The sequence below is a fragment of the Leeia speluncae genome, assembly GCF_020564625.1.
GTDB lineage: Bacteria > Pseudomonadota > Gammaproteobacteria > Burkholderiales > Leeiaceae > Leeia > Leeia speluncae.
The window spans coordinates 57672-115342 of record NZ_JAJBZT010000004.1 but is presented as its reverse complement, the minus strand read 5'-3'; the positions used below and the strand labels follow the sequence as shown (position 1 = coordinate 115342).

Sequence of the window (57671 nt, the reverse complement as noted above, 5' to 3'; positions counted from 1 at the left end):
GGCGTTATGGGCGACTGGGAAAACCCATATAAAACCATGAATTTCCAAACGGAAGCAGAAATCGTCCGTACGCTAGGCAAAATTTATGAGAATGGCTATGTGGTCGCGGGTAAAAAACCTGTTCACTGGTGTATTGATTGTGGATCTTCACTAGCTGATGCAGAAGTAGAGTATGAAGATCGTGTTTCCCCAGCGATAGATGTTGCTTTCAACGTATTACCAAACTACGTTGCGCAACTTGAAAAAGCATTCTCGACAAAATTAGACGGCGCAGATGCCTTCGCAGTTATTTGGACTACAACGCCTTGGACATTGCCAGCTAACCAAGCAGTGTCTATCCATCCAGAATTTACTTATCAGCTAGTAAAAACGCCTGTTGGCTATTTAGTGCTTGTAAGGGAACTAGTAGAAGCGGCAGTAAAACGCTACGGCTTTGAAGAAGTGAGTATTGCAGGTGAAACCACTGGTAATGCACTGGAAAACATCTTACTTCAGCATCCATTCCTTGACCGTCAAGTCCCATTGATTCTTGGTGATCATGTCACGGTTGAATCAGGTACCGGCCTTGTTCACACCGCACCAGCACATGGTCAAGAAGATTACATCGTAGGGCAGAAATATAAGCTTTCAATTGATAACCCAGTTGGTGGCGATGGCCGCTTTGTTACTGGTACCGCCTTCGTTGAAGGCAAATCAGTCATGGAAGCCAACCCCGTTATTATTGAACTACTAACTGAAAAACAGGCTCTACTTTGCAACCAGAAGCTAAATCATAGCTACCCACATTGCTGGCGCCACAAAACACCAATTATCTTTAGAGCAACGAGCCAATGGTTCATCTCTATGGATAAGCAAATGCCAGACGGCCGTTCTTTGAGAGAAAAAGCACTAGCTGCGGTAGAAGCAACAGAGTTTTTCCCTTCTTGGGGTAGAGCACGACTAGAAGCGATGCAAAAAAATCGCCCAGACTGGTGTATTTCGCGCCAGCGTTTCTGGGGCGTGCCAATGACCTTCTTTGCTCATAACGAAACAGGTGAATTGCATCCAGATTCGCTCAGCATTTTAGAAAAGGTTGCCAAAGCAATTGAAGCAAAAGGTATTGAAGCTTGGTGGGAAATTGATTCAACCGAACTACTCGGCGCAGATGCTGACAAATACAGTAAGCTACCAGACACATTAGATGTATGGTTTGACTCTGGCTCTACCCACTTTGCGGTGCTAAAAACAAGAGAAGAACTAGCGCACCCAGCAGACCTTTATCTAGAAGGTTCTGATCAACATCGAGGCTGGTTTATGTCATCGATGCTAACTGGTTGCGCCACGTTTGGTGCTGCGCCATACAAGCAATTGCTAACGCATGGCTTTGTGGTAGATGGACACGGTCGCAAGATGTCTAAATCACTTGGCAATGTGATTGTTCCTCAGAAGGTAATTGATACACTAGGAGCCGATGTATTGCGCCTATGGGTAGCATCTACCGACTACTCGGGCGAATTAAACATTTCTGATGAAATTTTAAAGCGCGTTACAGAGTCTTACCGCCGTATTCGTAACACCCTTCGTTTCTTGCTGGCAAACTTAGCAGACTTTGACTTTTCAAAACATGCTGTTTCTGTTGAAAATTTACTATCTATCGATAAGTACGCCTTGTCATTGGCTAATCAGTTACAAAATGAAACGATCTTGCCATCTTTTGACAGATATTCATTCCACCAAGCAATGGCATCAATTAACACATGGTGCTCAGAAGATCTTGGTGGTTTCTACTTAGATGTTTTAAAAGACCGTCTATATACATCTGCACCAGACTCATTAGCTCGTCGTTCTGCACAAACCGTGTTATGGCACATGACACAAAGCTTAACCATTATGCTTGCACCAGTACTCAGCTTCACATGTGAAGAAGTCTGGCAAACACTTGGTCATACAGATAGTATCTTTGAACATACCCACCATGAGTTCCCGGCTATTTCAGAAGCCGAGACACTAAATGAGCAATGGAAACGCGTCAGAGAACTACGCGCTCAAGTAACAAAGGTGCTCGAAAATCTAAGAACAGAAGGCAAAATTGGCGCATCTCTACAGGCTGAAGTTGTCATTTCAGCCGGGAACGATGATTTTGCCGCACTAGCTGCACTAGAAGATGATTTGAAGTTTGTACTCATTACCTCTGCTGCTACGGTAGAAAAGAGTGAGACAGCGCCCCCAACAATTCAGGCAACTGCAACTACCTACAAAAAATGTGAGCGCTGCTGGCACTACCGTGCTGATGTTGGTAGCCATGCAGAGCATTCACACCTGTGTGGACGTTGCGTAAGCAATCTTCATGGAGCAGGCGAATCTAGAAAGCACGCCTAAGAAATGAACAACCAAAAGCAGCGCTTTTATGTTTGGATAGTCATTGCACTCTTATTTATTGGCTTTGACCAGCTAACTAAATACTGGGTACAGCAGGCGCTGTACCCAGGCCAATTAATCACTTACAGCACATTCTTTGATTTAGTGCTGGTGTTTAATACAGGTGCGGCATTTAGTTTTCTTGCGCATGCAGGCGGCTGGCAAATGCTGTTTTTTTCTGGCATCGCCTTTATCGTTAGTGCAGTTATCTTGCACCAACTGTGGAAAGATAGTAGTAAATCGTTATATTGCCTATCCCTAACTGGCATTATGGGTGGGGCGCTTGGCAATGTGATTGATCGTATCTATCTAGGCAAAGTAGTCGACTTTTTGCAATTTCACGCTGGCTCGCATTATTGGCCAGCTTTTAATGCCGCAGATTGTTTTATTGTAGGTGGGGCGATATTGCTTGTCCTTGACAGCCTTCTACACTCTAAGCAGAAAGTAGCAAAATGAATACTCCACTTCAACAAATTATTCTTGCGAGTCCAAGAGGCTTCTGTGCGGGTGTAGATAGAGCGATTAGCATTGTCGAAAGAGCGCTAGAGAAATTTGGCGCACCTATTTATGTTCGGCATGAGGTGGTGCATAACCGTTTTGTTGTAGACAACTTAAAAGAAAAGGGTGCCATCTTTATAGATGATCTCAAAGATGTGCCAGCAGGTAGCACTTTAATTTATAGCGCGCATGGTGTTTCGCTTGCTGTACGCGAAGAAGCGGAGTCATTGGGGTTAACCATTTTTGATGCCACCTGCCCACTCGTTACCAAAGTTCACTTAGAAGTACGAAAGCTTCGCAAGGAAGGCTTCGAAATCATCATGATTGGTCATGAGGGCCATCCTGAAGTAGAAGGCACCATGGGGCAAACCCAAGAAGGCATGTATTTAGTTGAAACAGCCGATGATGTACAAACATTAGCAGTACAAAAACCAGATCAGCTTGCGTATGTAACACAAACCACGTTATCTGTTGATGACGCATCAATTGTCATTGATGCGCTCAGAGCAAAATTCCCAAATATTGTCGGACCAAAGAAGGATGATATTTGCTATGCCACACAAAATAGACAAGATGCAGTCAAGCAGCTAACAACAGCCAGCGATTTAATCATCGTGATTGGTTCAAAAAATAGCTCTAACTCGAATAGACTTCGTGAAGTGGCGGAGCAAAGTGGTGTTACCGCCTATATGGTCGATAACGCCAGTGAATTGAAACCTGAGTGGTTTGAAAAAGCAACCAAGGTTGGCATCACCGCGGGTGCATCAGCCCCCGAAGTGTTAGTCAACGGCGTAGTTGAACGCATTCAAAGCATGTCTAGTGCAACGATCGACACACTTAAAACGGTAGATGAAGACGTTGTGTTTAACTTGCCGAAGGGACTGTAATCCATACAAAGACAAAAAGCCCGGCTGGGCTTTTTGTTTATTTATTGAGGCCTAGGATCATTTAACTAGACCAAGTACCAGTTCTTGCCCCTGTATTATCAATCGTCTGGTTTCCATCTCCCGCCTGCGAACTACCAGATACTGGAGTAGCAGTTAAGGTAAATGTTGTTGAAGTGCATGAACCGGTAAATTGGTAAAAATCGGTATCAGTGAAAGTAACTCCACAAGTGGTTCCCGAGCTTACATAGGAGTTATTGGCAGTAAAATATCTCTCCATAGATTGAGAGTACTCAACCAATTGTCGCTGGCCATCCACTCGCTTTGTCTTAATAATATGCCGTTGATAAGCAGGAATTGCTATTGCAGCTAGTATTCCTATAATTGCAACAACAATCATTAATTCAATTAGTGTAAATCCCTTTTGTTTGACCATATTATTCTCACGTATTTTTGCAAACATTAACAATACTCTGAACAACAGCAGCATTAACGCCGCCACTATCCGACCCTACGCCACGTGAAGTAACGGAATATTTTTGACAGTTCCCCACACTCGAACCTTGTACGCGAATAACGTATGAGCCAACCGTCACACTTGACCCTCCAGTATTATTCACAGCACTGACAGCAGTAGCTGGCGCATTAATTGTTGCACCTGTATTCCAAGCAGCATTCCATGAGGTAGGTGCACTTGTAGAAGTACTATCATATCCAACGGTTAATTCACAATCTGTTGCGGTTCCTGTTGTTACCGCAGTTGAAATCGTTACCGTTCCATTAGCTACCTGAGGATAACAACCTTGCTGACGTAACTGCAATTCACCCTGCCTTAATGACACCTCTGCTTGCTGAAAAGCCTTAGTTCGCTCCAAATAGCCACCGGCACTTTTTTCACCGATTGTTGCAGAACGAACACCGCCTATGATCATAATGGTCAAAACAACCAGCATAACAAGTGTCACTAAGAGTGCAAACCCTCTATTTTTGCAAACGCTTAAGCTCCTACTCATTTCTGGCCCCTTAGCGATTTCTCATTACTACGGTAGTTGAAAAGGTTCTATATAGCCGTCCATCCGTTTGGCTATTATTAATTGGATTACCAGAACAGTCGTTATAGTCTGCAGCTTTCGCCACCTCCGTACTTACTTGAGATGATCGTAGAACAAGGCATGCACGCACAGAAACAATTTCATAAGAACCACTTGGCGATGAGTTATAACTATCAGCAATACAATCACCAGTACCCGTGTTTGCTCCAATATCACAGACATACGTTACATTCGTATTCGTTTTTGTCGTGTCTAAGCCGTAAGTAAGTAAAAAGTCTGCGACTTGTACACTTGTATCGACCCCGCCTGTACTATCACCAATCCAACTCATATTACTACCATTATTACAGACTAGTGGGTCACCAATTGTGCCACTCCAGGATATGCTTAATGCCTGAGTTGTGCCAGAACCAGAAATCACCTGTCCATTACAGCCAATTACATTCGTATTGTCGTTCTGAAATCTTATCGTTGCCTTTTTATCAGGATCAGTGCCGTCTGGTGTAATACGCATTTGGTTACCCAAGTCTGTATAGGCATTTGAACTTGGCGCAGGTCGAAAACCTGCTTGCGCTATAATTTTATTCAGCATAAACATGGCATACCGGCCATCCTCGCTCATCCTGTTTTGCATTTCTTGCACTCTTCGAGTGTTATTGCTAGACAAGTAAATACTACCAACAGCTAAGGCAACAATTGATGCCACTGCCGCGGCAACCATCATTTCAACAATGGTATAACCGCGGGACTTACTAACTTTGTATATTGATTTTACAAGCATGACTGTATGCATAGCATGTGTATCCAACGTTATTCAACTACTGCGGTTAATGTTCCATCACCGGTGATTGCACTGCTTAAGCTTCGACTTCCTGCCCAAGATAAAGTAACAAGATATCGCCATGCCCTGCCGTTTTGAATTGAAGTGGCACTAATTGTTGCGGAACCACCTGGAAGTTGGTTTACAACTGAGTTTAACCATTCTGTCATATCTGATACAGCAATAGAATTACCTGTTGTCGATGCATTATGATTGACACCTGCGCCAGCACAAGTCCAGACATCACCTGACACTGTACAAGCCGCTTTAACTTCTGCGTAATCTGGAGCAGTCGGATAAGTGACTGCAGTTGCAGAATCTTCAATCATCCAAGGGGAACGATTTGATCTCACTCTATCAGCAAAATCAGAAACCAAATCTGCAGCAACATCTTTAAAGTAAGAGCTTTGTACCTTCTCTAGCGTTCTTGCTTGAAGCCCCGCCAATCCCAATAAGCCAATAGAAAGAATAGCGAGAGAAATTAAGACCTCTATCAGAGTTAAACCATTCTCTTTAACGACGTGCCTAATTAGTCTGTTGCTTTTCATGCTTAATCTCTCTTCATCACTTAGACACAGGTGCCATTAAAACTTTTCACTATCCGCCCCGATGGAATCACTTCAATGCGTTGAGTCATCCCTCCTGTCATCGTCATTTGCAAGCACGCGACTTGGGTACCTGTTCCTGCTAATGTTGGGGCAGATAAAAACCCGACAGTTGCACCAAATGTCACGGTCGTAAACGTCGCAGTGGTGCCGGAGTTCACGTTACTATCTGTGCTTATCGTCAAGTTACTTGGCGCCGTATATCTATTTAGAACGGTTGTACCTGCAAGGACAATCCACCCTTTAGACCAATCAGATGCCGTTCCACTACACGCCGTTGCTGTATTTGGTGTAGTTGCAGCACAAACACTCACAGTAGATCTACGCTTTATTGCCTCTTGCTTTGCAAGAGAGAGAGACTCCACCAATTGATCTGATGTTGTAGCTAGCCTTGCTTGCGAAAGCCAAGTAGTTACATTTGGAATTGCAATGGCTAGCAAAATACCGGCAATCCCCACCGCCACCATCATCTCAATTAGTGAAAATCCAGCGTGCTCACGTTTAAGATGAGCAGGATTCAAATTTTGTTTCAATTGAGTCTCTCTTCGTATCATCTAAAGACTTATAGTAACTCACGCCATGTAACACGATTAACTCTAACTTTACTTGCGGTGTTACTAGAGCATGAGGTACCCAAACAGTTATTTGTAAAGGTTAAAGTAGTGGTTGAAGAAGCGGACCCTAGCGTTGTAGTACCATTTACAGGGGTTTGGGCAACTGTCACCGTATTACCCCCATCTCCACCGCCACCAGACATTTGGGTAAACACACCAGATTCATTTGAATCTTTCAAAGCAACTGTACTTCCTTGATCACCAAAATTGCCCGTTGAAGCACTCACACCATTACTAACCGTGGTAGTAGATAAGCCAATACGGGACATTTCTGCAGGATAGAAGTTAAGTTTATAGCCTGATGCGGAGTCACGAGCATCTGCCGTTACTTGCCCATCACTATTAAAGTCCAAGTTATCACCAACACCCGCATAACCATCTTGATCAATGTCTAAGAATGAAGTTTGCAATGGAGAACCAGTGAGCGAGTTTACAGAGTATAGCCACCCCTCCCCTCCGGCGGTACATTGCCCACTAGAAACAGGTTGCCCAGTCGGGAACCAGACTGCAGACAAGCTTCCATCGCTAGCTTCTTCAAGACGAGGATTCGCTGCTAAACGAGAGCCAGAGTCTGGCAAGTCAATGTACCAACCATAAGTACCCACATTGGTAAGATCCACGGCATTCTGTGAAATATTTCGATATGTTCCTTGTAACTTATTGCTATCGGTCACATTTTTTTGATTCGTTGTATTAACCGTCTGCTGAATTAAATTTGATCTAGTCAAGTTATTCGATGTAAATGAATCAGAAGAACTATCGTAACGATCGAGCACCCCATATAGCGACTGGACATTTGTATTTGTACGATCTGCAGTTGTTAGCAATCGGCCTGTACCAAAGACAATTACTGTACCTAGTTTATTACCTGCCCCGTCTTTCGCCGTGCTAATAACAGGTCGATAAAAAATAGGTTGGTTTTGATTCGAAGCATTTTTTGCCGTAAAAATTGGTGTACTAGAAACATTCCAGTTTGCCGGATTATTATCGGTTAATTTAAAACGCCAAAGATTACCATTTAGGTCACCTGAATAGATATAGTCCACAATACCATCTTGACCAATATCTACGCCTGCAGGAGCAGAAAGCCCAGCCCCAGTGACCGGTACGCTAATTGAACGAATAAGCGCACCATCACGCAATCGAATGACATAAAGTTTATTTGTAGAGGTGCTATCAGAAATAGTATCGTTTGGAGAATCTGTCGTATTGTTATCATAGCCGCTAGGAATAATAGCAACAGGTTCTGCAGTAGAGCTGCTCGTTCTAGCGACCGTAATTAATGCTTTTGAAAAATTGTAACCGATCGATGCATCATGCTTGTTTGTATACTCCCACATTACCGCTTTACTTGGTGTCGCCTGAGTAAAATTGGAAGTATTAGTAACATCTAATGCGTAAACCCCTTTGCCGCCTTGGGCTAAAGCCCCAACAAGAACTGTTTTCCAAGAAGCAGACGTCTCTCCGGCTCTTTGTACTTTAATATCGGTGGCTATCAACGGCCCATCTACATAATATTTATGTGCTGAGCCAGAGTAACTGGTGCTCGTTAGATCTGGGAGGTTGCCGTAAACCGATGAAGGCACATACCCAACAACCTCCGCGCCATTGCTAGTATTAAACCCATGCAACATACCATCATTGGCACCAGCAAAAACCATTCCACGTGAGGCATTGGCTGTTTTAAACGTGGTATAGTCTGCCAGATTAGATGATCCACTTGGCACACCTACATTCACAGGGTTAGTATCAAGAAAATCCCCCAACAACTGATCTTGGCTGGCATTATTTAACCTTGTCCTATAGCCAGATATCCCTTGCTTGCCGCGAATAAAATCAACAACATTTTGCTTGTCGGTTGTTGTACTGCCCAATAGATTCCAATAAGCAGCATAGGTTGGTAGCGCAGCTTTTGTAAAAGCGAGCGGTGTTGTCGTTACAGTAGTTGTTCCTGTAACCAACCCTGTCAGTACAACTCGAGAATCATACCAAGTTGAGTTTGCCGCAGCAGTATTGCGCATAACGGTCATTGCACTAATTGCATTTCCCCAGTCTGGATTGCCTCCGTTATATGGAGCAATTAATACGTCGCCATGCCAGTCTGAAGTATCGTAAATCCCTTTAATCATTTTGGTACTGGCATCAACCGTCGTCGTACTAGCAATAACTTGACGAGAGTTTGCCACTTGATTGGAGATACTTTGAACAATTGTATTCAATGAAGAGATTAAGGCTGCTTTATTCGTAGCTGCGAAATATTGTCCTCCACCCCATGCCGTAGTTTGTGTGAAGACGGCATTTGCAGAACCAGGTGCAGCAAAACCAACCATGTATGTAGATATGGTTTGTTTCGGGAAGTCGGTGGCATCATAAGACACACCATCAGAATCGGTACCACCTTGAATCAAATCAACATCGTGCGCAAACTTAGCTAGATACGCTAATGCAGTAGTATTGTAATTTGAACCAGCAGGATACGCGTTATTATCTCGGTACGGCAATCGGGTCGTATTAGTTGAGTTCTCTGTAGGGAAAGAATTTCTGTCGTTAGGAGCCCCATCCGTCAAAATGATCACAAAGTTCTTTTGGCATCTATATTGAATTGGGGATGTATACGTCGTTTGAGTACCACCGGTAAGAGGATCTGTGTCTCGACTATATAGAGAAGACTGCCCACGGAAGTAACGTGTAATTTCATTAAAAGTGGTTGCAAGTGGCGTACCATAGCTCGGGACGAGTGGCGTAATAATATTCTGAATTTCAGTCAAGCTTGCATTTGTATCGCGAACCTTTACAGGTGCACGCATCAATCCAGATGTGTTTTGAAAAGTAAACAGTCCCCACTTCATAGATGGGTTAGCAGCAATTAGGTCGTTAGATACCGTCACCGCTATACGCATTTTATTCTCATATGGCGAGTTTTTCGATTTATTCACACCAGATGAGTTATAGCAACCACTCCCTGAAGGACAATCCTGCATAGAGCCAGAATCATCAATCAGCAACATAATATTTGGAGGCACAGTAACCGCCGAATATTGTGGCACAGCAGGATAAGGGGATGCTGCCATTGCATGCATGCCAGATAAATAAAGAATACTGGATGCTACCACCAAGCTAATCTGTTTTTGACGGTGCACACCTAGCATTTTCGATTTCTGCGATCGCATTTTCACTTCCCCTATTAATCCTTACATTACTTAACATTCTACGCTTTAAAAAAATAAATGACACTCAAATACAGACAAACGATCAGATCGATTGGTTAAACGGCATTTCATGCGCTTGGCATTTCATAAAGATGAGACCCTGTGATGTAGGTAGGAGAAAAATATGTTTTACTCTTTAACTGTAGTGAGGCTAGATCAATTTCTACCCAAGCACTATTGGCGCCATACGTAACCAACGCGGTTTCTTCATCCGCCAAGGCAACTCCTCTAGGTCCATCTATTTTCATCGCCTTGATTAATGACTGTGTCGGCAGCGACCAAAAACAAAGTCGATTCGCTCTGGGCGTACATGTAATCGCAAGCTGATATTTATCTGATATAACAACACTTAAGGTTTCTCCCTCTAATGCTGTTCCAGCCACTAAATGATCACTCACAAACGTTAAACGATCATTTCTTCCTAATGAAACGCCGCCTTCTTGATCTTCTGTCAGCGCATCATTTGGTGCCGACACAAGCGCTATATCACCATTCCCCCCCAGCGCAATATGCCCAGCATTCACCAAAGGCGAAGGCACCTTTATTTGCTTAACTAAAGTTTGTGTCGAGATATCAATAAAAGAAATAGCCCCTTCAGAACCCTTTTCCTTGGATCCTGCATTACTAACAACTAATGTTTTACCATCATCTGTTAATACGCAGTCATGAGGCTTATCTCCAAAACTAGGAAACAATCCGATTACATCCAAACTTAACGAATCCCGAATTGCTATCGCCCCCTCTGTTGTTGCTAACTCACTCTCAACAGTTAGCAACCTTTCCCCTTCTTGTACAAATACACAGTGTCCATAAAAGTGATGACCAGGCATTGCTTGGAAGGTTTGAGCGCTTGCTTCAGCATCCGAAACAGTGATAGCGACAGCACCAGGGCCTTTTTTCTCAGTGGTGATAAGCCGGTTTTTATTGACGGGATCAAAAGCGATGCCATGCGGCAGAAAGGTAGTTGGATATAATTTCTGCTGATGAGATGCTCGTTCAAGGATCGACAATACATAATGGACATTTCCTTGGTGCAAATAACTACCACCCCCACAAAAATAAGTACCCATATCTACCCCATGTAAATGCAACTTCATCTATTTGCCAACAGCATATCAAAATACTACTCGAAGGATAACCAATTAGATCATTCTCAGCTCATTTTTTGACCATTAACTCCTAGTTAAATCCATTTACTCGACTAAAGCTGCGAGCTGATTAACGAAAATGAAAAAAGCCGAGCATCGCTCGGCTTTTAGCTGGATGTAAAAACTTGACCTACAGCTCAAATCGGCTTACCGCTTGGTTTAGCGCGGTGGCACGTTGCTCCATTCCTTTAATTTGTTCGACCGTTTGATCGACCACCCAACGGTTTCTGTCTGCCATATCGGCAATCGACTGAATATTGGTGGCGATACTATGGCTGGCAGCATTTTGTTGCTCTGCCGCAATCGCAATTTGTTGAATACGCTCTTGTGCTGCTTGGGTTTGTTCCATGATGGCGTGAAGCGCATCTGATGCCTCTTGTGCGAGCGACTCGCATTGCCCCACACGCTGATTGCCTACCATCATAGTTTCTACCGTTGCTTTTACTTGCGACTGAACGGAAAGAATTTTTTGGTTAATTTCTGCCGTTGCACCAGCAGTTCTTTCTGCAAGTTTTCTTACCTCATCAGCAACCACCGCGAATCCTCGCCCTTGCTCCCCTGCCCTTGCGGCTTCAATAGCGGCATTTAAAGCAAGTAGGTTGGTTTGGTCTGCCACCTCTTTAATGACATTCACAATGAGGCCGATGTCGGCAGATTGTTGAGCTAGGCTTTCTACGGTACTCACGGCCTGGCGAACAGAAGAGGCCACTGCATGAATTTCTGAAGCCACATTCTGAACTGAACGCTGTCCCTGAGCAGAAAGGTCTCGGGCGGAACCGGCAATCTGCACAGTTTCTTTGACGCTTTCTGCCACAGCACCAATAGAAACCGACATTTGTTCGACTGCGCTAGAGGCAGAAAGCACGGCTTCTGTTTGCTTTTGCGTCCCTTCCACCACAGTGGTGGAACTTGTCACCAATGCAGTTGTAGAGCCCACAACCGCATTTGCGGATTCTGAAGCTTGCCTAATTAAGCCACTCACTTGCTCAGCCATATGGTTAAAGCTACCCGCAACACGGGCTGTTTCATCTTTCGCAGCTAAGTTCACGCGAGTTGCCAATTTGCCGCTCGCCAAACTGCCGGAGGCTTGCTCTAGTGAGTTGATTGCTTGGATAACAGAAAGGTATGCACCAACGAATAGATAAATTACGATGAGCATCATGACAGCAGCGATACCAATAGCAAAAGCTAGCTTGAAATTCGCAGCAGTCGCCCTACTGGTTAGCAATTGATCCAACTGAGGTACTAATTGGGCATTTAAATCGACAACCGACTGAAGAACACTACCATACTGCGTCTCAAACTCTGCCGCTGACATGGTATAGGCCAACGTACTTACAATGTTTTTACCGTAAGACTCTTTTAACTCGGTTACCTTGCCACTTAATTTAGTGAGGTTTGGCGTAACAACTGCTTTGAATTCTGGATATAAAAAAGATAGTCGGCTTAAGTTACCTTGTATCAAATCAAATTGTGGCTCTAATTGGTAATAGCTAATTTGCATTGGATCTTTTTCAGACACATCAGGAAAAGATCTGACTAACACCCCCACCCCTAAATCAGCCGTTTCACTGACGGCATTGATTAAACCGGGGACGCGATTTACCAACGTATCTGCAATGTAATAACTATTTACGTTAGGGTCTAAAATCAGATTCGATTTTTCACCTACCGCAGCCAAGTACAAATTGACGGCTTGCATGGTTTTTTCATTATTCGCACGATTTACCGCACCATCTGACCCATCAGGTTTTGGCAGAGCCGATAAAGATTTTTTCAGCTTTTGGAAGTCTTCTTGCGTACCAAGGCTATTAGAAAGCTGATTTTCTTCACTCTCTAGGTCAGCAAATAGCTTCTTGATTTTCGCATCTTGCGCAGCCAATTTTGCGGGGTACTTAGCCTTATCTCCCATGGCAACACCGGTATCAAAGGCTCGGCGATCAGCCAATGCCGTCAATAATGGAATGCTTTTATTGACTAACTTTAATCCATCACGTTCTTTGACGGCGAATGCGGCGTCCTCTTTCATCGCCGAAGCCAACATCAGAGTGATGATGACAATTGGCACCAACATTAACAAACCAAACAACGTAAATTTTTTGCTGTAGCCCAAACGGTTGAACAGTGCTACGGCAGGCTTAAACAAATAGTTCATGCCGGCTCCTCTTTGGTAATAATTATTTTGAGTACAACAAGTTGACTGCAACACCATTGACAGGAGGGAGATGTCCATGGTGCCCATTCAACAATAGCAGCAATCTAACTACTAAGCCAAGTCGGAATAAAGATTTTTTCTGTCGTGTTTGTTAGAAACAGCGTCAATTCACACAGGATTATCGGTATAAAAGAGATTAATGGATAAATTAAATTGGGCTTCCCAGTGCTTTGCCAAAGCGGCTACGCCATACTTTTCAGTGGCATAGTGACCTGCGGAGATAAAGGCAACACCAGATTCATGCGCCATATCAACCATCTGTTCAGAAATTTCTCCCGTTACAAACGCATCAACGCCTTGCTTTATCGCCTCTGAAAAATACCCTTGCGCACCGCCAGTACACCACGCTACCTTGCTGATGTTTTGATTTGGGTTGCCAATCACCAGTGGTTTTCTGGCCAATGCGAGTTCGATGCGATTACCCAATACGTCTAATCGCTGCAACTCACACGCACCTACATGCATGATGTTTTGCTCTGCACAGGTGTACTGTGTAGTAAAACCTAGTTGCTTTGCCAGCATGGCATTATTACCTACGTCAGGATGTGCATCTAAAGGCAGGTGGTAAGCGACCAAATTGATGTTATGTGCCAATAACAATCTAATTCGCTCTCTTTTCATTCCTGTAATCACGGCCTCTTCGTTTTTCCAGAAATAACCGTGATGTACCAAAATTAAATCTGCGTCCTGTTTAATTGCCTCTTCAATTAGCGCTTTACTAGCAGAAACCCCTGCTATTACTTTCTGGATTTCTTTTCGTCCTTCGACTTGTAAACCATTTGGACAATAGTCACGGAATGCCCCTACATTCAGGAATTGTGCGCTATAATCTATTAGCTTATTTATCTGCACCATTTCTATCTGTGACTCCCATGAAAAAACTTTGGTTGACCTTTGCGCAAACGATTACCGCAGCGCTTGCCGTTTGGTTATTGGTGGGTATGTTTCGTCCTGAATGGGGCCTACCTTTTCAGGCGGGCAAACGAAACACTCCGGTAGTAATGATCCAAGAATCCCCTGCTAGTCTGGCTGCCAATCGTAAAGGATTCTCTCTAGAAGGATCATACAGCGAGGCGGTGCAGCATGCTATTCCTTCTGTGGTGAATATCTTTACTAGCAAACAAGTTCGTAGGTCTAATCACGCTTTCTTGGAAGACCCAGTTTTGCGCCGTTTTTTTGGTAATGATGGCGAAAATGAAGAAGAAGATGCCTCTAGTTTAGGCTCTGGTGTAATTGTCAGTTCTGATGGTTATATTGTGACCAACAATCATGTCATTGAAGCAGCAGACGAAATTAGTGTCGCACTAGCCGACGGCAGAAAAGTAACGGCAACCGTAAAGGGTGCAGACCCAGACACAGACCTCGCCGTGCTGAAAGTCAATGTTCAAAACCTACCCGCCATTAACTTTGCCTCTGGTAACCGTGCAAAAGTGGGGGATGTCGTGCTGGCTATTGGCCAACCTTTTGGTTTTGGCCAAACCGTCACCATGGGTATTATCTCTGCACTTGGGCGCAGTCACTTGGGTATCAATACCTTCGAAAACTTCATTCAGACAGATGCAGCAATTAACCCCGGTAACTCTGGCGGTGCGCTAGTGGATAGCCAAGGCAACCTGATTGGGATTAATAGTGCCATTTATTCACAAAGTGGTGGGTCTCAAGGAATTGGATTTGCGATTCCTGCGTCCACCGTTAAAGATGTTATGGAACAGATCATCCGCGATGGTAGCGTTACTCGCGGTTGGATTGGCGTAGAAGTACAAGATTTAAGCCAAGAGTTAGCTACCTCATTTAATTTGTCTACAAATGAAGGCGCGCTGATTGCCGGCGTCGTTAGAAATGGTCCTGCTGACAAGGCCGGAGTGAGAGCAGGTGACTTATTAACAGAAATTGATAACAAGCCGCTAAAAGACTCTTACAGCATGCTAGACGTGATTGCATCTTTGCAGCCAGGTGCAAAAGTACCGCTAAAATTAATTCGCAACAATCAAACCCAACAATTTCAGATTACGGTGGGTAAACGTCCGAACATGGCAAAGCGTCAATAGTCGTGCAAGAACAAACCTCGGCGACGAAAGCCTACGTACTCTTAATATTGACCACCATTTTTTGGTCGGGCAACTTTGTATTAGCTAGGGCGATGACGCATGCCATCCCCCCTTTTGCGCTATCTTTTTGGCGATGGCTGATTGCGGGTTGTGTGCTGACCGTTCTCTTTCATCAAGCGTTACGCAATAGTTGGGCAGCTTTAAAAGAACATCCTTTGAAGGTATGTATTTTGAGCCTAACCGGGGTGAGTGGCTATAACACCTTGGTTTATATTGGACTTCAAAGCACAACCGCGACAAATGCAGGGTTATTGAACGCATTCATCCCTGTATTAATTATGGTGCTAGGGGCTATTTTTTATCGCCACTCACTCAGCCGATTTGCCATCTTAGGCATTTGTATTTCATTACTAGGCGTTTGCACCATTGTCTCAAAAGGCAGCATAACCACCTTATCAAATGTGCAAATGAACCATGGAGATGCGTGGGTGATTGTCGCCGCAGTGTGTTGGTCGATTTACACACTTACTTTGAAGCAACTTCCGCCAACAATTAATCGCTTTGCATTGCTGCTCATTACCATTTACATTGGCTTAATTGTATTAAGTATTCCTTATGCGTTAGAAATTCAACAGCAACGACTTATACAGGCTAGCCCTACAACGTTCATGAGTTTTGCCTACTTCGGTATTTTTCCTTCTGTACTTGCCTATTTGTTTTATAACCAAGGGGTGAGCAAGTTAGGAGCAGCAAAAGCGGGGCAGTTTATTCATCTGATGCCGGTATTTGTACCGTTGCTTTCCATTTTATTTCTGAATGAAACATTTCATTGGTTTCACCTAGCAGGAATTATTGCCATTTTCTGCGGCATAGGTATTTCTGCTGTCCCGACAAAACCGATAAAAACTTGAGGTATTTTTGATAAAAATTCCTCGTGCATACTGATGTGTTCTTTACTACATTTCAGTATGATGGCTTGTCCTTTTTCGGTCACTTATTTCACTTTGCTTTGATGGCATTCATCTATGTCTGACAATCGTTCACATCGCCAATCGTTTATTTCTCTAACGATTTACTTTATTAGCTACGGCTTACTGGTAAATACCTTGTATTCAAGGCAACCTGCCTTGCAAAAACAATATGATCTTGATGCGGCGGACTGGGGATGGGTGCTGTTTCTAGTTGGATTAGGATCTGTGCTTGCGTATCCAGTTTGCAGATACTTTCTGGGTAAATGGGGAAGTAAGCGAATGTGCCGCCGATTCGGTGGACTACAAGCGTTATGGTTAATTTTGTTGGCCTATAGTCCAAATGTGACGGTACTGTATACCGCCCTCTTCTTCGCAGGTATGTTAAATAGTGCCGTTGGTATTGCGATTAATGCACAAGGCGCCTTGCTGGAGTCGAACTCTGGCAGAAGGCAAATGGGTCAGCTACATGCGGTCTTCTATGTCGGTAGTTTCATTACGGCTGCGTTAAGTAGTTTATCAGCCAAGTTTAATGTGCCGCTCGGTTGGCATTTTGGCGTGCTCGCTTTTGTGATGTGGTTTGTCTACATTTTAGTAGGCAGCCGACTGGTCGGTGATTTTTCACCAAATCAGAAGAAAGTACGAGAACGCGGCGGGTGGAAAACCGTGTTACCCGTTGGCGTGCTCACTGCATTTGCCTCGATTACGGAAGGGGCGATTACAGGCTGGAGTATTCTTTATTTAAACAAAATACTAGGCGCGTCTGAAAGTGAAGCCTCACTAGGCTTTGCAATTTTCTCGCTCGCAATGATGAGTGGTCGTTTTTTAGGTGACCATGTGGCAGAAAGATTTGGGGCGGCAACCGTTGTTAGGTTTGGCGCGTGGATGGGTGCGGCGGTGTTGATTGCATCAGTCATTATTCATCAACCCAACGCACTACTATTTGGGCTCGTGCTAATTGGCCTAGGCCACTCTGCTTGCTTCCCACTTATTTACTCTTATGTGGGTAAAAAAGGAGGCAATGCAGTGGCAAAGGTGGTGAGCATGGGCTTTGTTGGCAGCTTGATTGGCCCGATTGTATTTGGCCGAATTGCCAAGCTGGTTTCGTTAGATGCTGTAATGATTAGCGCTGCGATTGCGCTATTTATTATGGGCTGCTTAGCGTTTACGATCAGAGATAAACATCGGGCAGCTAAACCGGCTTAGCCGCCCGATCAGTAACGGCTTTATTGCTTCGCAGGCATAACCCCCATACGGCGCTTCAAGCTCACGTATGGGTCGCCCAATACAGCCGCGTAGTAGACGGCATTTGACATCACCTTCTTCACATAATCCCGTGTTTCATCAAATGGGATATTCTCGGTATAGATTGTCCCTTCCAACGGCGTTAAACCTAACCAAGCGCGTGCGCGGCCGGGACCAGCATTGTATGCGGCAGTCGCTAGTACTGGATGGCCTAGACTATCTAATACATATTTCAAGTAACTAGTCCCTAGCAACACATTCGTCTCAATGTCATGAATCGCTTTTGGATTGTAACTTTCAAAGCCAATTCGTTTGGCAATCCATGTAGCGGTCGTTGGCATTAATTGCATTAAACCAGCCGCTCCGACAACAGACTTCGCAACAGAGGCAAATCGGCTTTCTTGGCGAATGAGTCCAAACACCCAAGATTCATCTAACCCCACTTGTTTAGTTTGGCTTTTCATCACTTCGCGATACGGGCTTAAGAAACGCAAAGTGAAGTTATGTAATGAACGCGTTCTTTCCGCCGTATTAATTGCACGGTCATACCAGTTATTGCGTTTAGCCAATTCTGCTGCGGCAATTAACTGTTTATCATCCATGGTTCGCATGACTAACAGCCACTCTCTGTTAGCCTCTGTCTTCCAATCCATTTGATACAGTTGCAAACCGCGTTGAATGGCCGGCAGCTGAGACACTTGCTTAATGTCATTTTCAGTTGGTTTATATTGATCTTTCAGGTCTAGATTTGCTTGACCAAGTTCTTCTGCTGCTAACAAACCATAGAAGTTATATTCTTTAGATAGCACAGCATACAAGTCTCGTGACTCGTCCAACTTACCCAATTGGGCAAAAGCTCTCGCTTTCCAATAGCGCCAAGATGGGTCTGATGCTTGTTTTGCAGGCATTGCATTGATTGTAGATAGCAACATCTCCCAATCCTTGGATCGCATCGCCGCCCTTGCCTTCCAAGCCAACTGATCATCTGACAATTGCTGATTATTCGTCAGCTTAAACCAATCGTCCGCCATCGGAGAAAGTTTGTAGGCCGCCCAATAAGCAACGACGCTCCAACCATAACGAATATCATCTTGCGAAGCACCTATTTGAATTTGCTTCCACTTGCTCGCCGCGGCATCGGGATCATTCATTGCCAAGCGGTTAAGGGCAAAAAAAGTGGTTTCTTTTGCTGCGACATTACTTGGTAGCGCGTCTAATTTATCTAGCCACTTTTGGGGTGATTGGTAAATCTGCGTTAGTTGCGTAATGTTTAATTGCTCATTGGCAGGCAAAAAGCGATTCGCTTCTCTTGCAGCATCTAAGTTGTCCGATTTACTGACACGCCCACTCCGTAACGCCATTCTCATTCTTAGCCATGGGTCATTGACGATTGATACATTTTTTTGCTGCAGGGTTGAAAATAAATCTAGGCAGCTATTTGGTTGATCATCGCCAGACAACCAAATACTTTTCACCTCTGCAGTATCAATTCGACCTTCGGTTTGTAACCTAGCTTGCGTCCGATAGCAGGTTAGGTCTAAGGTTTCTGTTCCAAAACCGTTATAGTTTGTTAGCAACTTTTGCCATTGTTGTCGACGGCCTAGATAGCTCAGCCAATCACTTTTTAAACGTTCAGCTAATGGCGTATCTGAAAACTGCTTTTGAAATGACAAAATCTGTTCATCTGTATTGTTGTCCATATTAATCGACAACAGCCAGTATCTTGGGTAGGCCGCAAATATCGTTCCATCTAACTTAGCGGACAATTGAGTGAGTTTATTCACATCTTTTGCGCGAAATGCGGCTTTTGCCTGCGCCAAATCCTCCGGAACACCTGCTATGGACAAATTGGCAGCAAGCAGTAGCGCCCCGAATAAAGGAATACGAGTAGAATAGACAGCAGATTTCATAAGCGAACGTCTTTTTGCAGATTGGGTTGGATTGTCAAATGCGTAGCAGGCAATACCGCCCTTGCTATTAGGTAGACAGTAAAACCAAGAATAAGTTGTAAGGATAACACAATGCCATATGAAAGCCGGAACCCGGCAACAGAAGAATTATTGGCGAGATTTGAAACGATTCCATCCGCAGCCATTCCTTTGCTCATTGAAAAAACCGCATCGGTTCAAAAACAATGGGCTAGTTTTACCTTAGCATCGCGATGTGACGCCCTGCTGAGTGTTGCCAAACACCTATCTGAACATAAAGAAAAATACGCAAGGTTAATGAGCGTAGAAATGGGTAAGCGCTGGAGTGAGTCGCTAGCAGAAGTTGACAAGTGCGCTGATCTTGCCCGCTTTTATGCTGCAGAAGCCGGCAGCATGTTAGGCAATGAGCCGGTCGAACTACCACATGGCAGAGGCTATGTTTGCTACCCACCACTAGGTACTGTGCTAGGCGTCATGCCTTGGAACTACCCATTTTGGCAGGTGTTTCGTTTTGCTGTCCCTGCATTACTGGCAGGCAATGCCTGTTTGCTAAAGCATGCGGCCAATGTCCCGCAGTGCGCGCAGGCAATCGAAGAGGTATTTGTCGAGTCTGGTTTGCCAGAAGGCGTTTTCCGGAATATTTTTGCAGAAAACGATGATGTAGACCGGATCATTGCTCACCCGTCTGTTAGAGCAATTTCTTTTACAGGCTCTGAAACAGTGGGTAGATTAGTTGCCGCCACAGCAGGCCAATATTTAAAGAAATCTGTCTTAGAGCTAGGTGGTTCTGACCCTTGGATTGTATTGGCCGATGCAGATATTAGCCCTGCAGTGGACCAAGCGATTGCAGCAAGGTTTATCAATGCAGGACAAGCCTGTACAGCAGCAAAGCGAATGATTGTTGTGCCAGAAATTGCCGATGAGTTTGTTAGCTTGTTAACGCAAAAGATTAATGCTATGCAGGTGGGGGACCCATTTGCAGAAGCGACAAACGTCGGTCCCATGGCAAGAAAAGACTTGAGAGACAAGCTGAATCGACAAGTAGCCGCAAGTATCGCCACAGGAGCAGAGCAAGTGTCTACCTCTGCAACTATTCCAGATGCTGGCTACTACTATGCGCCAGTGGTGCTAGATCATGTCCCAACCAATGCATCCGCCTATTTTGAGGAGTTGTTCGGCCCAGTGGCCACGATCTTGCGCGCCAATGATGAAGCAGATGCACTCCGAATTGCTAACGATACTCGCTACGGCTTAGGCGCTGTGGTTTGGAGTAAAGACATAGAAAGAGCGGAGCGATTTATCAGCCAAGTAGATTCTGGGATGGGCTATGTGAACGGCCAATTAAGATCTAACAACCGCCTACCTTTTGGTGGAGTGAAAGCATCTGGTTATGGGCGCGAGCTTTCTCGGTTTGGCTTAAGAGAGTTCACAAATATTCGCTCTGTTTGGATTCGTGAATAACAAAAAACCGGCGCTCGCCGGTTTTTTGTTATTGAAAACTGGATAACTGCTTATTTCTTTTTAAACGTCTGCAAGCCTATTGGCAACTCTGCAAACCAATTGATAAAACGCATCACATCGGCCCCTTGGTAAATGGCGCCATGCTGTGGGCACATCATATCGATATCTAATGCAGCAACTCGCTCACACCAGTCTAGCTTCGCTTCTGCAGACCCCATCCAGCGTTGATGAAATCCTCTTGCAAACTCAATATGGCGATCAAAATTGCTTACATACATTTCATTTTGATCATCAGGCATCAATGCCGCACCAACATCTCCAGAGAATAAAATTTTTGCCACTGGATCATATAACTGCATATTGCCTGATGAGTGTAGGTAGTGCGCGGGAACAACTTCGACACTTAACTCGCCAAGCGATAAGGTCATGCCCTCATCAGGAATACCAATTAACGTTTTATCATCACCACCAAAGTGAGGAATAAATCCAGTCCATAAGCGGCTGGTATAACAACGCAACTTCGGATTAAAGTCTAGCCACAAGCCTAGTGATGAAATAATGTCTGGATCTTGGTGAGAGGCGAATAGCGCCTTGATACCGAGAGGGTCGATTACAGTGCAAATAGCAGAGAACACCGCAGGGAAAATCTCACTGCCGCCTGGGTCTGTGAGTAGCGTATCGTTTCCAGAGGTGATTAAGTATTCATTGGTATCAATGATGTAACCAAACTTACTAGGATCGCGGGCAATAATTGTCCACGAGTGGTTTCCTTGTTGGAAGATCGTCTTTGCCTGCTTCATTGATTATCCTCTAGGGTGTTACATAAGACATCCAGTGCGGGCAGGATGGCATGAATATTTTGATCAAAGTCGGTAGACACTTCTTTTAGCTGCTGGCTAAACGAACCACCATAAGCGGCTTCAATTTTTGCGGATCTTGAAATGGCAATTCCAAACTGGCAGATGCGTCTTGCATCCATTAATTTACCAAGTAATTCATTGCGTAGATGTTTGATCCGAACAACCTGCTCATCACGATACGCAGCATGGCTTTCAATCACACCGGCAAGTGCAGATGTGTGATTGGTCACTTGAGATTGAGCAGCCGTTAACAGCAAGCGTCTGCGCTCTTGTCTAAGAAGTACTGTAATGCAGTTGACCGAGTCATGCGCCTCCGCTTTTAACGCATGCATTAATTGCGTTAACTCTACAGCGAGTACGCGTAGTTCTTTTGAAATGACGCCAAAGCCAAGTGCAATTTTCCCCGCTCTATTGGCAAGCAAGATGGCATTTAACGCCATCAAGTTGATGTGAAAAGCGATGACTACCACTTGCTTAATACCTTCATTGAGATGAACGATATCTAGCAAATCCTCGGCGGCATTCTTCTGATGCTTTTTCATCTCACTTTACCTTGCTCCAGTACTCATCCAAAGGATAGTAGAAATTTATGAAATTTGCTTGGAATAGATGAGAAATTTGGAATGTATTTTAGGAAATGAACTGTAAAAGAAATGGGTATATGTGGAATTGATGCATATCAAGCACAAACACAAATGGCGAAATAGCGGTTTAAATTGCTATTTCGCCATTCATATTATTTTAGATAATGCTAAGGCTAAATCTGGTCCAACAAAATTTCTGCTGCAGCTAAGTTGGTTGCAAGCGGGACATTGTGAACATCGCACACGCGCATTAAGGCAGTGATATCTGGTTCATGGGGCTGCGGTGTCATTGGATCACGCAAGAAGATCACCATATGGACGCGACCTTCCGCAACCAACCCACCAATTTGCTGATCCCCTCCTAAGGGGCCAGACATATAAGCGGTGACATTTAAGCCTGTTGCGGCATGAATGCGAGCACTTGTTGTCCCCGTCCCCACCAATTGGTGTTTGGCCAATTGGGAAGAGAAACGAGTAGCCAAGGCAACCATGTCATCTTTTTTTCTATCATGTGCAATTAATGCAATCGTCGACATGTCACTTACCTTGATTGAATTAAGCAGCTGGCTTTTTACGCGGTGCAGGCTTTTTTGCTTCTGAAGCTTTTGGTTCAGAATAGCCAACCTTCACAATTTTTAATGTGTTAGTGCCACCAGGCTTGCCGATTGGCTCGCCATTCGTTAACACGATTGTATCGCCAATTTCTACCACACCTGCTTCTAATAGCTTTTGCTCTGCTAGCGCCAACACAGAATCACGGTCATGGCCTTGTGTTTCCATCAAAATTGTATTCACATCACGGTAAAGCGCTAAACGGCGGCGTGTACTTTCTTTTGGTGTTAATGCATAGATTGGCACACCGGCATTTAAACGACTCATCCACAACGCGGTAGAACCAGACTCGGTTAATGCGGCGATCGCTTTGACCTTTAAATGATGCGCGGTAAATAGTGCAGCCATCGCGATTGATTGATCGATGCGGGTAAAGGTACGATCTAAGAATTCTTTATCTAGCGTAATTTCAGAAGATTTTTCTGCCTCGATACAAATACGAGCCATGGTTTCCACTGTTTCAACCGGGAATTGTCCAGATGCAGTTTCTGCAGACAACATCACTGCATCTGTTCCATCCAATACCGCATTCGCTACGTCAGATACTTCTGCGCGCGTTGGCACAGGGCTTTGAATCATTGACTCCATCATCTGTGTTGCAGTGATAGAAAGCTTGTTCATTTCGCGTGCCATGCGAATCAGGCGTTTTTGCGCAGCAGGCACTGCAGCATCACCAATTTCCACAGCCAGATCACCACGCGCCACCATCACGCCATCACTTGCAGCCAATAACTCTTCTAGATTTTGATATAAGGCTTCAGTACGTTCTACTTTAGCAATCATTAATGCATGTCCACCTGCCGCACGCATTAGCTCTCTTGCCATGTACATATCTGCACCATTTTTAGGGAATGACACCGCAACAAAATCCGCCTCGAATGACACGGCTGTTTTGATATCGTCCATGTCTTTTGCGGTTAGCGCAGGGGCAGACAATCCGCCACCCAATTTGTTAATCCCTTTTTTATTACTTAGGATGCCGCCATGCACGACAAAACAGTGGATTTCACTGCCAAAGACATCATCCACTTTCATTTCGATACGACCATCATCCAGTAATAGTGTATCGCCAGCTTTCACATCGCTAACTAGTTCTTTGTAATCTAGGCCAACGCGGGTTTCATCACCTTCGGTGGCGTTCGCATCTAAAATGAATTTGCTACCAGAGGCTAACTGGATTTTGCCATTCGCAAACGTGCCAATACGGATTTTAGGGCCTTGTAAGTCGGCCATGACGCCAACGTCTTTGCCTAAACGAGCGGCAATATCGCGGACAAGACGAACACGTTCAATATGATCTTCTGCTTTGCCATGAGAAAAATTGATACGTACAACATTTACACCGGCCAAGATCATCTTGGACAAAACTTCTTCGGTAGAACTTGCTGGGCCTAGTGTTGCAACAATTTTTGTATTTCTTAACATAGGTGATATCACGCTGAACGCGTGCCTCCAAAGGAATTGGCTTTTCCGAATTGAATAATAGGGATCAATCTAGATGTTCTGGTTTGGTTATAGCGCAGCCGTGTGACAAATGCATTTTGCGGTGCAAAATACCTAATCACAGAAAAAAGGAAGGGCACAAGACAGAAGTACCTCCCCCCAGAAGTACAAACCATCCTGCGCCCCCCACTCGTGAACACGGTTGTGCTACGTTTCATGGTGTAGAACTACACCTAGGAACGGCTGGTTTAGCCAGCAGCTTTCATTAGTGCAACGGTAGTATCCAACATGCGGTTAGAGAAGCCCCACTCGTTGTCATACCAGCTAGAAATTTTAACTAGTTTGCCTTCAGAAACTTTTGTCAGCGTAGAGTCAAAAATACTAGAGTGTGAATTATGGTTAAAGTCTACAGACACTAGTGGTGCGGTGTTGTAGGCCAAAATACCTTTTAGCTCGCCATCTGCGGCCGCTTTTAGAATGCTGTTTACTTCTTCAACGGTCGTATCGCGTGCAGCAACAAAAGTTAAATCAACCAATGAAACGTTGATTGTTGGAACGCGGATCGCGAAACCATCTAATTTGCCATTTAGTTCTGGCAATACCAAACCAACGGCTGCAGCTGCACCAGTTTTGGTTGGAATCATAGAAGAAACCGCAGAGCGCGCACGACGCAAGTCTTCGTGATATACATCTGTCAGCACTTGGTCGTTAGTAAATGCATGCACGGTTGTCATCAAACCATTTACCACGCCTAATTTTTCATGCAATGGCTTAACCAATGGCGCTAAACAGTTAGTTGTACATGACGCATTAGAAATAACGGTATCTGTTGCTTTTAATACGTTGTGGTTTACACCGTAAACGATGGTCGCATCCACATCTTTACCACCAGGGGCAGAGATGATGACTTTCTTAGCGCCAGCTTGTAGGTGTAGACCTGCTTTTTCTTTGCTAGTGAAAAGACCGGTACATTCCATTACTACATCGATGTCCAACTCTTTCCAAGGTAATTCTGCTGGGTTACGTACTGCGGTTACACGAATACGATCACCATTTACCACCAAGTATTCACCATCTACCGATACGGTACCTGGGAAAGTGGCATGCGTTGTATCGTACTGAGTTAAGTGAGCATTTGTATTAGCGTTGCCTAGATCATTAATAGCAACGATTTGAATATCTTGTTTCTTACCGCCTTCGTAGAAAGCACGTAAAACATTGCGGCCAATGCGGCCATATCCGTTAATAGCAACTCTGATTGTCATAACCGTCTCCACTCGCTGGTGTTATTTTTTGCGCTCATGCGCCTGTTTCAGTATAGATGTCGTGTTGAAACATCCATGATCTTTACAGTGGCCAATGCCAATCGAAAAGATCATTCACTTCTTGGTGGGTTTGACGATAACTTTAGACCAAATGTAGGCAAATTACAATATAAAAAAACTTTTTTTGTTGTAAAACTAAATTCCGATCAATAAAAAACGCAAGCTTTCGTTTTGGCGTTATCCTTCTATCTATAGAAAAATGACCAGTTAAATACATGGCGATGAAAAAAAGAGAGAGGCACTGCACGGCATGAAGAAACGTTTTTCGCTATTTTTAGGCGCATTCCTTTTGCTCCCCCCTGCGTTTGCAGAGTCTCCAATACAAATTGGCGTCTCCCTTTCTGATCTCGGCAACCCATTCTTTATTACATTGGCAGAACAAGTAGAACTCGCTGCGAAGCGGGTTGGCGGAAAGCAAATGCGCGTTGCAGTCGTTTCTAGCGCGTATGACCTACAGCGCCAAATTCGCCAAATCGAAGAGTTCACTAGCCAACCCGTCCAACTAATTATTCTGAATGCCGCAGATCCTGTCGCGATTGAGCCCGCCGTAGACAAAGCAAAAGATAAGGGCATTAAAGTAATTGCGGTGGATGTAAACGCTACAGGCGCAGACATTACGATTACAACCGACAACATCATGGCGGGAAAGATGGCTTGTGAAGCACTCGCCAAGAAAATGAAAGGCAGAGGCAGCATGGCCATTTTAAATGGCCCGCCTGTGTCTTCTATTATCGAAAGAACCACCGGCTGCCTTCAGGCAATTGCACACTTCCCTCATATCAAAGTGGTATCGAAGGATAAAAATGGCGGAGGCAGTAAAGAAGGTGGTGTCGCCAAGATGACGGAGCTACTTGCCAACTACCCAGACTTAGATGGCCTATTCACTATTAATGACCCGACAGCGATAGGCGCAGAAATGGTGATCAAACAAATGGGCAAAAAGCGTATCCCGATTTATAGTGTCGATGGTGCCCCTACCATTGAAGAACGCTTAAAAGACCCGACCTCGATGATTGAAGGTTCCGCAACACAATCGCCACAAATGATGGCAAAACTGGCAGTCGAAGCAGGACTTCAGCTAATCAAGGGAAAAGCACCTTCTAAACGAATTATCCTGATTCCCCCAACGTTGATTACCAAGCAGAATATTGCCAGTTACAAGGGCTGGGGAAAGCGCTAAGTCAGATCATCGCAGGAGTATCAGGTTATAACGCCTTTGCGATCACCCACCCATGTACAGAAGCCGCCCCTGCTCTTTTAAGTAGTTTTGCTACGGTTTCTAATGTGGCACCTGTTGTCATCACATCATCTATTAACATAATGTGTTGATGCCGAATGTCATCCGGGGATGGAAGGAAAAATGCTTCTGCCAGATTTTTTAACCTTGCCCGTCGATCTAAACCTTGCTGAGACGGCGTGGACTCCGTTTTAACAATCCAACCTTCTTGATAACGCGCCCCACTTCGCTTCGACAACTGCTTTGCCAACAGCGCAGATTGGTTATAGCCACGCTCACGCAGCTTTTTCTCATGCAATGGGATAGGCAGAAAGATCAAGTTCGCAAGGGGGATGTCAGGCAATCGATCGATCATCAGGTTAACTAGGAGTTTGGCATCAAAACTTTTGCCATCGTACTTATACTGATGAATTAACCCTCTGATGGAGTCACTAAACCGGTAGGTAGCGGTTACCGAGTCTAACAGAGACACTTTTTGCAGGCATCCACCGCAAACACCGGCCACAGGAAGTTCACATGCACAGTATCGACAGGCCATTCCAAGCCGAGGGAGTGCATCACGACAATGTGTGCAAATTGACAGCCATGTAGGCACGCCACAACATCGGCAATTCATAAGCGGCATGAATTGTGCAAATTTTATACAATTGTTAAAAATATTACCCATTCAAAATTGACAACATAAACATACACCGTTAGTCTGATCGGAAATTATTGTTCGACACGAACAAATATGTCATTTGCGTATTATAACTATTTTTGATGGAGTATCCATTCCGTGAGCACTGAAACCCCATCTAGCAGCGTGATGCAGTTCCACACTTCGGTTCGTAGCACACCTCATCCAGAAATTTCTCGCGTTAGTGTGGCAGAAGTAGAAGGCTTATTTGCACTTCCTTTCAATGATCTGCTGTACCAAGCACAAACGGTACATCGTGCTAACTTCGATCCAAACCATGTTCAACTATCCACACTGCTATCTATTAAAACGGGTGGCTGTAGTGAAGATTGTAGTTACTGCCCACAATCCTCTATGCATGATACTGGCGTGGAAAACGAACCAATCATGCCATTGAACACAGTACTAGAAGCGGCAAAAGCAGCGAAAGCAGCTGGTGCAGGACGTTTCTGTATGGGCGCGGCATGGAGAGGTCCTAGCGAAGACGATTTGGCTTCTGTGATTGAGATGGTTAAAGCAGTCAAAGCAATGGGATTAGAAACCTGTGCAACGCTAGGCATGTTAAAACAGGGCCAAGCGTCACAACTTAAAGATGCTGGTTTGGATTACTACAACCACAACCTAGATACCGCGCCAGACAAGTACGGCGACATTATTACAAGCCGTGATTATGAGGATCGTCTTGACACCTTAAACAAGGTACGAGAAGCAGGCATTAACGTGTGCTGCGGCGGTATTGTGGGGTTAGGCGAAGAACGAGAAGATCGCGCCGGTTTATTAGCGCAACTAGCTAACCTAGAGCCACAACCAGAATCTGTACCTATTAATAACTTGGTACAAGTAGAAGGCACACCGCTAGAAGGCACCGATCCAATTGATTGGACCGAATTTGTTCGTACCATCGCTGTTGCCCGTATTCTTTTGCCAAAAAGCTACGTTCGCTTATCTGCGGGACGTCAGCAAATGCCAGAAGCCATGCAAGCACTTTGCTTTATGGCCGGGGCAAACTCCATTTTTTACGGCGATAAACTACTAACTACTGGCAACCCAGATGTAGCGCGTGACCAAGCACTATTGGCTAAATTAAATATCAACGGTGCCAACGTTACCCATACAGAAGAAGACTTAGGCGATGAACAAGCCGCTTCTGCTGGCGGATGTGGCTGCGGAAGCGGTCATCACCATCACGGATAAGCGATATGTTTGAACGATTTCAGGATGGATTGGCACAATTAACGCAAGAGCATCGCCGACGGACAAGACGTATCCTTCAAAGCCCTCAAGCCCCACATTTGGTGGTAGATGGAGAAGAGAAACTCTCTTTCTGTAGTAATGATTATCTTGGTTTAGCCAACCATCCAGAGATCGTTAACGCCATGCGTGATTCGCTAGTACACACTGGCGCAGGCACTGGTGCATCACATTTAGTAAGTGGCCATCATGCTTGGCATGAAGCATTAGAAAAGGGACTGCTTGACTGGTTAGGTCGCCCTTGTCTCACGTTCGCTACCGGCTACACGGCGAGCATTGGGATAATTCCAGCGCTTGTCGATCGAGCTGACGCGATCTTCATGGATAAACTCAACCACGCCTCGCTAAATGATGGTTGCCAATTATCGCGTGCAACATTGCATCGCTTTCGACATAACGACATGGTGCAGTTGGCTCAGCTACTCGAAAAAAGCGATGCCCGCCAAAAGCTAATTGTCGTCGATGGCATCTTTAGTATGGATGGGGACATTACCCCCCTGCCCGCATTAATCCATTTAGCAGAACGATTCGATGCCTGGATCTACCTTGATGACGCGCATGGGATTGGTGTCATCGGAGAAGAAGGCAAAGGTACAGCGAGCCATTTTGGTCTTCATAACCACCCACGGCTCATTCAACTAGTCACCTTTGGAAAAGCGGCAGGAAGCCAAGGCGCCGCCGTTTGTGCAGAACCTGTTGTCATCGATTGGTTAATGCATCATGCAAGAAGCCATATATTTACCACCGCAGCACCAGCGAGTTTAGCGGCAGGGCTTTGTACAAGCATCCAAATCATGCGCGCAAGCGATGATAGACGCGCCCATTTGCGACAGCTTATTCAGTATTGGCAAAAAGGTAGTCAACACTTGCCATGGACTAGCTTACCATCAGAGACGCCCATTCAAGGGTTAGTGGTTGGTGAAAATGCGGCAGCAATGTCCCTCGCTTCTGCATTGTGGGAAAAAGGCATTTGGGTACCCGCAATACGCCCACCTACCGTCCCTGTTGGCACCGCGCGATTAAGAATTTCTTTGTCTGCTAGCCACCAAATTGAAGATCTCGATTTATTATTAGATCGCATTCATCAATTAGCGACCAACCAATCTGTTTAAGCACATGACTCAACCGCATTTACATATCGATACGCTTCCCTGTACGGACCTAACATCAAACACACAACGTCCGCCAATAGTGCTTTTGCACGGATGGGGAATGCACGGCAAAGTATGGGGTGAATTCGCGAACCAGTTAAGCGCGCTCAGCACCGTGCACGTAGTGGACTTACCAGGGCATGGCCATTCTGCCCATACACAGCCATTTGATTTAGCCAACATCGCCAAGACTGTCACCCATGCGCTACCGATGCCCGCTATTTGGGTGGGTTGGTCACTCGGCGGCATGGTGGCACAATTAGCTGCGCTTACCAATCCAACGATCGTATTAGGCCTTGGACTCATCGCCAGTTCTCCTTGTTTTGTCACAAGGGAGGATTGGCCAAATGCAATGAAACCTGAGGTATTAGCGCAATTTACCACCGCGTTAAGCCAAGATGCAGAAGGCACACTCCAGCGCTTTTTAGCCTTACAAGCGATGGGAATACCAACGGCTAAACAATTGGCCACCCAACTGAAACAACATTTAGCGAGCCGCCCATTAGCGCATCCACAAACGCTAAGTGATGGCTTAGCGATCTTGAAAGATGAAGACTTAAGAACGCTATTAACGCAGATACAATGCCCAGTTAGCCTAATTTATGGCGAACGGGATGCACTAGTACCTGCCGCAACGGCTCATTGGCTAAAAACCGCTTTACCCCAAGCGAATTTGCAATTACTTGCCCAATCCGCGCACGCCCCCTTTCTTACGCATCCAGAAGTTTGTCTGGATGCAATTGAACACCTCTTGCAGCAGGCCACATCAAAATGAGCGAACATTTTCTTCCTAATAAAAAACTGATGCGCGCATCGTTTAACTCGGCTGCTGAACAATACGATGCAGCAGCCATCTTGCAGCAAGAAGTATGCGACCGCATGGCAGAGCGCCTAGCCTATATCAAACTTGAACCCGAAATTGTCTTAGATGCAGGATCTGGCACTGGCTTTGGTCGAGAAAAACTGCAAGCGCAGTATGCAAAAGCAAACGTCGTAGAACTAGACATTGCGCATGCCATGCTGATTGCCTCTAGAAAAAAGACCTCAAAATGGAAGCGTTTGTTTAAAGAACCACCAGCTATCTGTGCCGATATTGAACAACTTCCGATCGCAGATAATAGCCTTGGTATGATTTGGTCTAACCTTGCCATCCAATGGGTAAATGATCTTGATCGCGCTTTTGCAGAGTTTCATCGCGTGTTGCAACCCAATGGTCTTCTCATGTTCTCCACCTTGGGGCCAGACACGTTAAAAGAACTCCGCCATGCATTTTCTGGTGTTGATAACTCAGACCATGTGAATCGATTTATCGATATGCACGATATTGGAGACGGCTTAGTACGCAATGGTTTTGCCACCCCCGTCATGGACATGGAGTTCATCACCATGACTTACCATGACGTAAAAGCGGTGATGAATGATCTAAAATCCATCGGCGCCCACAATGTCATGCACGGACGGCCTGCCGGCTTGATGGGTAAGCAACGCTGGCAACGCGTATTAGAGACGTATGAAACCTACCGCAAAGATGGTTTACTACCAGCGACGTACGAAGTCGTCTATGGCCACGCATGGAAACCAGAACCAAAAGCATCGAAAACCTTGGCAGATGGCCGACAAGTGATAGAATTCCGCCCTCGAACGAAATAACTGACGCGAAGTAGACAGGAGACCCAAATGGGGGGCGCATTTTTTGTAACCGGAACCGATACTGAAGTAGGCAAAACCATGGTGAGTGTGTTGCTCATGCATGCCCTTCAGCGACAGGGCTTACAGGTATTAGGCATGAAACCGGTTGCCTCTGGCTGCCTACCGTCTGATGAGGGGTTAATCAGTGAAGATGCAGAGGCTTTAGCAAGTGCGGCAAGCCTTGCTCTACCTAAGTCACTTATTAATCCTTATACATTTGAAGATCCTATTTCACCGCATCTTGCCGCAAGAGATGCCAATACTGACATTGATCTTTGGCAAATTGCGGGGAATCTAAACCAACTACGCCAGCAAGCGGACATTGTATTAGTCGAAGGTGCAGGCGGTTGGTTTGCGCCAATTAGCGACGAACGCGACATGGCTGATTTGGCAATGGGGCTTCAACTGCCGGTTGTTTTAGTAGTTGGCATGAAGTTAGGCTGCATTAACCATGCGCTATTAACAGCCAAAGCGATTGAAGCCAAAGGCTGCCGCTTAATTGGCTGGGTAGCCAACCGGGTTGAACCTCGTATGCTTCGCTTTGAAGACAACCTAAAAACGTTAACCGATCGTATTGGGGCACCGTTGCTAGGCGTGATTCCTTACCTAGAAAATGAGGAAGCGGCATCTCAGGCAGTCGATAATATGGCAATTGAACCGCTGCTTTCTCTTACCCCTGCCACTTGTGAGTAACGAGCTATGTTGCACATTGTCTTATTTAACCCAGAAATCCCACCTAATACCGGCAACATCATCCGTTTAGCAGCCAATACGGGCTGTCAGCTTCACTTAGTTGAACCATTGGGTTTCCCATTAGACGACACAAAAATGAAGCGTGCGGGTTTGGATTACCACGAATATGCCGAGATGAAGGTCCACAAAGACTGGGAAAGCTGTGTGGCAGCACTTGCAGGCAAACGCATGTTTGCACTCACGACAAAGGGCAGCCAAAATGCATTTTCTGCGTCTTTTCAAGATGAAGATGTCTTGATCTTTGGGCCAGAAACCCGAGGGTTACCAGCGGATATTTTAGCGACATTTGAATCGGACAGACGTTTGAGACTGCCGATGCAACCGACACAAAGAAGCTTAAACTTATCGAATACGGTTGCAATTATGGTATACGAAGCGCTAAGACAAACCGGTTTTCAAGGAATGGGCTAACCAAATAAGTTAGCCCATTTAGAAGTGTTATGACTGAATTGCTTTTTTATTGTGGCGGATTGATGAGATCAGTGAGACAGCAATAAAGCCGGCACCAATCAACCCCGTCACTACTTCAGAAATTTCATGTACGGTGCCGAGATACATAATCGCCGCCAATGCACCAATCGCGTAGAAAGCACCATGCTCTAAATAGCGAAATGCATCTAGGGTTTCTTTTTCCACAAACATAATGGTCAGTGAACGCACAAACATTGCACCAACGCCTAAGCCAATCGCAATAATAAAAATATTATTCGACAGCGCAAAGGCACCAATCACCCCATCAAAGCTAAAGCTAGCATCTAGCACTTCCAGATAAAGGAACGCAGATAACCCGGTGCGAGCAACCGCTACGGTTGCGCCATTCGCATGGGACTTCTCTTCTTCTTCATTTTCTAGTAGCGCACTAAACCCATCGACAATTAAATAACATGCCAAACCAGCTAAACAGGCAAGGACAAATGGTAATTGCTCGTGATGAGGCATCGCTCTGCTCATCATATAAACTGCGGTAATACAAAGCACAATTTCGAATGAGTGCATCCTACCAACCTTGGATAGCGGCGCTTCAATCATGCTAATCCAATGCACATCCTTCTCTTTGTCTAAGAAAAACTTTAAAAACACCATGAGCAAGAATGTTCCGCCAAAGCCAGCAACCACCACATGAGCAGACGTCAATGTCGCGGCATATTGAGCGGGTTGGTTAATCGCCATGAAAAATGCATCCCATGGTGTTTGGCCTGCAATAATCGCCACGATTAAGATAGGAAAAACAATTCGCATCCCAAAGACAGCAATTAACATCCCCCAAGTCATGAAGCGATGTCGCCAAACTTTATCCATATCTTTCAATACGGTAGCATTCACCACGGCATTATCAAAAGACAGAGACACTTCTAACACCGACAAAATAAGGGCAATAAAGACTGCTTTGGGACCACCCAAATGAAAGGATTCCCCTGCAATATACGCCAACACTAACCCTGCAATGAGTGTCAGGATTGACCCTTTAAAAAACCGATTAATTGTGCCCAAGTAACACTCCAAAGGAAAAGATAGCGGAAAGCATTAAGACTCTACAACAGGCACACGGGCTAATAAATCCGCCACCACATCACCTGTTTTTGCATCGCCGCGTAATAATCGGCAAACAGCATTGGTAATTGGCATACTTACACCTAATGAAGCTGCCAACTGTTCGGTTTCTAGCGCCGTCGGCACGCCCTCTGCTACATGGCCTAAATCGGCCAAAATAGCTTTTAGCGGTTTATCTTCCGCCAAAGACATGCCCACACGGCGATTACGCGATAGATCGCCGGTACAAGTAAGCACCAAATCGCCCAAGCCTGCCAGCCCCATCATCGTTTCTTGACGGCCACCCAAACAAATGGCGAGCCTAGTGAGTTCGGCCAATCCGCGCGTGATTAGCGCTGCGCGCGCGTTGTGCCCAAGAGAAAGACCATCCGCCACGCCAGCCGCAATGGCAAGAATGTTCTTCACCGCCCCACCTACCTCTACTCCCACCATATCGTCTGTGGCATAAAGGCGTAACCTTGCACTATTTAACTTTTGAACCCATTCCGTTGCAAGCGGCAAAGAAGCGCAAGCCAAAGTAACAGCCGTCGGTTGTCCTAACGCGACCTCTCTTGCAAAACTAGGTCCTGAAATCGTGCCGCAAGGAATATCACCTAATACTTCTTTCACGACCTGATGTGGTAGTAATCGGCTACTGACCTCAAACCCTTTACAAGCCCAGAATACTGGGGTGGCTGATTGGCGAACCGGTTGAATTCGCTCTAGGGTTGGGCGTAAGCCAGCGATCGGCGTCACCACTAATACCAACTCAGCAGAAGCAACGGCAACTTCAATATCACTCGTCACCGCTAACGACTCAGGAAAATTAGCCTCGGCTAAATAGCGAGTATTTTTCCGCTCGCTTAACATCAATGAAGCGTGCGCGCTATCTCGCGTCCACAAAGTCACATCGTGACCAGAACGCGCGAATGAAATGGCAAGTGCAGTACCCCAGGCACCGGCACCAAGTACTGCCATTTTAATTTGGCAAGAATTCTGCATGAGAAGCGTCTAGCGTTTGATTAATAACCCCATACATCAGATTGCTTTAACCAGCCGATTGCACCGCTTTTATGCTGCACTTTCAGCCAACCCGCCACTTTTTCTGATGATGAAGGTTCAGAAAGACTAAACCATACGGACTTAGTCAATTTAGAAAGGATAGGCGAAGTGGGCTCCGGCTTTGCATACAGCGAAGCCCCTTCTTTTAAGACCATTACGGTTCGCTTATTCGACCAATCAGGAAGATGCCCCCATGCCAAAGCACCGGAAGCATCTCTGATTTTTAGCCACTCACCTTGAGAGATCACCACTTCAACCGGATAGCCTTCACTAACAAGGAAGACCTTCTTTGCTGTTGAAGCAGGAGACTCGTATAGCACTACTCCACTTTTGACTGCAGAACGAAACTCGAGTGCGTTTGCAGTCGTAAAAGCAGAAAGCGCCATTAAGGAAGCGAACCAGAAACGCATTAAGCGTTTCCTTCTGTTGCCATTGCTTCTAGACGTTGAGCATACAACGCTTCGAAGTTAACTGGTGTCAAGATAACTGGAGGGAAACCAGCGCGGTTTACCAGGTCAGAAATCACTTCACGAACATATGGGAATAAGATAGTTGGGCAAGCAATACCAATGATCGCACCCATATCTTCTTCAGGGACGTTACGAATTTGGAAGATACCGGCTTGAGCCGCTTCTGCCAAGAATACGGTTTTGTCTTCGATTTTATTGGTGACGGTAACGGTCAAAGTCACTTCAAAGAAGCCATCGCCAATTTGTTCGCCTTCGTTATGAAGCTGCATACTAACTTCATTTTCACCATTTTCTAGAAAGATCTGTGGTGCATGTGGCACTTCTAGAGATAGATCCTTAACGTATAGCTTTTCAATATTGAATACTGGTGTGTTATCTGCAGCTTGTTGTTCGCTCATTACTATGTTCTCGGTAAGTTCTGATTAATTCAGTAATAAAAAATCGGTGGTAGTACGTGGCGTACGTTACCACCATTCGTTACAAGAATGCGATACGCATCTGGCAAAACCGACTCATTTTAGCAGAGGGTCGAGCTTTCCTGCACGATCTAAAGCAGATAGATCGTCAAAGCCACCTACATGAAGGTCATCAATGTAGATTTGCGGCACGGTGCGACGCTGAGTTCGTTCCATCATTTCCGCACGTTTCTCTGGATCAACATCAATACGCACTTCATCAATCTCGGTCACGCCCTTGCTCGCCAAAAGACGCTTCGCATTAATACAGAAAGGACAAACGGCGGTGGTATACATCGTAATTTTTGGCATGGTAAACCTCGGCACAACAAATTAAATCAAAGTGTCACAATACACGCTTTGACCTAAATCGTTAAGATTAGCTCCCTAATTTCCTACACTTTCACCTTCAAAACAACGTCTGCAAAATACGGGGGAATCAAAAATAATTCTTATTCGGGAATGAAAAAGCACGCTTGCTGTCTACCTGCTAGAAACAGAATCTATTAAAATAGCACTAACCCCCTGAAAATCCTGTGTTTCCAACAAGGTCAACCACCAAAAAGGTGAACGCTTTTTGGTTGAAATGGCCACACGAAGGTACTCATCACCATGCAGAACATCACACCTGTCGCCCTACTGATTTTGGACGGCTTTGGCTACCGTGAAGAAGGTAGCGACAATGCTATTTTGCACGCCAACAAACCAAATTGGGACAAACTGTGGGCTGATAATCCACATACCACAATTGATGCTTCAGAACATGCAGTAGGCCTACCGAATGGACAATTTGGTAATTCAGAAGTGGGACATTTAAATATCGGTGCAGGCCGTATTGTTCGCCAAGACATCACCCGCATTGATGTGGATATCGAAGCAGGCACACTGGGCAATAATGTTGAAATCCGCCAAGCGATTGACGCAGCCATTGCGGCAAAAAGCACCTTACATATTATGGGCCTAGCGTCTGATGGTGGTGTTCATAGCCATGAAGCGCACATCTTTGCATTAATTGAAGCCGCTGCAAAAGCAGGCGTAAGCAATATTGCTATCCACGCTTTCCTTGATGGCCGAGATACGCCACCACGCAGTGCTGAAACATATTTAGGACGCTTACAAGCCGTCTGTGACAAAACAAATGGCGCTGCGCGTATCGTGAGCATTGTTGGCCGTTATTTCGCGATGGATCGTGATAAGCGCTGGGATCGTGTTGAACTAGCTTATGACCTGATTACAAAAGGTATTGCACCATTTACCGCTACTAGCGCATTAGATGGCTTAGCAGCTGCTTATGCACGTAATGAAAATGACGAATTCGTTCAAGCAACTGCGATTTTAGATAACCAACAGCAAGCACAAACGCTAGCGGATGGCGATGTAATGATTTTTGCAAACTTCCGTGCGGACCGTGCGCGTCAAATCACCCAAGCACTTGTGTGGGAAAACTTTGATGGATTTGAACGCAAAGTGACGCCAAAGCTAACTCGTTACGTATCGATGACCAGTTATGGCGATGCCTACACCAACCCGGCAGCTTACCCACCAGTAAAACTATCTAATACCATTGGTGAGTATTTGGCTAGCAAAGGGTTGAATCAGTTGCGTATTGCGGAAACGGAAAAGTACCCGCACGTGACGTACTTCTTCTCTGGCGGTGAAGAAACCCCATTTGCAGGGGAAGATCGTGTATTAGTGCCGTCTCCTAAAGTGGCAACCTACGATTTGCAACCAGAAATGAGTGCATTTGAAGTCACAAGCAAAATTGAAGAAGCAATTGCCAGTGGTAAATATCACGCGATCTTTGTGAACTATGCCAATGGCGACATGGTCGGACACACAGGGAATTTTGATGCGGCGGTAAAAGCGGTTGAAACCCTAGATGTTTGCGTACAACGCGTGGTAGAAGCCATGAAAAAAGCAGGCGGTGAAGTACTCATTACCGCTGACCATGGCAACTGTGAAGATATGTTTGATGAAGCCAGCGAGCAACTTCATACACAACATACCATGAATAAAGTACCGTTACTGTACGTTGGCCGTGACGCCGACACACGCGAAGGTGGCGCACTGCAAGATATCGCACCAACATTACTATACATGATGGGGGTAGATATTCCGCCGGAAATGACTGGCAAACCGTTGGTGACGCGTAAATAGGCTAGCTAGCGTAGTTTGAGGTGGTGGGTAAAATGACGAATCGTCACCCTATTTTACTCACCATATTAAATGACAATTAAATTGAACAAAGTACCTTAGTCAATTACACTTTGCAGGCGATTAACCCCGACCGTTAGCTGTTTGCAATCGGATACAACATGCCATTTGGTGTTCGAATCACCCCTACTGTTATTTCTCTTAGTGTTTTCAGCATAAGCCTGCTGCTAACCAATCCTTTAGCCTTGGCGAAAACAGCCCCTCAGCCAGCTGCAACGAATAGCCAATTAAAAGATTCTAAATCCGAACTCAATCAGCTTCAGCAAAAGATTCAGAGTGTGCAGCAAGCGGTGGTGAAGTCTGAGCAAAATCAAAAAGATGCCACGGATGCGTTGCAAGCGTCTGAAGCCGCCATCAGTAATACCAATCGTAAACTTGCAGACTTGGCGGATGAGCAAGATGACCTTCAGGATCAGCTAAAACGCCTTGATTTACAATCTAGTCAGCTGAATAAATCGATTCAAAAACAAAAAGCGGCACTCGCCAAAAAACTGTTATCCCAATACAAACACGGAAACAGTGACTCGCTACGCTTGTTACTTAGTAATACAGACCCGAATAAATCGAGCCGCGATTTAGCCTATTTAAAATTTGTCGCGGCTGCTCACCAAACGCAAGTGAAAGCCTTACAAGCGGATATTGCCAACCTTCAGCAAACGCAATCAGACATTACCGCGCATAAAGATCAGCTAAATAGTGTGGAACAACAACGCCAAGCGGAAAAGCAACAGCTATTAACGGAAAAAAACAATCGCGTTCAAACCCTTGCCAAAGTGAGCCAAGAGCTTCAACAACAGCGTCAGCAAATGGGTAAACTGAAGCGAGATGAAGGACGTTTAACTTCCTTAGTCGATAATTTAACAAAAATTCTTGCTGAGCAGGAACGTCAGCGACAATTAAGACTCAAAGCGGAAGCGGCCGCTAAAGCAAAAGCACAAAAATTAGCGGAAGCGCAGCGAAAAAAAGCGGAGCAACAAGCGAAGGCAACAACAGGCAAAACGACAAAATCGCCGAGCTCTAGCAATAGCAAAGTGGCTACAACAGAAACGACTGCACCAGCCAACACGACAGAAAAACCAGCAACGACGGTTACCCTTGGGGTAGAAAAAGCACAAGTAGCCGGTTCTGCACAGAGCTTAAAGGGAAAATTGCTGTCTCCGGTATCGGGTAGCCCATCTAACCGATTTGGCGCCCCAAGGGCGGATAGTGGTGTGGCGTGGCGTGGATGGTTTTACCCAACCAGCGAAGGTGCTGACATCAAGAGCGTTGCGGGAGGTCAGGTTGTTTACGCCGATTGGTTACGTGGCTTTGGCAATATGATTATTGTTGACCATGGCAATGGATTAATGAGTATTTATGGTTCTGCAGAATCTGTGATCAAACATGTAGGGGATCGGGTAGATGCGGGCCAGACAATTGCCAAAGCTGGTAGTTCTGGCGGGGCAGAGAAACCAGGGCTTTACTTTGAATTACGATATAAAGGTAAAGCTTTTGACCCTGCAGGCTGGTTAAGAGGTTGAAAATCCGACATACTCGTCGCATATTAATAAAACGGTTAGCGCATTAACTAACGTTAACCATGGCAAGTGTTCCACCAATTTGGAATACACCGTTTTTTGGCTTCGGCCGGGATGATCTTCAATGCCCAAACAGACCTTAAAAAAAGTAGGACTTGTTGCCGTTGGCGCTAGCCTAGGTGTCATGGTTAGTGTCAGCTTGCATTTATATGCGGATAAAAGCGCCACGCCACCAGCCGCTTCGGCAACCGCCAATAGCAGTGACAATTTACCAGTAAACGAACTGAATGAATTTGTCCAAGTGTTTGGTCGAATCAAACAAAGCTATGTTGAGCCTGTTGAAGATAAAAAGCTGATCAAAGAAGCCATCAATGGCATGCTGACCGGTCTAGATCCACACTCTACCTATCTAGATGAAGAAGCCTTCAAAGAACTCACCGAAGAAACCAAAGGCGAATTTGGTGGTTTAGGGATGGAAGTCGGTATGGAAGATGGCCTCGTCAAGGTCACTGCGCCAATCGATGATACGCCAGCCTTCCGTGCGGGTATTAAAAGCGGTGACTACATTGTTAAGCTAGATGACACGCCAGTTAAAGGCTTGACGCTAGACGATGCCGTGAAAAAAATGCGCGGCAAACCAGATACCTCGATTACCCTCACGATTTTCCGTAAATCGGAATCTAAACCCATTGTGATGACGCTAAAACGGGCAATCATCAAAGTGGCTAGCGTTAAATCTAGACTACTGGAATCCAACTACGGCTATGTGCGTCTGACGCAATTTAAAGAGCGTAGTACAGAAGATGTAGCGAAAGCTATTGATGCACTCTACAAACAAAACAAAACACCACTAAAAGGCTTGGTACTGGATTTACGTAACGATCCAGGTGGATTGTTGACGAGTGCCGTGGGCGTATCTTCTATCTTCTTGCCAGAAAAATCACTGGTTGTTTATACCGATGGCCGTACAGAAGACGCAAAAGCGAAGTTCTATGCGAACCGCGAATTCTATGATCCAAGACCAAGCATTGGTTCGGTAGACCCAGTGAAAATTGCCCCTGCTGCAGTTAAAAATGTACCGCTAGTCATCTTAGTGAATGGCGGAACAGCATCTGCTTCAGAAATTGTATCAGGCGCCTTGCAAGATCATAAACGTGCGATTGTGGTGGGTACACAGACCTTTGGTAAAGGCTCTGTTCAGACCGTACTACCGCTGGGTCCAAAATCAGCCATCAAGCTGACGACAGCCCGTTACTTCACACCAAACGGCAGATCAATTCAAGCGGAGGGGATTAAACCCGATGTGGAAGCGAAAGAAGGCACATTAAAAACCGACGAGGATCAAGATGCGTTGCGTATTCGTGAAGCCGACTTGGAACATCACTTAAATAATCCGAATAGTGATAAGCCAGCCTCTGAAGCCAAAACCCCGCTAATTCCACCGGTAAAATCTGGTGATGCAGCGAAGGCCGCAGCGAGTGTAGATGAAAGCCAAGCAACACGTGACAAAAATGATTACCAGCTTCAACAGGCCTTGAACGTACTGAAAGTACAACAAATCTTGCTGAAAAAATAATGCTCGCTTTTTGAGATGACAAAAGCCCTGCCTAGCAGGGCTTTTGTCATTTTATGGGGACGCTTCATTTATGAATGACAGTCGATCAGATTAGGTTTACGCTAACCATAACTAACCATTTGGTCAGCCACATCCAAGGGCTAGCAACCATGCAAATATCCGCTATAGAAATTTTTACTGGTGAGATTTTTCACTTCCTTGCAAACCCGGGGCTGCATTCAGAAGCTTCAGGCTGGGAATGGATTGACGATGGTGCCATTGCCGTTTGTGACGGTAAGATACTTGCCAGAGGTAAACGAACACATCTGTTCGAAACCTATCCGGATGCAAAAGTAAATGAGCATCGTGGGTGCCTTATCATGCCGGGGTTCATTGATACCCACGTGCATTACGCCCAACTAGATGTGATTGCTAGTTTTGGCAGCACCTTATTGGATTGGTTAGAACGGTACACTTTTCCTGCCGAAGCGGCATTTGAAAATGAAGCGCATGCATCTTTACTTGCCAATCTGTTTTTAGACGAGATGCTCCGCAATGGCATTACCACTGCGTCTGTTTTTCCTACTGTCCATAAAACCTCGGTCGAGGCTTTTTTTGAAGCTGCCTTTGCCCGTAATCTGCGCGTACTTTGCGGCAAAGTGATGATGGATAGAAATTGCCCTGCTTATCTTCAAGACACGGTTAGCAGCTCAGAAAAAGATAACCTCTCACTCATTGAGAAATGGCATGGTAAAGGGCGTTTGCTTTATTCCTTAACGCCTCGATTTGCCCCAACTTCGACAGCGCAACAACTGCAAATGGCGGGAGAGTTATTGCACGCCTACCCGACAATTCATTTACAAAGCCACTTAGCAGAGAATGTGGATGAAATACGGTGGGTAAAAGAATTATTTCCAACGAGCGATAGCTATTTGGATGTGTATGATCAGTTTGGCTTACTTGGCGAACGTTCCATTTTTGCGCACAGCGTACATTTATCTTCAGAAGACAAAATGCTCATGGGTAAAAATCAAACGGCAATTGCCTTTTGCCCTACGTCCAATCTATTTTTAGGCAGCGGATTTTTTGATTTAAGCCAAGCGGTGGCACATCAAATCCCGGTAGGACTCGCGACCGATATAGGAGGCGGAACGAGCTTTTCGATGTTTAGAACCATGACAGCCGCCTACAAAGTGCAACAAGTGCATCGCCATGCATTAACGGCGTGGCAAGCCTTCTATTTATCGACGCTTGGCGGGGCGAAAGCATTGGGGATTGATGCGCATGTTGGCAATTTTGAAATAGGCAAAGAAGCCGACTTCATTATCATCAATCCTGAAGCGACCCCACTATTATCCAGAAGATACCAATTAACCCAGACATTGGAAGAAAAACTATTTGTTCTGATGATGCTAGGGGACGACCGAGTGATTTCGGGAACGTATATAGCAGGCAAAAATGCATCCGCAACGCTAACGGGTGATTGTTAATGGGTTACCTTTCGGCAAATTCCTGTCAAAATATAGAAATGGAAAAGTCATTTCACTTTAATGAATTGGGCTGGTGTGATTCTGCAATTCAAATCCCATCCCCCAATACCGATGCACGCCCAGATAGCGTGGATGCAAGCCTATTGGTGATTCACAACATTAGCCTGCCGCCAAATGAATATGGTGGTAATGGCGTAATAGCGTTATTTACCAATCAGTTAAACCCTTCGGAACATCCCTACTATGAAGGGATCGCCCACTTACGTGTCTCAGCACACTTTTTTATTCGTAGAACAGGCGAATTAGTACAATTTGTGCCCATTACTCAACGTGCTTGGCATGCAGGGATTTCTCGTTGGGGAGAAAAAGAGCGTTGTAATGATTTTTCGATTGGGATTGAGCTAGAGGGTAGCGACTTCGAAGTATTTACCGATACACAATATCAGACCTTATCTCAATTAGCGATTGCACTCAAAGCAGCTCTTCCCACTCTATTAGAGGTAACAGGGCATAGCCATATCGCTCCTGGCAGAAAAACAGATCCGGGCCCTTACTTTAATTGGGCAAGCCTGATTGGCGAAGGTGGCGCCTTTGCCGGCAAATCACCAGAACAACCTAACTCAAATTCAGAAGCAAGTTAACACATGGCAAGTACAACTTCACACGACCAACAAAGACGATTTGGGGGTATTGGTCGCCTTTATGGTCAAGAAAAGCAGCAACGTTTTGAAACCGCCCATGTAATGGTAGTCGGCATCGGTGGTGTTGGGACATGGGTGGTAGAAGCACTTGCTCGCACCGGCATCGGTAAACTGACCTTAATTGATTTAGATAATGTCGCTGTCTCGAATGTGAATCGACAGATTCACGCGTTAGAAGGCAACTTCGGCAAGGCAAAAACCACCGCAATGGCCGAGCGTGTTCGGCAAATTAATCCTCTGTGCCAAGTGGTGGAAATAGAAGACTTCTTAACACCTGAAAATATGCATGAAACCATTCTCTCTGCAGAAATGGGAAAACCGGATGTGATCATTGATGCGATTGATCAGGCACAAGTCAAAATTGCGCTGATTAACTTTGCCAAACGCTACCACCTTCGCTTAGTCGTATCAGGCGGTGCCGGTGGAAAAATGGACCCTACGCGAATTCAGATCAAAGATTTGGCAGAGGTCATTCAAGACCCATTGTTAGCCAAAGTTAGAAATCAACTGAGAAAACTTCATGGTTTCCCTAATGGCCAAACCGGCAAAAAAATGGGCGTGACGTGCGTATTCTCTGACGAACCACTTCAGCAACCCATCTCAGATAGTTGTGAAGTAGGTGCGAGTGGCGGTGGGCTAAACTGTGCGGGATATGGTTCTGCAATGGTCGTCACGGCAGGCGTTGGCTTGCAACTTGCCGCAGCAGCACTTTCCGCCCTATCCAAACCAAAAAAATAATACTGTTTAACAGATTAACGACTGAAACGTCATTTCGTTTGATTTACGTCAGCAAGACGCATAAATCACCCTGTTAATTTCTCAATGGCAAACTATACTAAACAGACATAAGTCTAAACTATATTGCCATTGGGAGACTCCCCCATGTTTTTCTCACGTAAATCGTCAGTCAAACAAACTGAAAAACAAACACAAGCGCTCATTCACACACGTACCTTTGACGCCAATCAATTGCGCTCTGGTACCGCCATTAGTGATTGGTTAAAGCAAGAACGCCCAGCCCTTGTTGTGGGATTTGTTTCGCCACATGTCGACTTTGATAGCGTGTGTAGAAGTGTCAAATCTGCACTGCCGAGTGACACGCAATTAATGATGACCACCACAGCGGGCGAATTATGCAATACAGGTAAAAATGGTGAGCCATGCTCCCTTTATCAACAAGCAGGCGACCGCTGGGATACCGTTGTTTTGCAGAGTTTTTCGCGAGACATGTTCAGCAAAATTAGTCTGCATACTGTTCCACTAGAGTGCCAAGATTTAAAACAAGGCTCTCCAAAATTATCTCCAAGTGAGCGCGTCTCTGCTATTCGTCGTCATCTAGAACAGATTCGCCCAAGTACCTCTTTAAATAGCCACCGAACCTTTGCGTTAACTTGGGTTGATGGACTTTCTGCTTCAGAAAGCTTCTTGATGGAAGCGGTCTATCAATCGGGTAAATTCCCCGTGCTATTTATTGGTGGCGCCGCGGGTGGCAAGTTAGACTTTAAAAACACTTGGCTATTTGATGGTAATCGCACCATTGAAAATCAGGCGATCATCTGCTTTGTAGAGATGGCAAAAGACTATCGTTATAGCGTATTTAAATCGCAGAACTTTACGCAGACCTCTACACGCTTCCAGATTGCAGAAGCAGATCCAGCGCTACGATTCGTATCGTCTGTGATTGATTCTCGAACTGGTCGTGTTGTGCCATTTATCGATAAATTGTGCGAGCACTTTGCCTGTAACCAGCAGCAACTAGAAAGCAAACTGCAAGAGTATGCGTTTGCCGTGAATGTAAATGGCGAACTCTTTATTCGTTCGGTCGCCCAGTTTAATTTTGCACAAAATCGTGTTCACTTCTACGCAGACATCTCATTTGGAGATGAACTGGTACTCGTCAAAACCACCGACTTTGTTCAGCAAACTGAATCTGACTATAACCGTTTTGCAAGTGGCAAACCCAAACCAATTGGGGCGATTTTTAATGATTGCATTTTACGCCGCCTCTTTAACGGCAGTAATTTAAATCGTGCACCAGCCTTCCATGATCTACCGGTTGCAGGTTTCTCTACATTTGGAGAGTTACTAGGTATTCATATCAACCAAACGCTAACGGCTTTGTTCTTCTACAGAGATGATCATGAAAACCCATTCCAAGATCCATTCTTGGATAACTTCCCAGTGATGTACGCCTCGTTCCGTTCGTATTTTGATCAGGTTCGGCTAAATCGTAATACGCAGGTGATTCGTCTGAAAGACCAACTGATTGATCAACTGATTCAGTATAAAGATCATGGCGCAGGGGTAATTGATACACTGAACTCCGTTGGGGATGCATCGGCCAATCTGAAAGAAGATTTAGCCACGATTGAGAATGATTTTGGGATGTTCTTGTCTAGCGTGTCAGAGAGTATGCATTTGCGTGATGCATTTGTCGGCGAAATTAGCCGTCTAGAAGCAGATGCAGGACGCATCGGTTCGATTCTAACAGTGATTGCAGGTATTGCAGATCAGACCAACCTGCTGGCCTTAAATGCGGCGATTGAAGCGGCGCGCGCGGGGGAACAAGGACGTGGATTTGCGGTGGTGGCAGATGAAGTTCGCAAGCTTGCAACCAACACCAAGAGCAGCCTAGACGAAATTCGGACCTCCACAGATGCCGTCTTACAAGCGGTAGGTATGGTGAGCCAAGGCCTGCGTGAACTACATAACAATCTGGAAAGCAAAGCAAGTAGCAATAGCGATCTAGAACGTCAGCTAAAAGACATCACATCTCGGTCAAGACAAACGAGTGAAGTAGTGGCAGAAGCCAGCCAGCGCTCTAGTCAGCTATTAGTCCATCTAAATGAGTTGGAATCCTCATTAGTAGAAATGCGGAAGATTGACCAGTTAGCTCATTAATAAACGAGGCAATTCGGAAGCGTCAAATAGAAAAAGGGGCGAATCGAAGCGCCCCTTTTTCTATTTTTACACTGCTGAAAAGCTTACTTCACTAATGCAATTAGCTTTTCAAACGCTTCATCAAATTGCTTCAACCCTTCTTGTTGCAGCTGCTCGCCAGCTTGATTTAAATCGATGCCAGCGGCTTTTAGTGCGGCAAGTTGTGCAACCGCCACGTCTAGGTTTTCTGCCAAACTGCTACGTGCTTCGCCATGATCGGCAAATGCGGCCAAGGTGGCATCTGGTACGGTATTTACGGTTTCCGCGCCGATCAGCTCTTCAACATACATCACATCGCGGTACGCGGGGTTCTTTGTTCCGGTACTAGCCCAAAGCGGGGTTTGTGGACGCGCGCCTTTTGCACGCAACGCAGCAAATGCTTCACCACCAAAGGTTTCTTGCCAAGTAATGTAAGCGGCTTTTGCTGCTGCAATCGCGATCTTACCTTGCAAGGCGGCTTCTGATTCTGGTAGCAATTTATCAATCAATGTATCAACGCGGCTAATAAAGATACTAGCAACAGAACGAATTTGGTCGATTGGTAAACCAGCATCGGCACGGCGTTGCAGACCACGAATATACGCACCAAACACGTCAGTGACATGTTGTGGAGAGAACATCAACGTTACGTTGATGTTAATACCAGCGGCAATGCTTTCTTCGATAGCCACAATCCCTGCTTTGGTGGCAGGAATTTTAATCATGGCATTTGGCTTACCAATTTCCGCCCATAGGCGCTGCGCAGCAGCAACTGTGCCTTCTGCATCATTGGCTAGTGTTGGAGATACTTCGAAACTGACATAGCCTTTATCTGCCTGAGAAGAAGCATACAAAGGCGCCAACAAATCGGCCGTTGCGCGCACATCAGGCAGCACTAGCAATTCAAAACGACGCTCTGGATCAGCCACTTCGGTTTTTAGGCGTGCTAAATCGCTTTGGTAAGCGGCATCTTTACTAATTGCGTTATAAAAAATAGCTGGGTTAGAGGTAACGCCTGCAATCGCATCGTCATTCAACCATTGGGCTAAACGACCTGTTTCAATCAAATGACGAGAAAGATTATCTAGCCATACTTGTTGGCCAAATTGAGAAATAGCAGCTAAACGACTCATGACATATCCTGATAAATAAACAGCCTGAAGGCGCAGACGAAATGCCTGCCCACTAGGAGGGGGGATTTCTGTTAGTGTAACGTTTTCCGCCCCCTTCGTTCCAGTAGATTCTTGCAAAGAGCATTACCTTTGCGCCACTTATTTTCAATCGAATTCACTCTGCCTCTGAGATTACAAATGTTGCTTGCGATACTCATCTGGCGTCATCGACATTAGCCGCTTAAACATGCTGATAAATGCAGAAGAACTGTTATAGCCGAGATCAAGTGAAATATGTTCGACAGTCGACCCATCGAGTAAAAGCGGGAGCGATTTAACGACCTTCAACCGTTGCCGCCATTCTGAAAATGGCATACCCAAATCTCGCTGGCATCGTCGAATCAGCGTTCGCTCCGATACATTCACTAAGAGCGCCAACTCAGCCAATGATCGATCATCCGCTGGGTTTGCCTCCAACTTCCTTAGTAGCGCACCTAATGCCGCATCTTCAGACATAGGTAGATAACTGCCCGCAGAGGTCGCAATCGCCAATTGATCGACCAATACCGCCATTAACCGCAGATCTTCTTCTGTCGGTTGCGGCAGAGGAGATCTTTGTCGTAAAAAATCGAGGATTGATCGAACCAGCGGAGTAATCGATAAAGTACATGGTTGAGAAGGTAACTTATCCGTCAATGGAGCAGAAACATAAAACGAGCAATGCATGGCGGTTACATGGCTAAACCCTTGGTGCATTTGATTGGCGGGCAGCCATATTCCATATTGGGGCGGCACTAAGTAGTGCGCCTCTTTCATTTGAACTTCGATCATGCCATTGTAAGAATAAACAAACTCGCCCCAAGGATGCTGATGCGCCGGATAGCTTGTATTGGCAGGAACTTCAGCGATACGAAAATATAAATCGCTGGGAAGTTTGTCTTTAAAAGGCGTCGCTAACTTTAATGGGGGAATTGTCGACATATTGGCATGAATTCATCATAGATTGTCACTTATTCACTATATATCATTTTTCCGTCAATTCATAATGCATCTCATCTACCCTCTTTCGCTAGAAAGCACCCGATGAGCAAGACCAAACCAATCGACTTATTTGCAGTTGGTATCATGATCGTACTTTGTATGATTTGGGGCTTTCAGCAAATTACGTTGAAATGGACGGCGCTAGATATTTCGCCCATGATGCAGGTCTCTCTTCGATCTGGCATGTCTGCTATTTTTGTACTTATCCTAATTTCTATCAAAAAAGAGGGATTCCATTTTCTTCGTTCCACTTGGCAAGCAGGCATCGCAGCTGGTTTGCTATTTGCGCTAGAGTTTGTCCTAGTGACCGAAGGACTTCGATTTACCACCGCCTCCCACATGGTTGTCTTTTTGTATACGGCACCCATCTTTGCAGCACTTGGCTTGCATTTACTCGATCCAAACGAACGCTTAGGTATGTTGGAATGGGTAGGTATTGCGATTGCATTCTGTGGTTTAGCGATCGCCTTTTTGATGCGTAAGAATGGTAATACGCAATTTCCCAACATGTTGTTAGGTGACCTTCTGGGTCTCATTGGCGGAATGACCTGGGGAGCCACGACAATTGTAGTCCGCACAACCAAATTAGCGAGGCTACCCGCAACGCAGACACTGGTTTACCAACTGATCGTCGGCTTTTTATTGCTAGGATTTCTTGCTTGGACAAGCGAGCAGTCCACAGTCCACTGGACAATGCCTGTTGTCGCAAGTCTGCTGTTTCAGTCGATTGTTGTATCGTTTGTTAGCTTTCTCACTTGGTTTTGGTTACTTCGCCAATATCCAGCGTCTAGGCTTGGGGTCATTGCCTTGATGACACCCATTTTTGGGGTGCTATTTGGCGTAGCGCTGCTAAATGAGGTAGTTGAAAAGAGCTTTATCATTGGTGCTGGCTTAGTCATCTTCGGTATCGTCCTTGTGAGTGGTGCCGACTGGTTCTATCAACTATTCAATCAGAATCAATCCATCAAGAAGAAGGTAGGAACGGAATCCCCATAAAAACAAAAAGGCGACTCAAGGTCGCCTTTTGTTAGCACATCACCCACTATCAAATGGCTTTGATGGCCGGATAAGCACGACGGAATGTTTCATACCGTAAAGCGAGTCTTTCTGACGTACTCGCTGAATTTGGCTCAAACACTTGCTTCGTTGGAAGTGGCTGGCAAACTTCTTTTACCGATCCACCGGCCGCCAACCATGCCAATCGAGCCGCACCAACCGCGCCACCCGCTTCACCACCATCAGCCGTTAGCATGCGCACACTCAAAATGTTGGCTAACAATTGCGCCCAATAGTCGCTACGTGCGCCACCACCCACAAGGGTAAGTTCCTCAATCGTTTGCCCCGCAGACAACAAGGTTTGTAGGCCATCTTTTAAACCAAAACTTACCCCCTCTAATACGGCATACCCTAGATGCGCCGCTTGATGATCATGCGTGAGGCCAATAAATGATCCTGTTGCACTAGCGTCATTGTGAGGAGTACGTTCGCCAGATAAATAAGGCAAGAAAATCGGTGCGTTCGCTAATGCGCCCTCGTCCAAGCTCGCCACTTTTGCAAGCAACTCAGCTTCATTCACTTGACCTGTCAGCTTAGTCACCCAACGCAAACAACTAGCGGCGGAAAGCATGACCGACATTTGGTGCCAACGGTTAGGTAAGGCATGGCAAAACGCATGCATCGCGGACTCAGGATTCGGGCGAAACTGATCAGACACAGCAAAAATAACGCCCGATGTGCCTAAGGAAACAAAACCTTGGCCAGATTCAACGGCGCCCATACCAATTGCACTCGCTGCGTTATCGCCTGCACCACCCGCCACGACGACTCCCGCGCTCATACCCCAACGCTGGCAAAGTGCAACAGATAGCAGGCCAGACGCTTCACTGCCCTCTACAAGCTTTGGCATTTGTTCGCGCGTTAGTCCACTACCAGAAAGCATGTCCGCAGACCAATCTCGCTTTGCCACGTCCAGCCAGAGCGTTCCAGCAGCATCCGAACAATCTGACACAAACTCGCCAGTTAAGCGGAACCGCAGATAGTCTTTGGGTAGAAGAACCATGGCAATTTTCGCAAAGACATCTGGCTCGTGTTTTTGCACCCAGTTGAGTTTAGGCGCCGTAAAACCCGGCATGGCCATATTGCCAGTAATCTGACGTAACGCAGGGACACTCGCTTCTAGCTCGCTACACTCCAACGCGCTACGTCCATCGTTCCAAAGAATCGCTGGCCGTAACACGTGATGTTGCTGATCTAGCAAGATGGCACCATGCATCTGACCGGATAATCCAATCGCCCGCACTTGGCGCATCTCATGCGCATGCGTGCTCGTTAGCTCATCACACGCGCGTAGCAAGGCTTCCCACCAGTCTTCCGGTTGCTGCTCAGACCATTGCGGATGTGGGCGACTAATCGAAAGTGAAACGCCACGCCCTGCGCGAATAACGTGATGCTCATCCATCAGCACCACTTTGACTTCCGATGTACCTAAATCAATACCAAGAAACATAATGCAATCTCTCACCTTGATGGCTTATAAGCGCCCAAATCGATCTTCAGCTTGGCGACGAAACTCTTTTGGTGTCATTCCTTTTAGCGCCAAGAACCTTCGATTAAAGTTGGCCACATTATTAAAACCAACGTCGTAGCAAACATTAGTGATATAGCGGTCCGTTTCCATTAATAGCTGACAAGCTTTATTAATACGCAAGCGGTTAACAAAATCAGTAAAACTATTGCCGGTTGCGCGCTTAAAGAAACGAGAAAACTTGCTTTCCGACATACCCACACGCTGCGCTAACTCCGCCATCGAAAACTGAGTTTCACAATGTTCGGTAATGTAGTTAACGATGGCACTGACTTGAGCAAGTGAGGCATCATCATCAAACGACTGCAGTTGTGATGTAGAAAGTAATTGGTAGTCTTGGCAGTAAGATAGCTCCTGCATAAACTCCAAAAAGTGAATAAACCGTTGTAAGCCATTCGACTCACGGATTTGGATGAAATATTGCTGAGCCAGATCACTCATGCCAAAGAATTCAATGCCGTTTCTTGCTCTTTCCAAGAGAGGCATGATTTCCCGCACTTCAGGGATCGTCTTGCTAATGAGTTCTAATGGCTCGTGAGAAAACTGAAGCGCCATATCACGAAGTTCAATGCCTTCGGAACTCACATCGGCAGAAATCCAATTATGAGGAAGCCGTGGCCCAGTAAGCACTAAGTGCCCTGGTTCAAACTGACCAATATAATCGCCGACAAACACCTTACCACGTGTTTCAACAATTAAATGTAGTTCATATTCTTCGTGGTAATGCCAACGCACCAGCGGATTAGGAAATCCGTGTTGCAAATATCGAAGGAATCCATAGGTCTCTTTTGGTTCAAAGCCGTGCGAAGGCACTCTTAACCGGTGAGACTCTAGTTCTGGTGTACGATTACGGATCCGGGTAGTCATACTTGTCTCCCCTTTTACTCTAACCGTGATGCCACTTTGGCAACGAGTGAAACGTTGCCGAAAGTGTATTAACTCATCACATTGCCACCATCTACGTTTAAGGTTTGCGCCGTAATATATCGAGAAAGCTCGCTAGCAAGGAATACCGCCGCATCCGCGACCTCTTCTGGAAAGCCAAAGCGACCTAAAGGGACCGCTTTACCGACCATTTCCTTTTTCTGTCCGATTTCCAACCCTTCTAACTGAGCAAACATGGCATCTACTTGCTTCCACATTGGGGTATCAATCACACCTGGTGCAATTGCATTCACACGAATACCGTGTGGCGCCATCGCTAATGCGGCAGATTGGGTGTAACTAATCACTGCGGCTTTGGTTGCACAATAATGCGCAACTAAGGCCTCTCCTCGGCGACCTGCTTGAGAAGATAAATTAATTACACTCCCTTTGACACCGCTATCGACCATATGTTGCAACACTTTTTGCATTACAAAAAATAAGCCTTTTACATTCACATTAAAAAGCTTGTCGTAGGCGGCCTCTGTGGAATCTAACAACTTTTCGAAAATAGCGATCCCGGCATTATTAAATAGCACATCGATCGCACCAAATCGAGCAATTGCAGTAGCAACCATCTCATCAATTTGTTGAAGGTTGGTAATATCTGTTGACACATATTGAACAGAACTAGGCGCTTTCTCAATGAGCGCAACCACCCCTTCGCTTGCTTGTGGGTGAATGTCCACGATGGTGCACTTAGCACCCTCGCGAACAAATGCCTCTGCTGTTGCCAATCCAATTCCACCACCTGCACCAGTTAGTACGGCATGTTTATTTTGCAACAGAGCAGAAGACATTTAAGCCCCTTTCAACCAAGTGTTTACTTTTTCACACGCACCACGGATAGACGCTTCTAGCTGAGCATTCCCCGCCAAGTCGCCCCACAAGATACGATCACGGCAGAATGCAGCAACTGGGTCTGCGTCAGCCACAATCGCTTTAGCTGCAACAGGGTCCATCCCCTGATCTTGATACACATAAGGCACCTGATCTTTTGCCCATGCTTGCAAGAAGGTTAGGAATAATGCAGGAAGTAATGCCACGCTATCAAACGAACGGCCAGCGGCTAAGCACTCACGGAAAGTTGGCGCAATAAAACCTGGAATCTTAGAAAAGCCATCCGCCGCTACGCGTTGATTCGTATCTTGAATGTATGGGTTACTAAAACGATCTAGCACGGTATCACGGTACTTACCCAAATCGATTGGGCTTGGCGACAAGCATGGAATCACATCGTCAGTCACATAATCATGGGCCATTTGACGGATTTCAGCATCCAAAGAACCTTCGTGGATGTAGCTATACCCTTTTAAAGTACCTGCCCAAGCAATACAACTATGGCTTGCATTTAAGATGCGAATCTTTGCTTCTTCATAAGGAAGCACAGACTCGACCATCTCAACCCCAACGTTTTCCCACGCAGGGCGACCATTAATGAAGTGTTCTTCAACCACCCACTGAATAAACTCTTCACCCATTACCGGACATGCATCATCGACACCGGTTGCCGCTTTTACACGGACAGCCACTTCAGGCAACGGACGTGGCGTAATACGGTCAACCATATCATTTGGGCAAGTGGTGTTTGCTTCTACCCAAGCCAATAAGTCCGTCTCACCTTTCAGCTGTAGAAACTCGACAAAACCAGCACGGAATCTTTCCCCGTTTGAACGCAAGTTATCGCAAGATAATAGCGTCACTTGGCCACTATTTTTCGCGACACGTGCTTTACAAATCGCAGTCAATGCACCGTAAATGGTCAGCAATGTACCTTGTTCCAAATCGCTGTTTAGATCGGCAAAGCTACGGTCTAACGTGTTTTTTGGTGTTAAGTAATAGCCAGCTTCTGTTACCGTGAAAGAGATAATGCGTGTTTCAGGACGCGAGCCCATCTCAATCACTTCGGTTAACTTTTCGTCCCAACCTACCACGTGACGAATCGAATTAATGGTTTGGTACTTACACTCACCCGCAGGAGAGATAGTCTCTAGCGTGTATTGGCCATTTTGGCTAGCCAAATGGTTCTGAACTGCTAGCATGTCAGGACGAATATTTCCGCCTGCCAACACCCAGCTATCATCACCACTATTAATCAGTTGTTGCAAATACACTGCTTGGTGCGCACGGTGAAAAGAACCTAGCCCCAAGTGGAACATAATGGATTGGCTCATTTAGTCACCCCACGTGCATGAGAAGCAATTTGTCCTTCTGAATCAAATACATGCATCCAGTCTTGTTCAAATTTCAGCCCAATCGTATCACCAGCATGAACCACACTCCGTCCAGACTGCTTAGACACCACCTGAACACCATGCGGTGTCGTCGCATAGACGAGCGACTCTGCACCAAGCGACTCAACAAAGTCCACAGTCGCAATTAACTGACCTTCGCCAGGGTTCGTTACAATGACATGCTCAGGGCGCACACCAATATGGCCACCTACGGCTTGCTTCGCTGCAGGCAAGGTATCTGCATAGCTGCCAAACTCAGCCACTGGCAACATATTCATTTGCGGCATACCGATAAACTGCGCCACAAATTTATTTTGTGGGCGGTCATATAGTTCTAGTGGCGTACCTACTTGTTCAATTGCCCCGTCACGTAGTACCACCACGCGATCCGCCATGGTCATCGCTTCCACCTGATCGTGCGTCACATAAATAGTGGTAGCACCTAGTTCACGGTGAAGCTTTGCAATTTCCACACGAGTTTGCACACGCAGCGCGGCATCTAGGTTGGATAACGGCTCATCGAACAAGAATACTTTTGGTGCACGGACAATCGCACGGCCAATTGCCACACGCTGACGCTGACCACCAGACAATGCACGTGGCGTACGCTCCAAGTAACGAGACAAGTTCAGAATTTCCGCCGCACGCTCTACTTTTTCTTTGATCACTTGCTTATCTACACCAGCCAGTTTCAAAGCAAAAGACATGTTCTCTGCAACAGTCATGTGTGGATAAAGCGCGTATGACTGGAACACCATTGCAAGGTCACGCTTTGAAGACGGTGCGTGTGTAATTTCGCGACCATCTAGCATTAATTGGCCGTTATCGATCTCTTCTAGACCGGCAATCAAGCGAAGTAGTGTCGATTTACCGCAGCCAGATGGGCCAACAAAAACGATGAACTCACCTTTTTCGATAGACAGATCAACACCTTTAATTGCGCGGTGCTCACCGAAAAATTTCTCAATACCTTTTAATTCTAAAAATGACATGATGTTGTATTCCTATTTAACCGCGCCAAAAGTCAAACCCTGCACCAGCTGTTTCTGGCAGAACCATCCGAACACAATGATCGGTGCAATCGCCATCAAGGAAGCGGCGGAAAGCTTGGCCCAGAATAGCCCTTCGGGACTAGAGTAAGAGGCAATCAAGGTTGCTAATGTCCCTGCATTGGCAGAGCTGAGGTTAAGTGACCAAAACGATTCATTCCAAGACAACACCAAACACAGTAGTGCGGTAGAAGCCAAACCACCCACGCCTAGCGGCAACACAACATGGCGGAATTCGGCAAATACACTGGCACCATCCATTCGGGCCGCTTCTAAGATTTCACGCGGAATATCCTTAAAGTACGAGTACAACATCCACACCATAATGGGCAGGTTTGACATGGTAAAGATAATCGTCAAACCCAGTTTGGTGTCTAGCAAACCATACTTTTGAAACACCACATACACAGGAATCAACACACCAACTGCTGGCATCATCTTGGTAGATAACATCCATACCAATAGATCTTTTGTCCGTTTAGTCTGGAAAAAAGCCATTGCGTAAGCAGCAGGAGCAGCGATCAACAACCCTAAGAGCGTAGAAAACACACTCGTTAAGATAGAGTTCTTTGCGTACAAGAGATAATCACTACGCTCTTGAACCTCAACAAAGTTCTCTAACGTTGGTGTAAAGAACAAATGTGGCGGCACAGAAATCGCCTGCAATTCTGTTTTGAATGCAGTCAAGCCGAGCCAAAAAATTGGGAAAAAGATCAGCAGAGCAACAATCCATGCTGCCGCAGTTCTTACCCAGAATAAAGGTTTAATCATTTCTGGCTCCTACTTTTCTAGGTTCTTACCGATGATGCGGATCAGGAAGATGGATGCAATATTTGCCAAGATCACCGCAAATAAGCCACCAGCTGATGCAACACCCACATCGAAGTTCATTAGACCCTGCACATAAATCATGAACGCAATGTTTGTACTTTCAAAACCAGGACCACCACCCGTTGTAGTGAAGATCTCGGCAAACACAGAAAGCAAGAAAATCATTTCGATCATAATTACCACCGCCACTGAACGAGACAAGTGAGGAAGGTACATATAGCGGAATTGTTGAACGTAGTTTGCGCCATCCATTCTTGCAGCTTCGAGCTGTTCACGATCCATCGACTGCAAAGAAGTAATGAAAATCAGGCAAGCAAATGGCAGCCACTGCCAAGAGACCATAATAATCACAGATAGCAAGGGGAAGCTTTCCAACCAGTTCACTGGTTGCAAGCCAAAGAAATGCCAGACATGCGCAAGCACCCCATAAATAGGGTTCATCATCATGTGCTTCCATAGCAGCGCATTCACTGCTGGCATCACAAAAAATGGGGAGATAAGTAAAATACGTACCAATGATTGGCCAGGGAATTTGTCATTCACCAATAAGGCAAGTGCGATGCCTAGTACCAGTGTAATGCCAATCACGGCACCAATTAAGATAAACGTATTCAATACCGCAGGCCAAAAACCTGGGTCTGTCACAAAGAAGTGATAGTTCATTAAACCAATGAACTCTTCTTCACCTGGTGACATTAAGTTATATCGAATAACGGAGAAATAAATACTCATCACCAATGGCACGATCATCCAGAGGAAGAGCGAGCCTACCGCGGGTGTGAGCAGTATACGTGCAGTCAGTTTTTTCATGGTGTGTCTACAAGGCTACTAGAACCGACTGCCCTAATTGCACAGTCGGCTCTATGGTTACTGAATCACCAAAGAAGGAGGGAGTAAAAGCCCTCCGTCACTGGATTACTTGTAGTAACCTGCTTTGGTCATTTCACGTTCAGCGGCTTGCTGAGACAATTCCAACGCTTTATCAACAGACACTTTACCTGCTAGTGCTGCAGACATTTGCTGACCAGTTGCAATACCAATTGCCTGGAACTCTGGAATTGAAGCAAATTGAACGCCTACGTATGGAGATTTAGGCAGTGTGCTGTCTTTCGGGTTTGCAGAGATAATTGCTGCTTTCTCTGCTTCTGCGAATTTAGCCACTTTTAGGAACTCTGCATTTGCGTAAGTTGACTTACGTGTACCAGTTGGCACACTTCCCCAACCTACTTCTTTACCCACCAAGTTCACGTACTCTTTAGAAGTAGCCCACTTGATGAATTTCTCAGCAGCATCTTTCTTGGTCGAAC

52 protein-coding genes and 3 pseudogenes (2 of these 55 cut by a window edge) are annotated in these 57671 nt (G+C 45.6%); 23 read left to right on the top strand and 32 right to left on the bottom strand.

Features of this window, described 5'->3' with window-relative positions:
* The 3 genes in view from ileS to ispH are tightly spaced (at most 3 nt apart) and all read left to right on the top strand, a layout consistent with a single transcriptional unit that may run on beyond the window.
* Positions 1-2358, top strand: partial view of an isoleucine--tRNA ligase gene (gene ileS / locus LIN78_RS08390; RefSeq protein ID WP_227180346.1) — the 3' portion only. Its footprint begins 441 nt before the window's first position; 2358 of the gene's 2799 nt are visible here — the last part of the coding sequence; its start codon lies off the left edge, out of view; it ends in the stop codon at positions 2356-2358.
* A 3-nt stretch (positions 2359-2361) separates the two neighbouring features.
* Positions 2362-2853: a signal peptidase II gene (lspA, locus tag LIN78_RS08385; RefSeq protein ID WP_227180345.1), complete on the top strand. Its 492-nt coding sequence runs from the start codon at positions 2362-2364 to the stop codon at positions 2851-2853.
* Entirely contained in the window at positions 2850-3782 is a 933-nt protein-coding gene (ispH, locus tag LIN78_RS08380; protein ID WP_227180344.1) for a 4-hydroxy-3-methylbut-2-enyl diphosphate reductase, read from the top strand. Before lspA ends, ispH begins: the two co-directional genes overlap by 4 nt.
* Positions 3783-3843: 61 nt before the next feature.
* Here the strand turns inward: ispH and LIN78_RS08375 are convergent, their stop codons facing one another.
* The 10 genes and pseudogenes from LIN78_RS08375 to LIN78_RS08335 form a co-directional block, all read right to left on the bottom strand.
* Entirely contained in the window at positions 3844-4113 is a 270-nt protein-coding gene (locus LIN78_RS08375; RefSeq protein WP_373307748.1) for a type IV pilin protein, read from the bottom strand.
* 8 nt (positions 4114-4121) lie between these two features.
* Positions 4122-4215: pseudogene (locus LIN78_RS18400) on the bottom strand (prepilin-type N-terminal cleavage/methylation domain-containing protein); the annotation flags it as partial.
* A gap of 7 nt (positions 4216-4222) precedes the next feature.
* On the bottom strand, positions 4223-4792 hold the full coding sequence (locus LIN78_RS08370; protein WP_227180342.1) for a pilus assembly PilX family protein: 570 nt from the start codon (positions 4790-4792) through the stop codon (positions 4223-4225).
* 10 nt (positions 4793-4802) lie between these two features.
* On the bottom strand, positions 4803-5612 hold the full coding sequence (locus LIN78_RS08365; protein ID WP_227180341.1) for a PilW family protein: 810 nt from the start codon (positions 5610-5612) through the stop codon (positions 4803-4805).
* A gap of 29 nt (positions 5613-5641) precedes the next feature.
* Positions 5642-6199, bottom strand: coding sequence for a type IV pilus modification protein PilV (gene pilV, locus LIN78_RS08360; protein WP_227180340.1), 558 nt, complete (start codon positions 6197-6199; stop codon positions 5642-5644).
* Positions 6200-6219: 20 nt separating this feature from the next.
* Complete coding sequence (locus LIN78_RS08355; RefSeq protein ID WP_227180339.1) at positions 6220-6789, bottom strand: GspH/FimT family pseudopilin; 570 nt, start codon at positions 6787-6789, stop codon at positions 6220-6222.
* A 29-nt stretch (positions 6790-6818) separates the two neighbouring features.
* On the bottom strand, positions 6819-10040 hold the full coding sequence (locus LIN78_RS08350) for a pilus assembly protein (RefSeq protein WP_227180338.1): 3222 nt from the start codon (positions 10038-10040) through the stop codon (positions 6819-6821).
* A gap of 107 nt (positions 10041-10147) precedes the next feature.
* Positions 10148-11149, bottom strand: a complete 1002-nt coding sequence (locus LIN78_RS08345; protein ID WP_227180337.1) for a DUF1513 domain-containing protein — start codon at positions 11147-11149, stop codon at positions 10148-10150.
* A gap of 208 nt (positions 11150-11357) precedes the next feature.
* Positions 11358-13382 (bottom strand): methyl-accepting chemotaxis protein, encoded by a 2025-nt coding sequence (locus LIN78_RS08340; protein ID WP_227180336.1) that lies wholly within the window; start codon positions 13380-13382, stop codon positions 11358-11360.
* 168 nt (positions 13383-13550) lie between these two features.
* Complete coding sequence (locus tag LIN78_RS08335) at positions 13551-14297, bottom strand: Nif3-like dinuclear metal center hexameric protein (RefSeq protein ID WP_264474560.1); 747 nt, start codon at positions 14295-14297, stop codon at positions 13551-13553.
* Positions 14298-14314: 17 nt separating this feature from the next.
* On the opposite strand from LIN78_RS08335, the gene LIN78_RS08330 reads away from it, so the two are divergent.
* From LIN78_RS08330 to LIN78_RS08320, 3 genes are all read left to right on the top strand, one after another.
* Entirely contained in the window at positions 14315-15490 is a 1176-nt protein-coding gene (locus tag LIN78_RS08330; RefSeq protein ID WP_227180335.1) for a S1C family serine protease, read from the top strand.
* A 2-nt stretch (positions 15491-15492) separates the two neighbouring features.
* Positions 15493-16401: a DMT family transporter gene (locus LIN78_RS08325; RefSeq protein ID WP_227180334.1), complete on the top strand. Its 909-nt coding sequence runs from the start codon at positions 15493-15495 to the stop codon at positions 16399-16401.
* Between the two features lie 114 nt (positions 16402-16515).
* Positions 16516-17664 (top strand): MFS transporter, encoded by a 1149-nt coding sequence (locus LIN78_RS08320; protein WP_227180333.1) that lies wholly within the window; start codon positions 16516-16518, stop codon positions 17662-17664.
* 20 nt (positions 17665-17684) lie between these two features.
* Here the strand turns inward: LIN78_RS08320 and LIN78_RS08315 are convergent, their stop codons facing one another.
* Positions 17685-19613: a lytic transglycosylase domain-containing protein gene (locus LIN78_RS08315; RefSeq protein ID WP_227180332.1), complete on the bottom strand. Its 1929-nt coding sequence runs from the start codon at positions 19611-19613 to the stop codon at positions 17685-17687.
* A gap of 111 nt (positions 19614-19724) precedes the next feature.
* Here LIN78_RS08315 and LIN78_RS08310 point away from each other — a divergent pair, with 111 nt between their 5' ends.
* Complete coding sequence (locus LIN78_RS08310) at positions 19725-21092, top strand: NAD-dependent succinate-semialdehyde dehydrogenase (protein WP_227180331.1); 1368 nt, start codon at positions 19725-19727, stop codon at positions 21090-21092.
* Positions 21093-21142: 50 nt separating this feature from the next.
* On the opposite strand, the gene LIN78_RS08305 is transcribed toward LIN78_RS08310, so the two are convergent.
* The 5 genes from LIN78_RS08305 to gap form a co-directional block, all read right to left on the bottom strand.
* Entirely contained in the window at positions 21143-21892 is a 750-nt protein-coding gene (locus LIN78_RS08305; protein ID WP_227180330.1) for an oxygen-binding di-iron domain-containing protein, read from the bottom strand.
* Positions 21889-22494, bottom strand: coding sequence for a hypothetical protein (locus LIN78_RS08300; RefSeq protein ID WP_227180329.1), 606 nt, complete (start codon positions 22492-22494; stop codon positions 21889-21891). Before LIN78_RS08300 ends, LIN78_RS08305 begins: the two co-directional genes overlap by 4 nt.
* A 215-nt stretch (positions 22495-22709) precedes the next feature.
* Positions 22710-23072, bottom strand: a complete 363-nt coding sequence (locus LIN78_RS08295; protein WP_227180328.1) for a methylglyoxal synthase — start codon at positions 23070-23072, stop codon at positions 22710-22712.
* Positions 23073-23091: 19 nt separating this feature from the next.
* Positions 23092-24573 (bottom strand): pyruvate kinase, encoded by a 1482-nt coding sequence (pyk, locus tag LIN78_RS08290; RefSeq protein ID WP_227180327.1) that lies wholly within the window; start codon positions 24571-24573, stop codon positions 23092-23094.
* A gap of 266 nt (positions 24574-24839) precedes the next feature.
* Positions 24840-25856, bottom strand: coding sequence for a type I glyceraldehyde-3-phosphate dehydrogenase (gap, locus tag LIN78_RS08285; protein ID WP_227180326.1), 1017 nt, complete (start codon positions 25854-25856; stop codon positions 24840-24842).
* A gap of 310 nt (positions 25857-26166) precedes the next feature.
* Between gap and LIN78_RS08280 the strand changes: the two genes are divergently transcribed.
* Positions 26167-27096: an ABC transporter substrate-binding protein gene (locus LIN78_RS08280; protein ID WP_227180325.1), complete on the top strand. Its 930-nt coding sequence runs from the start codon at positions 26167-26169 to the stop codon at positions 27094-27096.
* A gap of 25 nt (positions 27097-27121) precedes the next feature.
* On the opposite strand, the gene LIN78_RS08275 is transcribed toward LIN78_RS08280, so the two are convergent.
* Entirely contained in the window at positions 27122-27625 is a 504-nt protein-coding gene (locus LIN78_RS08275) for a ComF family protein (protein ID WP_227180324.1), read from the bottom strand.
* Between the two features lie 336 nt (positions 27626-27961).
* Between LIN78_RS08275 and bioB the strand changes: the two genes are divergently transcribed.
* Genes bioB through trmL form a run of 6 tightly spaced genes read left to right on the top strand, consistent with a single transcriptional unit; the run spans position 27962 to position 33087 of the window.
* Positions 27962-29026 (top strand): biotin synthase BioB, encoded by a 1065-nt coding sequence (bioB, locus tag LIN78_RS08270; protein ID WP_264474570.1) that lies wholly within the window; start codon positions 27962-27964, stop codon positions 29024-29026.
* Between the two features lie 5 nt (positions 29027-29031).
* Complete coding sequence (gene bioF / locus LIN78_RS08265) at positions 29032-30195, top strand: 8-amino-7-oxononanoate synthase (RefSeq protein WP_227180322.1); 1164 nt, start codon at positions 29032-29034, stop codon at positions 30193-30195.
* Between the two features lie 4 nt (positions 30196-30199).
* Positions 30200-31009 carry a pimeloyl-ACP methyl ester esterase BioH gene (gene bioH, locus LIN78_RS08260; RefSeq protein WP_227180321.1) on the top strand — a complete coding sequence of 270 codons (810 nt, stop codon included), beginning with the start codon at positions 30200-30202 and terminating at the stop codon, positions 31007-31009.
* On the top strand, positions 31006-31884 hold the full coding sequence (bioC, locus tag LIN78_RS08255; RefSeq protein WP_227180320.1) for a malonyl-ACP O-methyltransferase BioC: 879 nt from the start codon (positions 31006-31008) through the stop codon (positions 31882-31884). Before bioH ends, bioC begins: the two co-directional genes overlap by 4 nt.
* Positions 31885-31911: 27 nt before the next feature.
* Positions 31912-32616: a dethiobiotin synthase gene (gene bioD, locus LIN78_RS08250; protein WP_227180319.1), complete on the top strand. Its 705-nt coding sequence runs from the start codon at positions 31912-31914 to the stop codon at positions 32614-32616.
* A 6-nt stretch (positions 32617-32622) separates the two neighbouring features.
* Positions 32623-33087, top strand: coding sequence for a tRNA (uridine(34)/cytosine(34)/5-carboxymethylaminomethyluridine(34)-2'-O)-methyltransferase TrmL (gene trmL / locus LIN78_RS08245; RefSeq protein ID WP_227180318.1), 465 nt, complete (start codon positions 32623-32625; stop codon positions 33085-33087).
* A gap of 27 nt (positions 33088-33114) precedes the next feature.
* Here trmL and LIN78_RS08240 read toward each other — a convergent pair whose 3' ends face one another.
* From LIN78_RS08240 to grxC, 5 genes are all read right to left on the bottom strand, one after another.
* On the bottom strand, positions 33115-34167 hold the full coding sequence (locus LIN78_RS08240; protein ID WP_227180317.1) for a DUF475 domain-containing protein: 1053 nt from the start codon (positions 34165-34167) through the stop codon (positions 33115-33117).
* A 33-nt stretch (positions 34168-34200) separates the two neighbouring features.
* Positions 34201-35208: an NAD(P)H-dependent glycerol-3-phosphate dehydrogenase gene (locus LIN78_RS08235; RefSeq protein ID WP_227180316.1), complete on the bottom strand. Its 1008-nt coding sequence runs from the start codon at positions 35206-35208 to the stop codon at positions 34201-34203.
* A gap of 20 nt (positions 35209-35228) precedes the next feature.
* The gene (locus LIN78_RS08230) at positions 35229-35678 is read right to left on the bottom strand and encodes an SH3 domain-containing protein (protein WP_227180315.1); all 450 of its coding nucleotides are present in this window, start codon (positions 35676-35678) and stop codon (positions 35229-35231) included.
* Positions 35678-36136 (bottom strand): protein-export chaperone SecB, encoded by a 459-nt coding sequence (gene secB / locus LIN78_RS08225; RefSeq protein ID WP_227180314.1) that lies wholly within the window; start codon positions 36134-36136, stop codon positions 35678-35680. Before secB ends, LIN78_RS08230 begins: the two co-directional genes overlap by 1 nt.
* 114 nt (positions 36137-36250) lie before the next feature.
* Entirely contained in the window at positions 36251-36505 is a 255-nt protein-coding gene (gene grxC / locus LIN78_RS08220) for a glutaredoxin 3 (protein WP_227180313.1), read from the bottom strand.
* 300 nt (positions 36506-36805) lie between these two features.
* Here grxC and gpmI point away from each other — a divergent pair, with 300 nt between their 5' ends.
* From gpmI to LIN78_RS18475, 8 genes and pseudogenes are all read left to right on the top strand, one after another.
* Positions 36806-38350 carry a 2,3-bisphosphoglycerate-independent phosphoglycerate mutase gene (gpmI, locus tag LIN78_RS08215; RefSeq protein ID WP_227180312.1) on the top strand — a complete coding sequence of 515 codons (1545 nt, stop codon included), beginning with the start codon at positions 36806-36808 and terminating at the stop codon, positions 38348-38350.
* A 158-nt stretch (positions 38351-38508) separates the two neighbouring features.
* Complete coding sequence (locus LIN78_RS08210; RefSeq protein WP_227180311.1) at positions 38509-39927, top strand: murein hydrolase activator EnvC family protein; 1419 nt, start codon at positions 38509-38511, stop codon at positions 39925-39927.
* A gap of 121 nt (positions 39928-40048) precedes the next feature.
* Positions 40049-41500, top strand: coding sequence for a S41 family peptidase (locus tag LIN78_RS08205; protein WP_227180310.1), 1452 nt, complete (start codon positions 40049-40051; stop codon positions 41498-41500).
* A gap of 149 nt (positions 41501-41649) precedes the next feature.
* Positions 41650-42969, top strand: a complete 1320-nt coding sequence (gene guaD / locus LIN78_RS08200) for a guanine deaminase (RefSeq protein WP_227180309.1) — start codon at positions 41650-41652, stop codon at positions 42967-42969.
* 38 nt (positions 42970-43007) lie between these two features.
* Positions 43008-43610 carry a 1,6-anhydro-N-acetylmuramyl-L-alanine amidase AmpD gene (gene ampD, locus LIN78_RS08195; protein WP_227180308.1) on the top strand — a complete coding sequence of 201 codons (603 nt, stop codon included), beginning with the start codon at positions 43008-43010 and terminating at the stop codon, positions 43608-43610.
* A gap of 3 nt (positions 43611-43613) precedes the next feature.
* Positions 43614-44408 (top strand): tRNA threonylcarbamoyladenosine dehydratase, encoded by a 795-nt coding sequence (locus LIN78_RS08190; RefSeq protein WP_227180307.1) that lies wholly within the window; start codon positions 43614-43616, stop codon positions 44406-44408.
* A 144-nt stretch (positions 44409-44552) separates the two neighbouring features.
* Positions 44553-45743 (top strand): annotated as a pseudogene (locus tag LIN78_RS18480) (FIST signal transduction protein); the annotation flags it as partial.
* Between the two features lie 408 nt (positions 45744-46151).
* Positions 46152-46571 (top strand): annotated as a pseudogene (locus LIN78_RS18475) (methyl-accepting chemotaxis protein); the annotation flags it as partial.
* A gap of 83 nt (positions 46572-46654) precedes the next feature.
* On the opposite strand, the gene tal reads toward LIN78_RS18475, so the two are convergent.
* Together tal and LIN78_RS08170 are read right to left on the bottom strand one after the other, a co-directional pair.
* Positions 46655-47722 (bottom strand): transaldolase, encoded by a 1068-nt coding sequence (tal, locus tag LIN78_RS08175; protein WP_227180306.1) that lies wholly within the window; start codon positions 47720-47722, stop codon positions 46655-46657.
* Between the two features lie 171 nt (positions 47723-47893).
* Positions 47894-48682 (bottom strand): AraC family transcriptional regulator, encoded by a 789-nt coding sequence (locus LIN78_RS08170; protein WP_227180305.1) that lies wholly within the window; start codon positions 48680-48682, stop codon positions 47894-47896.
* Between the two features lie 102 nt (positions 48683-48784).
* On the opposite strand from LIN78_RS08170, the gene LIN78_RS08165 reads away from it, so the two are divergent.
* The gene (locus tag LIN78_RS08165; RefSeq protein ID WP_227180304.1) at positions 48785-49738 is read left to right on the top strand and encodes a DMT family transporter; all 954 of its coding nucleotides are present in this window, start codon (positions 48785-48787) and stop codon (positions 49736-49738) included.
* 49 nt (positions 49739-49787) lie between these two features.
* Here LIN78_RS08165 and xylB read toward each other — a convergent pair whose 3' ends face one another.
* The 8 genes from xylB to LIN78_RS08125 form a co-directional block, all read right to left on the bottom strand.
* On the bottom strand, positions 49788-51248 hold the full coding sequence (xylB, locus tag LIN78_RS08160) for a xylulokinase (RefSeq protein WP_227180303.1): 1461 nt from the start codon (positions 51246-51248) through the stop codon (positions 49788-49790).
* Positions 51249-51272: 24 nt separating this feature from the next.
* A complete protein-coding gene (locus LIN78_RS08155) occupies positions 51273-52193 on the bottom strand; it encodes a helix-turn-helix domain-containing protein (protein ID WP_227180302.1) in 921 nt (306 codons plus the stop codon).
* A 68-nt stretch (positions 52194-52261) separates the two neighbouring features.
* A complete protein-coding gene (locus LIN78_RS08150) occupies positions 52262-53050 on the bottom strand; it encodes an L-iditol 2-dehydrogenase (RefSeq protein WP_227180301.1) in 789 nt (262 codons plus the stop codon).
* Positions 53051-54424: a D-arabinitol 4-dehydrogenase gene (gene dalD / locus LIN78_RS08145; RefSeq protein ID WP_227180300.1), complete on the bottom strand. Its 1374-nt coding sequence runs from the start codon at positions 54422-54424 to the stop codon at positions 53051-53053.
* Positions 54421-55476, bottom strand: coding sequence for an ABC transporter ATP-binding protein (locus LIN78_RS08140; protein WP_227180299.1), 1056 nt, complete (start codon positions 55474-55476; stop codon positions 54421-54423). Before LIN78_RS08140 ends, dalD begins: the two co-directional genes overlap by 4 nt.
* 12 nt (positions 55477-55488) lie before the next feature.
* Positions 55489-56304, bottom strand: a complete 816-nt coding sequence (locus tag LIN78_RS08135) for a carbohydrate ABC transporter permease (protein ID WP_227180298.1) — start codon at positions 56302-56304, stop codon at positions 55489-55491.
* A gap of 9 nt (positions 56305-56313) precedes the next feature.
* A complete protein-coding gene (locus LIN78_RS08130; RefSeq protein WP_227180297.1) occupies positions 56314-57174 on the bottom strand; it encodes a carbohydrate ABC transporter permease in 861 nt (286 codons plus the stop codon).
* Between the two features lie 105 nt (positions 57175-57279).
* Positions 57280-57671, bottom strand: the 3' end of a protein-coding gene (locus LIN78_RS08125) for an ABC transporter substrate-binding protein (protein WP_227180593.1). Its footprint extends 907 nt past the window's final position; the window shows 392 of its 1299 coding nt (coding positions 908-1299); the start codon falls outside the window, past its right edge — the gene reads right to left on this strand; its stop codon occupies positions 57280-57282.

Coding starts and splice junctions, on each gene's coding strand:
- grxC (WP_227180313.1), bottom strand. CDS start 36,505: ATGCCAAAAATTACGATGTATACCACCGCCGTTTGTCCTTTCTGTATT.
- LIN78_RS08210 (WP_227180311.1), top strand. CDS start 38,509: ATGCCATTTGGTGTTCGAATCACCCCTACTGTTATTTCTCTTAGTGTT.
- LIN78_RS08310 (WP_227180331.1), top strand. CDS start 19,725: ATGCCATATGAAAGCCGGAACCCGGCAACAGAAGAATTATTGGCGAGA.
- bioD (WP_227180319.1), top strand. CDS start 31,912: ATGGGGGGCGCATTTTTTGTAACCGGAACCGATACTGAAGTAGGCAAA.
- lspA (WP_227180345.1), top strand. CDS start 2,362: ATGAACAACCAAAAGCAGCGCTTTTATGTTTGGATAGTCATTGCACTC.
- LIN78_RS08350 (WP_227180338.1), bottom strand. CDS start 10,040: ATGCGATCGCAGAAATCGAAAATGCTAGGTGTGCACCGTCAAAAACAG.
- LIN78_RS08320 (WP_227180333.1), top strand. CDS start 16,516: ATGTCTGACAATCGTTCACATCGCCAATCGTTTATTTCTCTAACGATT.
- pilV (WP_227180340.1), bottom strand. CDS start 6,199: ATGAAAAGCAACAGACTAATTAGGCACGTCGTTAAAGAGAATGGTTTA.
- LIN78_RS08150 (WP_227180301.1), bottom strand. CDS start 53,050: ATGTCTTCTGCTCTGTTGCAAAATAAACATGCCGTACTAACTGGTGCA.
- trmL (WP_227180318.1), top strand. CDS start 32,623: ATGTTGCACATTGTCTTATTTAACCCAGAAATCCCACCTAATACCGGC.
- LIN78_RS08190 (WP_227180307.1), top strand. CDS start 43,614: ATGGCAAGTACAACTTCACACGACCAACAAAGACGATTTGGGGGTATT.
- LIN78_RS08130 (WP_227180297.1), bottom strand. CDS start 57,174: ATGAAAAAACTGACTGCACGTATACTGCTCACACCCGCGGTAGGCTCG.
- bioC (WP_227180320.1), top strand. CDS start 31,006: ATGAGCGAACATTTTCTTCCTAATAAAAAACTGATGCGCGCATCGTTT.
- bioF (WP_227180322.1), top strand. CDS start 29,032: ATGTTTGAACGATTTCAGGATGGATTGGCACAATTAACGCAAGAGCAT.
- ampD (WP_227180308.1), top strand. CDS start 43,008: ATGGAAAAGTCATTTCACTTTAATGAATTGGGCTGGTGTGATTCTGCA.
- ispH (WP_227180344.1), top strand. CDS start 2,850: ATGAATACTCCACTTCAACAAATTATTCTTGCGAGTCCAAGAGGCTTC.
- tal (WP_227180306.1), bottom strand. CDS start 47,722: ATGAGTCGTTTAGCTGCTATTTCTCAATTTGGCCAACAAGTATGGCTA.
- LIN78_RS08140 (WP_227180299.1), bottom strand. CDS start 55,476: ATGTCATTTTTAGAATTAAAAGGTATTGAGAAATTTTTCGGTGAGCAC.
- bioH (WP_227180321.1), top strand. CDS start 30,200: ATGACTCAACCGCATTTACATATCGATACGCTTCCCTGTACGGACCTA.
- dalD (WP_227180300.1), bottom strand. CDS start 54,424: ATGAGCCAATCCATTATGTTCCACTTGGGGCTAGGTTCTTTTCACCGT.
- LIN78_RS08365 (WP_227180341.1), bottom strand. CDS start 5,612: ATGCTTGTAAAATCAATATACAAAGTTAGTAAGTCCCGCGGTTATACC.
- guaD (WP_227180309.1), top strand. CDS start 41,650: ATGCAAATATCCGCTATAGAAATTTTTACTGGTGAGATTTTTCACTTC.
- LIN78_RS08165 (WP_227180304.1), top strand. CDS start 48,785: ATGAGCAAGACCAAACCAATCGACTTATTTGCAGTTGGTATCATGATC.
- secB (WP_227180314.1), bottom strand. CDS start 36,136: ATGAGCGAACAACAAGCTGCAGATAACACACCAGTATTCAATATTGAA.
- LIN78_RS08305 (WP_227180330.1), bottom strand. CDS start 21,892: ATGAAGCAGGCAAAGACGATCTTCCAACAAGGAAACCACTCGTGGACA.
- LIN78_RS08315 (WP_227180332.1), bottom strand. CDS start 19,613: ATGAAATCTGCTGTCTATTCTACTCGTATTCCTTTATTCGGGGCGCTA.
- bioB (WP_264474570.1), top strand. CDS start 27,962: ATGCAGTTCCACACTTCGGTTCGTAGCACACCTCATCCAGAAATTTCT.
- LIN78_RS08230 (WP_227180315.1), bottom strand. CDS start 35,678: ATGCGTTTCTGGTTCGCTTCCTTAATGGCGCTTTCTGCTTTTACGACT.
- LIN78_RS08295 (WP_227180328.1), bottom strand. CDS start 23,072: ATGTCGACGATTGCATTAATTGCACATGATAGAAAAAAAGATGACATG.
- LIN78_RS08340 (WP_227180336.1), bottom strand. CDS start 13,382: ATGAACTATTTGTTTAAGCCTGCCGTAGCACTGTTCAACCGTTTGGGC.
- LIN78_RS08330 (WP_227180335.1), top strand. CDS start 14,315: ATGAAAAAACTTTGGTTGACCTTTGCGCAAACGATTACCGCAGCGCTT.
- LIN78_RS08155 (WP_227180302.1), bottom strand. CDS start 52,193: ATGACTACCCGGATCCGTAATCGTACACCAGAACTAGAGTCTCACCGG.
- LIN78_RS08205 (WP_227180310.1), top strand. CDS start 40,049: ATGCCCAAACAGACCTTAAAAAAAGTAGGACTTGTTGCCGTTGGCGCT.
- LIN78_RS08170 (WP_227180305.1), bottom strand. CDS start 48,682: ATGTCGACAATTCCCCCATTAAAGTTAGCGACGCCTTTTAAAGACAAA.
- gpmI (WP_227180312.1), top strand. CDS start 36,806: ATGCAGAACATCACACCTGTCGCCCTACTGATTTTGGACGGCTTTGGC.
- LIN78_RS08345 (WP_227180337.1), bottom strand. CDS start 11,149: ATGGGTACTTATTTTTGTGGGGGTGGTAGTTATTTGCACCAAGGAAAT.
- pyk (WP_227180327.1), bottom strand. CDS start 24,573: ATGTTAAGAAATACAAAAATTGTTGCAACACTAGGCCCAGCAAGTTCT.
- LIN78_RS08300 (WP_227180329.1), bottom strand. CDS start 22,494: ATGAAAAAGCATCAGAAGAATGCCGCCGAGGATTTGCTAGATATCGTT.
- LIN78_RS08370 (WP_227180342.1), bottom strand. CDS start 4,792: ATGAGTAGGAGCTTAAGCGTTTGCAAAAATAGAGGGTTTGCACTCTTA.
- LIN78_RS08135 (WP_227180298.1), bottom strand. CDS start 56,304: ATGATTAAACCTTTATTCTGGGTAAGAACTGCGGCAGCATGGATTGTT.
- LIN78_RS08235 (WP_227180316.1), bottom strand. CDS start 35,208: ATGCAGAATTCTTGCCAAATTAAAATGGCAGTACTTGGTGCCGGTGCC.
- LIN78_RS08335 (WP_264474560.1), bottom strand. CDS start 14,297: ATGGTGCAGATAAATAAGCTAATAGATTATAGCGCACAATTCCTGAAT.
- gap (WP_227180326.1), bottom strand. CDS start 25,856: ATGACAATCAGAGTTGCTATTAACGGATATGGCCGCATTGGCCGCAAT.
- xylB (WP_227180303.1), bottom strand. CDS start 51,248: ATGTTTCTTGGTATTGATTTAGGTACATCGGAAGTCAAAGTGGTGCTG.
- LIN78_RS08280 (WP_227180325.1), top strand. CDS start 26,167: ATGAAGAAACGTTTTTCGCTATTTTTAGGCGCATTCCTTTTGCTCCCC.